This window comes from Streptomyces aidingensis (assembly GCF_900112355.1).
In the GTDB taxonomy this organism is placed as follows: Bacteria; Actinomycetota; Actinomycetes; order Streptomycetales; family Streptomycetaceae; genus Streptomyces; species Streptomyces aidingensis.
On record NZ_FOLM01000011.1, the window covers coordinates 1 to 56,808 of the forward strand.

Annotated in this window: 48 protein-coding genes, 4 tRNA genes and 1 pseudogene (1 of these 53 only partly in view); 24 read left to right on the plus strand and 29 right to left on the minus strand. The window is 73.0% G+C overall.

Annotated elements, in window-relative coordinates:
• Positions 1–515 (minus strand): RICIN domain-containing protein (locus tag BM242_RS19125; protein WP_175541491.1); only part of this gene is annotated, 515 nt, incomplete at its 3' end.
• 263 nt (positions 516–778) lie between these two features.
• On the opposite strand from BM242_RS19125, the gene BM242_RS19130 reads away from it, so the two are divergent.
• Complete coding sequence (locus BM242_RS19130) at positions 779–2,251, plus strand: vanadium-dependent haloperoxidase (protein WP_093840101.1); 1,473 nt, start codon at positions 779–781, stop codon at positions 2,249–2,251.
• 361 nt (positions 2,252–2,612) lie between these two features.
• Here BM242_RS19130 and BM242_RS19135 read toward each other — a convergent pair whose 3' ends face one another.
• Positions 2,613–3,092 (minus strand): hypothetical protein, encoded by a 480-nt coding sequence (locus BM242_RS19135; protein WP_139238373.1) that lies wholly within the window; start codon positions 3,090–3,092, stop codon positions 2,613–2,615.
• Positions 3,093–3,489: 397 nt separating this feature from the next.
• On the opposite strand from BM242_RS19135, the gene BM242_RS19145 reads away from it, so the two are divergent.
• Positions 3,490–4,656, plus strand: a complete 1,167-nt coding sequence (locus BM242_RS19145; protein WP_483883341.1) for an NsdA family TPR-like regulatory protein — start codon at positions 3,490–3,492, stop codon at positions 4,654–4,656.
• Positions 4,657–4,748: 92 nt separating this feature from the next.
• Here BM242_RS19145 and BM242_RS19150 read toward each other — a convergent pair whose 3' ends face one another.
• Positions 4,749–4,952, minus strand: a complete 204-nt coding sequence (locus tag BM242_RS19150) for a cold-shock protein (protein ID WP_093840105.1) — start codon at positions 4,950–4,952, stop codon at positions 4,749–4,751.
• 195 nt (positions 4,953–5,147) lie between these two features.
• Positions 5,148–5,963, minus strand: coding sequence for an ArsR/SmtB family transcription factor (locus BM242_RS19155; RefSeq protein WP_093840106.1), 816 nt, complete (start codon positions 5,961–5,963; stop codon positions 5,148–5,150).
• 232 nt (positions 5,964–6,195) lie between these two features.
• On the opposite strand from BM242_RS19155, the gene BM242_RS19160 reads away from it, so the two are divergent.
• From BM242_RS19160 to BM242_RS19170, 3 genes are all read left to right on the plus strand, one after another.
• The gene (locus BM242_RS19160; RefSeq protein ID WP_175541492.1) at positions 6,196–7,476 is read left to right on the plus strand and encodes a tetratricopeptide repeat protein; all 1,281 of its coding nucleotides are present in this window, start codon (positions 6,196–6,198) and stop codon (positions 7,474–7,476) included.
• A gap of 129 nt (positions 7,477–7,605) precedes the next feature.
• Entirely contained in the window at positions 7,606–8,691 is a 1,086-nt protein-coding gene (locus BM242_RS19165) for a glucose 1-dehydrogenase (RefSeq protein WP_093840269.1), read from the plus strand.
• Positions 8,692–8,839: 148 nt separating this feature from the next.
• Positions 8,840–10,663, plus strand: a complete 1,824-nt coding sequence (locus BM242_RS19170) for a glycoside hydrolase family 15 protein (protein ID WP_245834297.1) — start codon at positions 8,840–8,842, stop codon at positions 10,661–10,663.
• Between the two features lie 37 nt (positions 10,664–10,700).
• Here the strand turns inward: BM242_RS19170 and BM242_RS19175 are convergent, their stop codons facing one another.
• The 4 genes from BM242_RS19175 to BM242_RS19190 form a co-directional block, all read right to left on the minus strand.
• The gene (locus BM242_RS19175; protein WP_093840109.1) at positions 10,701–11,720 is read right to left on the minus strand and encodes a hemolysin family protein; all 1,020 of its coding nucleotides are present in this window, start codon (positions 11,718–11,720) and stop codon (positions 10,701–10,703) included.
• Positions 11,717–13,072: a hemolysin family protein gene (locus tag BM242_RS19180; protein WP_093840110.1), complete on the minus strand. Its 1,356-nt coding sequence runs from the start codon at positions 13,070–13,072 to the stop codon at positions 11,717–11,719. The genes BM242_RS19175 and BM242_RS19180 overlap by 4 nt, the downstream gene beginning before the upstream one ends.
• Positions 13,073–13,348: 276 nt before the next feature.
• Positions 13,349–14,782, minus strand: coding sequence for an aminopeptidase P family protein (locus BM242_RS19185; RefSeq protein WP_093840270.1), 1,434 nt, complete (start codon positions 14,780–14,782; stop codon positions 13,349–13,351).
• 187 nt (positions 14,783–14,969) lie between these two features.
• Entirely contained in the window at positions 14,970–16,544 is a 1,575-nt protein-coding gene (locus tag BM242_RS19190; protein WP_342746984.1) for a PP2C family protein-serine/threonine phosphatase, read from the minus strand.
• Positions 16,545–17,101: 557 nt separating this feature from the next.
• Here BM242_RS19190 and BM242_RS19195 point away from each other — a divergent pair.
• Entirely contained in the window at positions 17,102–17,851 is a 750-nt protein-coding gene (locus tag BM242_RS19195) for a bifunctional DNA primase/polymerase (protein WP_245834282.1), read from the plus strand.
• Positions 17,852–18,023: 172 nt separating this feature from the next.
• Positions 18,024–18,674 carry a hypothetical protein gene (locus tag BM242_RS19200; protein ID WP_139238375.1) on the plus strand — a complete coding sequence of 217 codons (651 nt, stop codon included), beginning with the start codon at positions 18,024–18,026 and terminating at the stop codon, positions 18,672–18,674.
• Positions 18,675–18,883: 209 nt separating this feature from the next.
• Here BM242_RS19200 and BM242_RS19205 read toward each other — a convergent pair whose 3' ends face one another.
• The 3 genes from BM242_RS19205 to BM242_RS19215 form a co-directional block, all read right to left on the minus strand.
• On the minus strand, positions 18,884–19,864 hold the full coding sequence (locus BM242_RS19205; RefSeq protein WP_093840114.1) for a DUF5926 family protein: 981 nt from the start codon (positions 19,862–19,864) through the stop codon (positions 18,884–18,886).
• 192 nt (positions 19,865–20,056) lie between these two features.
• The gene (locus BM242_RS19210; RefSeq protein WP_425443883.1) at positions 20,057–20,461 is read right to left on the minus strand and encodes an ATP-binding protein; all 405 of its coding nucleotides are present in this window, start codon (positions 20,459–20,461) and stop codon (positions 20,057–20,059) included.
• A 266-nt stretch (positions 20,462–20,727) separates the two neighbouring features.
• Complete coding sequence (locus BM242_RS19215) at positions 20,728–21,528, minus strand: glycerophosphodiester phosphodiesterase (protein WP_093840116.1); 801 nt, start codon at positions 21,526–21,528, stop codon at positions 20,728–20,730.
• 171 nt (positions 21,529–21,699) lie between these two features.
• Between BM242_RS19215 and BM242_RS19220 the strand changes: the two genes are divergently transcribed.
• From BM242_RS19220 to BM242_RS19255, 8 genes are all read left to right on the plus strand, one after another.
• A complete protein-coding gene (locus BM242_RS19220) occupies positions 21,700–23,022 on the plus strand; it encodes a S1C family serine protease (RefSeq protein ID WP_093840117.1) in 1,323 nt (440 codons plus the stop codon).
• Between the two features lie 63 nt (positions 23,023–23,085).
• Positions 23,086–23,172 (plus strand) — tRNA-Ser (locus tag BM242_RS19225).
• 397 nt (positions 23,173–23,569) lie between these two features.
• Complete coding sequence (locus BM242_RS29540) at positions 23,570–23,794, plus strand: hypothetical protein (protein WP_175541493.1); 225 nt, start codon at positions 23,570–23,572, stop codon at positions 23,792–23,794.
• Positions 23,791–24,474, plus strand: a complete 684-nt coding sequence (locus tag BM242_RS19235) for an RNA polymerase sigma factor (RefSeq protein ID WP_093840119.1) — start codon at positions 23,791–23,793, stop codon at positions 24,472–24,474. Before BM242_RS29540 ends, BM242_RS19235 begins: the two co-directional genes overlap by 4 nt.
• Complete coding sequence (locus BM242_RS19240; protein ID WP_093840120.1) at positions 24,474–25,394, plus strand: hypothetical protein; 921 nt, start codon at positions 24,474–24,476, stop codon at positions 25,392–25,394. Before BM242_RS19235 ends, BM242_RS19240 begins: the two co-directional genes overlap by 1 nt.
• Positions 25,395–25,593: 199 nt before the next feature.
• Entirely contained in the window at positions 25,594–25,926 is a 333-nt protein-coding gene (locus tag BM242_RS19245) for a hypothetical protein (protein WP_093840121.1), read from the plus strand.
• A gap of 286 nt (positions 25,927–26,212) precedes the next feature.
• Positions 26,213–26,818, plus strand: a complete 606-nt coding sequence (locus tag BM242_RS19250; protein ID WP_093840122.1) for a SigE family RNA polymerase sigma factor — start codon at positions 26,213–26,215, stop codon at positions 26,816–26,818.
• 216 nt (positions 26,819–27,034) lie between these two features.
• Positions 27,035–28,687 carry a long-chain fatty acid--CoA ligase gene (locus BM242_RS19255; RefSeq protein ID WP_093840123.1) on the plus strand — a complete coding sequence of 551 codons (1,653 nt, stop codon included), beginning with the start codon at positions 27,035–27,037 and terminating at the stop codon, positions 28,685–28,687.
• A 149-nt stretch (positions 28,688–28,836) separates the two neighbouring features.
• Here BM242_RS19255 and BM242_RS19260 read toward each other — a convergent pair whose 3' ends face one another.
• Both BM242_RS19260 and BM242_RS19265 read right to left on the minus strand, forming a co-directional pair.
• Positions 28,837–32,904 (minus strand): PAS domain-containing protein, encoded by a 4,068-nt coding sequence (locus tag BM242_RS19260; protein ID WP_107365150.1) that lies wholly within the window; start codon positions 32,902–32,904, stop codon positions 28,837–28,839.
• 228 nt (positions 32,905–33,132) lie between these two features.
• Positions 33,133–33,750 (minus strand): SSI family serine proteinase inhibitor, encoded by a 618-nt coding sequence (locus BM242_RS19265; RefSeq protein ID WP_093840124.1) that lies wholly within the window; start codon positions 33,748–33,750, stop codon positions 33,133–33,135.
• 294 nt (positions 33,751–34,044) lie between these two features.
• Between BM242_RS19265 and BM242_RS19270 the strand changes: the two genes are divergently transcribed.
• From BM242_RS19270 to BM242_RS19280, 3 genes and pseudogenes are all read left to right on the plus strand, one after another.
• Positions 34,045–34,135: transfer RNA gene (locus BM242_RS19270), tRNA-Ser, on the plus strand.
• A 173-nt stretch (positions 34,136–34,308) separates the two neighbouring features.
• Positions 34,309–34,381, plus strand: a tRNA-Arg gene (locus BM242_RS19275).
• Positions 34,382–34,707: 326 nt separating this feature from the next.
• Positions 34,708–35,430 (plus strand): annotated as a pseudogene (locus tag BM242_RS19280) (IS110 family transposase); the annotation flags it as partial.
• 143 nt (positions 35,431–35,573) lie between these two features.
• Here the strand turns inward: BM242_RS19280 and BM242_RS19285 are convergent.
• Positions 35,574–35,906, minus strand: coding sequence for a cold-shock protein (locus BM242_RS19285; protein WP_093840125.1), 333 nt, complete (start codon positions 35,904–35,906; stop codon positions 35,574–35,576).
• 1,892 nt (positions 35,907–37,798) lie between these two features.
• On the opposite strand from BM242_RS19285, the gene BM242_RS19295 reads away from it, so the two are divergent.
• Entirely contained in the window at positions 37,799–38,596 is a 798-nt protein-coding gene (locus BM242_RS19295) for a VOC family protein (protein WP_093840126.1), read from the plus strand.
• A gap of 48 nt (positions 38,597–38,644) precedes the next feature.
• Here the strand turns inward: BM242_RS19295 and BM242_RS19300 are convergent, their stop codons facing one another.
• Both BM242_RS19300 and BM242_RS19305 read right to left on the minus strand, forming a co-directional pair.
• The gene (locus BM242_RS19300) at positions 38,645–39,124 is read right to left on the minus strand and encodes a hypothetical protein (RefSeq protein WP_425443884.1); all 480 of its coding nucleotides are present in this window, start codon (positions 39,122–39,124) and stop codon (positions 38,645–38,647) included.
• Positions 39,125–39,211: 87 nt separating this feature from the next.
• Positions 39,212–40,801 (minus strand): SDR family oxidoreductase, encoded by a 1,590-nt coding sequence (locus BM242_RS19305; RefSeq protein WP_093840127.1) that lies wholly within the window; start codon positions 40,799–40,801, stop codon positions 39,212–39,214.
• Positions 40,802–40,922: 121 nt separating this feature from the next.
• Here BM242_RS19305 and BM242_RS19310 point away from each other — a divergent pair, with 121 nt between their 5' ends.
• Entirely contained in the window at positions 40,923–41,123 is a 201-nt protein-coding gene (locus BM242_RS19310; protein WP_093840128.1) for a hypothetical protein, read from the plus strand.
• 182 nt (positions 41,124–41,305) lie between these two features.
• Here the strand turns inward: BM242_RS19310 and BM242_RS19315 are convergent, their stop codons facing one another.
• The 8 genes from BM242_RS19315 to BM242_RS19345 all read right to left on the minus strand — a co-directional run bounded on the left by BM242_RS19315 (position 41,306) and on the right by BM242_RS19345 (position 46,804).
• Positions 41,306–42,283, minus strand: a complete 978-nt coding sequence (locus BM242_RS19315) for an RNA polymerase sigma factor SigF (protein ID WP_093840129.1) — start codon at positions 42,281–42,283, stop codon at positions 41,306–41,308.
• Positions 42,284–42,486: 203 nt separating this feature from the next.
• On the minus strand, positions 42,487–43,302 hold the full coding sequence (locus BM242_RS19320; RefSeq protein ID WP_245834283.1) for an RNA polymerase sigma factor SigF: 816 nt from the start codon (positions 43,300–43,302) through the stop codon (positions 42,487–42,489).
• 261 nt (positions 43,303–43,563) lie between these two features.
• Positions 43,564–43,728 (minus strand): hypothetical protein, encoded by a 165-nt coding sequence (locus tag BM242_RS29545; protein ID WP_165984225.1) that lies wholly within the window; start codon positions 43,726–43,728, stop codon positions 43,564–43,566.
• A 326-nt stretch (positions 43,729–44,054) separates the two neighbouring features.
• The gene (locus BM242_RS19325; protein WP_093840131.1) at positions 44,055–44,936 is read right to left on the minus strand and encodes an alpha/beta fold hydrolase; all 882 of its coding nucleotides are present in this window, start codon (positions 44,934–44,936) and stop codon (positions 44,055–44,057) included.
• A gap of 258 nt (positions 44,937–45,194) precedes the next feature.
• Positions 45,195–45,281, minus strand: a tRNA-Ser gene (locus tag BM242_RS19330).
• Between the two features lie 59 nt (positions 45,282–45,340).
• On the minus strand, positions 45,341–45,847 hold the full coding sequence (tadA, locus tag BM242_RS19335; RefSeq protein ID WP_093840272.1) for a tRNA adenosine(34) deaminase TadA: 507 nt from the start codon (positions 45,845–45,847) through the stop codon (positions 45,341–45,343).
• A 35-nt stretch (positions 45,848–45,882) separates the two neighbouring features.
• Positions 45,883–46,413: a tRNA adenosine deaminase-associated protein gene (locus tag BM242_RS19340; RefSeq protein WP_093840132.1), complete on the minus strand. Its 531-nt coding sequence runs from the start codon at positions 46,411–46,413 to the stop codon at positions 45,883–45,885.
• 202 nt (positions 46,414–46,615) lie between these two features.
• Entirely contained in the window at positions 46,616–46,804 is a 189-nt protein-coding gene (locus BM242_RS19345) for a hypothetical protein (protein WP_093840133.1), read from the minus strand.
• Positions 46,805–46,999: 195 nt separating this feature from the next.
• On the opposite strand from BM242_RS19345, the gene upp reads away from it, so the two are divergent.
• Positions 47,000–47,632, plus strand: a complete 633-nt coding sequence (gene upp, locus BM242_RS19350) for a uracil phosphoribosyltransferase (protein WP_093840134.1) — start codon at positions 47,000–47,002, stop codon at positions 47,630–47,632.
• Positions 47,633–47,644: 12 nt separating this feature from the next.
• On the opposite strand, the gene BM242_RS19355 is transcribed toward upp, so the two are convergent.
• From BM242_RS19355 to BM242_RS19365, 3 genes are all read right to left on the minus strand, one after another.
• The gene (locus BM242_RS19355; RefSeq protein ID WP_093840135.1) at positions 47,645–48,400 is read right to left on the minus strand and encodes a LytR C-terminal domain-containing protein; all 756 of its coding nucleotides are present in this window, start codon (positions 48,398–48,400) and stop codon (positions 47,645–47,647) included.
• Between the two features lie 132 nt (positions 48,401–48,532).
• On the minus strand, positions 48,533–48,829 hold the full coding sequence (locus BM242_RS19360; RefSeq protein WP_093840136.1) for a type II toxin-antitoxin system VapB family antitoxin: 297 nt from the start codon (positions 48,827–48,829) through the stop codon (positions 48,533–48,535).
• 227 nt (positions 48,830–49,056) lie between these two features.
• Entirely contained in the window at positions 49,057–50,679 is a 1,623-nt protein-coding gene (locus BM242_RS19365; RefSeq protein WP_093840137.1) for a M28 family metallopeptidase, read from the minus strand.
• 366 nt (positions 50,680–51,045) lie between these two features.
• Between BM242_RS19365 and BM242_RS19370 the strand changes: the two genes are divergently transcribed.
• Positions 51,046–52,008 (plus strand): DMT family transporter, encoded by a 963-nt coding sequence (locus BM242_RS19370; RefSeq protein ID WP_217652540.1) that lies wholly within the window; start codon positions 51,046–51,048, stop codon positions 52,006–52,008.
• 165 nt (positions 52,009–52,173) lie between these two features.
• On the opposite strand, the gene BM242_RS19375 is transcribed toward BM242_RS19370, so the two are convergent.
• Entirely contained in the window at positions 52,174–53,511 is a 1,338-nt protein-coding gene (locus tag BM242_RS19375; RefSeq protein WP_093840139.1) for a PucR family transcriptional regulator, read from the minus strand.
• A gap of 126 nt (positions 53,512–53,637) precedes the next feature.
• The gene (locus BM242_RS19380; protein ID WP_093840140.1) at positions 53,638–54,225 is read right to left on the minus strand and encodes a hypothetical protein; all 588 of its coding nucleotides are present in this window, start codon (positions 54,223–54,225) and stop codon (positions 53,638–53,640) included.
• Positions 54,226–54,376: 151 nt separating this feature from the next.
• Between BM242_RS19380 and BM242_RS19385 the strand changes: the two genes are divergently transcribed.
• The gene (locus BM242_RS19385) at positions 54,377–55,138 is read left to right on the plus strand and encodes an SDR family oxidoreductase (RefSeq protein WP_093840141.1); all 762 of its coding nucleotides are present in this window, start codon (positions 54,377–54,379) and stop codon (positions 55,136–55,138) included.
• Between the two features lie 213 nt (positions 55,139–55,351).
• Positions 55,352–56,808: the 5' portion of a glycosyltransferase gene (locus BM242_RS19390; RefSeq protein ID WP_093840142.1), read on the plus strand. The gene runs 10 nt beyond the window's last position; only the first 1,457 of its 1,467 coding nucleotides appear in the window; the start codon lies at positions 55,352–55,354; its stop codon lies beyond the right edge, outside the window.

Below are 56,808 nucleotides of genomic sequence, written 5' to 3' on the forward strand. Positions count from 1 at the left end.
TCGTCGTACTGGGAGATCCGGCCGCCGTCGGCGGTGGACCACTCCCACACATCGAGCGCCTTGCCGCTGAAGCGGTTGACGAAGCGGTAGTAGCCGTCACCGGCATCGACGGCCCGGAACTGCTGGTTGGTGCCGTTCAGATCGTCCCACTGCACGATCTGGGCGCCGTTGTCGGCGTTCCACTCGTACACATCCAGCACCTTGTTCGAGTGCCGGGCCTGGATGCGGTAGTAGCCGTCCCCGGAGTCCAGGAAGCGGAACTGCTGGTGGGTGCCGCCGTTGTTGGCGTACTGGATGAGCCCGGCGCCGTTGTCCTGGCTGCGGTCGGAGACGTCCAGCACCTTCCCGGAGTGCCGGTTCTCCAGGTAGTACCAGGTGCCGGTGGCGGGCTGGGCCTGGCTGGTGGTGGCGGTCAGAAGGCTGAGCAGCAGGCCCGCGACGGCCGCCAGCGCGACAGCGGCCCAGCCGCGCCCGCCGAACACCCAGCCGCGTCGTCCACGCGGTGGTGAGGTCATGACGGAGTCGTCCTTGTCTTCGTAGAAGGGCAGAGGGAAAACGTGCGGTGGTGCGTCACACATCCGAGGAAGCGCTTTCCACGGTGTTTTGAAACGTATCAATGTGACATGGCTCCGTCAATGCCCCGGGACACCCCACCGACCACCCGGCCGCGCGGCGCGGGAACACCTATTCCAAAGGTGAAAATTACCCCCAAATCCCCGCCGGACATGCTGTCATGACATGCGATCAGTACATGACAAGAAGGGGAGGGGAGCAGCCCATGACCATGCCCGAAGGCACCGGGACCGGGACGGCCGGGGAGATCCGCACCGCCGAGCTTCCGGAGGACTTCGACCTCGACCACGGAAACGCGGTGCGCGATCTGTTCGCCACCCGGGACGCGGGCATCCGGCACCCGGGAGCGGCCCCCATGGACGCGCCCATCGTGGTCCGCCTGACCCACCTGGTGCAGACCGCCTGGTTCGACGCCATCGCGCCGTACCACCCCACGGCGGTCGGCGTGTACTCCCGGCTGGGCCGCCGCCCGGCAGCGGAGCGGGCCACCAACCGCGAACGGAACATCGCGATTCTCTACGCCGCCCACCGCCTCTACACCGCCCTGCTGCCGGAGGCCGGGACCGCCGTGCGCCAGGTGCTGACGGCCCTGGGGCTGGACCCGGACGACGGCCAGGAGAACACCGAGACCCCGGCCGGGATCGGCAATCTGGCCGGCCGGGGCGTGCTCGAGGCCCGGCTGCGGGACGGCATGAACCAGACCGGCGACGAGGGCGGACGCCGCTACCACCCGATGCCCTATGCCGACTACCTGGGATACCGGCCGGTCAACACGGCCTATGAGATCAGCGACCCGTCCCGCTGGCAGCCGGCCCTCGGTCCGCATCTGCGCCGGCTGGGCGACGGCCCGGCGGATCTGGGCGCGTTCCTCGTCCAGCAGTTCGCCGTGGTGCAGTGGGGCGTGACGCGGCCCTATGCCATCGGCGACCCCGGGCAGTACCGGGTCCCGCCCCCGCGGGACAGCGACCACCGCAGGGCCGGGCCCTACCGGCGCCAGACGGAGGAGGTGCTGGCGCTCTCCGCGGCGCTCACCGACGAGCAGAAGCTGATGGCCGAGGTCTTCGACAACAAGTTCCTCGGCATCGGCCGGCCCGTCTTCGCCGCCGCCGAGAACCACGGACTGGATCTCGACGGCTGGGTCCATCTGTGCATGTGCGCCTCCACCGCCGTGTTCGACGCCGGGATCGTGGTGTGGCAGGAGAAGCGCCGCTACGACGCGGTGCGTCCGTTCACCGCGGTGCGCCATCTGTACGGCGACCGTCCGGTGACCGCCTGGGGCGGCCCGGGCGAGGGCACCGTCACCGATATGCCCGGCAGCGAGTGGACGGGCTATCTGAAGGTGGCGGACCACCCGGAGTACCCCTCGGCCTCGGCCACCCTGTGCGCCGCCCAGTCCCGTGCCGCCCGGCTCTTCCTCGGCTCCGACGCACTGGGCTTCGGCTACACCGTGGCCCCCGGCGGCTCCCTGGTGGAGCCGGGCGTCGTCCCGGCCCGCGAGCTGGAACTGCGCTGGGACACCTGGAGCGGGATCAGCCGGGACTGCGGGATGAGCCGGCTGTGGGGCGGGGTGCACTTCCGCGCCGCGGTGGAGGCCGGCTGGGAGCTCGGCCCCCGCATCGGGGACGCCGCCCACGACTTCGTCCGGCGCCACCTCGACGGCCGGGCCGCCGATTCCTGAAACCCCGCCCCGCGGGGACGGGCACCCGGACGAAAGATCCGTCCGGGCGCCCGCGCGGTGTGCCGGGATCAGTTGCGCTCGATCAGGAAGACCACGGCTCCCACCAGTTCCGGCGGCCGGATGTCAACGGTCTGGCCCGGGCGGACCGACGGCTCGATCCGCGGACTACGGTCACACGGGTCGCCCCGATGGGAAGAGTGACCCCGGCCTTCACTGCGTGATGCCCCCTGCCGTCTTCCACGGCCGCCCCACCACACGGCGGGCAGCCGGTGGGGCGTAGATCAGCGCTCGGCAGTCGGCGCAGACCAAGGCGCCGTCATGCTCCGCCAGTTCACCGGTGTGCGGGCACGGCTCCCGGCGTTCACCGGTCGGTTTCGCCATGCTCCCGGCCGCCGCCCCGCGCGCCCGTGATCTCGGTCAGCGTGGCGATCCGCAGCTCGCTGGGCATGGTCTCCCAGCGCTCGCCGGTGGCCAGGCAGCGCAGCGTCACCCGGTGGCCGTCCGCCCCGGTGACCACGCCGACGCCACCATGCCGACGGCTCCACAGCGGCACCTCGCGGTCCACCGTCAGCCGGTCGGCCAGCACCCCGGACATCAGGGTCCGGGCCAGCTTCCCGGCGTGCTCCACGGCCAGCGGCCCGATCACCACCACCAGCCGCCCGTTCTCCCCGCCCAGCCGCACGGCCCCCTCCGGGATGCCCAGCAGCTCGAACAGATCCCGCAGATAGTCCCGCGCCGAACGCCCGGCCACCGCCATCCCATCCGTCGTGAACACCCCGGCATACGCCGCCCACGACTCCGCAGCCGCGCCGTTCCGGTCCGCACCGTCCCTGTGCCTCACGCCTCACCCGTCCTTGTCCGTGCGGTCGGGACAGTCCCGGCGGCACCGTGCGTAACGAGGGTTGTCATGAGGGAAGAGTGAAGTAGCCACCGCATGGGACGAGCCAGGACATCGGGGAGGACATTCGCAATGTCCGCCGGACATTCCGCAGCCCGCACCACATGACCCCGGGCGGATACGCTGCGCCCGGAGACAGTGACAGAACGTTGGCGAGGTCGATGGCTGGTCAGGGACGGGGGAACGAAGCCTTCCGGGCGGCCCGGGCGGAGTTGGCCCAGGAGAAACTGGTCGAGGAGCTCATCGCCGTCGGCAGACGGCTGCACCGGGAGGGCCGGCTGCGCAGGTCCTACGATCTGACGCTGCGCCAGCTCAGGCGCTGGGAAAGCGGCCAGACGGTGTGGCCGAGAAAGGACAGCCGTATTGTCCTGGAGGAGTATTTCGGCCGGGCGGTGGGGGAACTCGGCTTCGTCTCCCCCCTCAACGCGAGCGCGGAACGGACGGAGACCATCCCGCCCCCGCATCCGAGGAAATGGGTGATCGTACGAACCGCCGCAGCGCTCTGGCCGCACTGGGAACCTCGGCGGCACTGTCTCCGCTGGTCCCGGAGACCGTACGGGCCTTCAGCAGCCGGGTGACCGCCACCGATATCGCCCCGGCCGAGATCGACGATCTGGAGCTGGCCGTCCACCGCCTGGGGGCCACCTACTCCGCCCACCCTCCCCAGGCCCTGTGGCCGGTCGCCGCCGGGCACCGCCTGCACGCCGACAGCCTGCTCCAGCGGCGCCACACCCTGCGGCAGGGCCGAGAACTCGCCCACCTGGCCGGCATGCTGTCGGTGATTCTGGCCTGGCTCGCCCATGACCTGGGGCGGACCGCGCTGGTGCCCACGCTCGGCGCCGACGCCTGGCACCACGGCGAACAGGCCGGGTCGCCCGAGGTGTCCGCCTGGTCGCAGGATGTCGTCTGCACCGACGCCCTCTACGCCGAGCGGCCCCTGGACGCGCTGACCGCCGCCACCCGGGGGCTCGCCGTCGCCCCCGCCGGGAGCAACGCCGCCATCCGCCTGACCGCGCAGCTCGCCCGCGCCCAGGCCGTCATCGGCAACCGGAGCGGCTTCGCGGAGGCCGCCGTCCGAGCCCACGCGTTCCGGGAACACATTCCCCTGCGCGGTACCGGACTGTTCGCGGTCGATGCGATGCGGATCGTCTCCTACGACGCGACGTCGCACGGCCGGCTGGGGAACCATGAACGCGCCCGGGCGGCGGCCGAAGAGGCCATCCGTCACTATGCGCCCGCCGCCGGGCCCGGCCACGCCCCCACCCGGCTGGCGATAGCCCGGCTCGACCTGGCCACCGCCCACGCCGCGCTGGGCGAACCGGAAGGGGCCATCAGCACGGCACGCCAGGCCCTGACCGGCGACCGTGTGGTGCAGTCCGTCAAGGACCGCGCCCGCCTGCTGGGGCGCACCCTGCTCCTGCGCTACCCGGACCTGCCCGAGGCCCGCGCCTTCCACGAGGAGCTGCCCGCCCTGGCCGGGCCTCCCGGCACCCTCACCCGCTCATGAAGGATTGATCACCCGGCCCCGCACACCACGCACACCGGGGCCCGCACCATGATGGTGCGGGCCCCGGGTGGGTGCGTGAAGGTGTCCGGCGATCAGGCGGGGACGATGTTCTCCGCCTGCGGGCCCTTCTGGCCCTGCGTGACGTCGAAGGTCACCCGCTGGCCCTCCTGGAGCTCACGGAAGCCCTGGGTCGCGATGTTCGAGTAGTGGGCGAAGACGTCGGCCCCGCCGCCGTCCTGCTCGATGAAGCCGAAGCCCTTTTCGGAGTTGAACCACTTCACGGTTCCCTGCGCCATGTCTTTCTCCTTCTGGTAGGCAGAGGCCCCATCCGGAGATGCCGGGAAAACACAAATAATGCGCCCGAAGGAAACAGTTCCGTCAGGCGCACATAGGTTCATGGGTACCACAACTGCTCCACCGAGCCTAGCACAGCCCGGCGGACCGCGGCCGGCCGCCGAGATGCTCGCCGGGGGCTCCGCACCGCACGCCCCCTACAGCGGCCTGCCGGTCTCCAGCAGGGTCTTCAGGGCGGAGAGGATCATGACCCAGCCGCCGCTGACGCTGTGCAGCATCCTGCTGTCCGGGCTGTCGAAGCCGTCATGGGTGATGGTCAGCTTGACCCCCAGCTCGGGGACCTCGGCGGGCTCGATGTCGAAGGTGACCCTGGAGCGCTCCCTGCGGGCCTCGGCGAACTCCTCGTCCGAGTCGAAGAGGTCCCGGTGCATGGGCTGGAGGGTGTGCCAGGTGTAGGAGAGCCGCCTGCCGGGTTCCGCCTCCAGGACGCGCTGGCCCAGTTCCTCGTGCTGCCCGGCCGGGTCGGATTTCCACCGCACCGGGGAGCCGACCCGCCAGTCCGAGCGCGGGCCGGTGCCGCCCATGTAGGCGTCGATGAACTCCGGTTCGGTCAGGGCCCGGTACAGCTTCTCGGCGCTGGTCCGGATGTAGATCACGTAGACGAATGCGGGCTTGTCCATCGCGGAACCCTCCAGGGTCTGCTTGAGGCGGGTCAGCACCGGCAGCCGGTGGCGCTCGTACCGGCCGATCCAGCGGTCGGCCATCTCTTGGACGGGAACGGGGTTGAGGTAGTGCAGCTTCTGCCTGCCCACCCGGACGGCAGTGACCAGGTGCGCCGCCTGGAGTACCGCCAGGTGCTTGCTGACCGCCTGCCTGCTCATCGCCAGCCCTTCGCACAGCTCGCGCAGGCTCTGGCCGTTGCGGCTGTCGAGCCGGTCGAGCAGCCGTCTGCGGCTGGCGTCGGCGAGCGCCCTGAAGACCGCGTCGAACGCCGTATCGGGCTCCGTTTCCATGGTCACTCCCTCCCCGCCAAAATAGGCAACCTCTTGGTTGCATGTCAATCGGACGGGCCGCACCAGGGGCACCAGGCAGCGCACCAGCCCCGCCCGGTGCGGCCCTGCCCACCCCCGCCATGCGTGCCTGAGCAGCTCTTTTGCCCCGATGGTCACCATCCGTATCAGCTCTGCCACGCATTGGCCCTGGCGGTACTACCGTTGCCCCGAACCCATAACCGGGGAGGGCACCATGGACGATCGCGATCAGCTCACCGCGGCACTGGAAACCCGTCTGGAAATGGTGGAGTCCACACAGAACCTGAGCGCGGTCCTGGAACCGGAGGCGCTCAGAGAATCAGCGCGGCTCGCCGAAATCGCCCAGGAGGACGACCTGGGCTCCCTGAACATTCTCGGCTGGTTCCACTGGTACCGCTATCAGGCGCTTCCCGAGGACGAGGACGAGGAGGACTTCGAAGCGGCGATCGAGTCGCTGACCCCCTGTTTCCTCTTCGAGGAGGATCCCCTTCCGCAGCCGCTGCTGCCGGTGCTCGCCGACCGGGCGTTCAAGACCGCGGTCGCCTTTCTCCAGCAGGCGCCGCAGGCCGCCGACCCGGATCTGGTCGGCTATACGGCGCGGCTGTGGCAGCGCATCGTGGACGCCACGGATTCCGCGCACCCCAATCGCGCCGGGCGTCTTTCCAACCTCGGGGCCGCGCTGCGCACCAGATACCAGCGCACCGGGGCGGCGGACGATCTCGACCGGGCCATCGCCAGCAGCGAGGAGGCCGTCGCCGCAACGCCACCGCTCCACCGCAACCGGGCCGGGCGCCTGTCCAACCTCGGGATCGCCCTCCAGCTCCGCTATGAGCGCACCGGTGTGGCGAGCGATCTGCATCAGGCCGTGGACAGCGCCCGCGAGGCCCTGGCCGCGACGCCCGACCAGCACCCCAACCGTGCCGGACGCCTGTCCAACCTCGGGGCCGTGCTGCTGCTCCGCCATGAGCGCACCGGCGCGGCACGCGATCTGGAGCAGGCCATCGGCCACTGCCGGGATGCGGTCACGGCCACCCCCGCCGGGCACCCCGGCCGCGCCACCATCCTGGCCAACCTCGCCGCCGCGCTGCGCGCCCGCTGGGAGCGCAGCGGCACCGCCGCCGACCTCGACCAGGCCATCGAGAGCGCCCAGGAGGCGGTCACCGCCACCCCGGCCGAACACCCGGAGCGCGCCGGACGCATGTCCAGCCTCGGTGCCCTGCTGCGCACCCGCTACGAGCAGGAGCAGGCCGGGGCCGCTCAGGCGGCGGACGATCTCGACCACGACCTGACCGCGGAGGAGGAGACGGGGGAAAGCGAGGATGCCGCAGACGCCGCGGACGCCGCCGAGACCGTCGTCCCGGCTCCGCCCGGCCGGGGCCCGGCGACGCCGCGGCCCGCCCAGCCGCGTCAGCCGGCCGCCGGGGGCCCGCACCGGCCGCACCGGCCCGCCGAGACGTCCCCCACCACCGCCTCCGGTCCGCGCCCGCCCGCCTGACCGGCCGGACGGGGCAGGGTTGGCGGGCGGGAACGCGGGATACCCGGTCCGGGCCATCGGCCGTCCCGGCCCGCCCGGCCCCCGCCGGACGGGCCGGGCAGCGCGGAAGGAGACCGGACACGCATGGGCATGCCGGCGCTGACCGTCCGTCCCGGGGAGCCGGGCTCCCTCGCCGTGCGCGAGATCCCCGACCGGGAGCCGCCCGCCGCGGACGACGCCGCCGGCGAGAACCGGCTGCTGGTGCGCGGGCTGGCGGCCGGGGTCTGCGGCACGGACCGGGAGATCGCCTCCGGCGCCTACGGCAGCCCACCGCCCGGACGGGACCGGCTGGTGCTCGGCCATGAATCGCTGGGCCGGGTCGAACAGGCCCCGCCGGGCAGCGGTTTCGCCCCCGGCGACCTGGTCGCCGGGGTGGTGCGGCGGCCCGATCCGGTGCCCTGCGGCGCCTGTGCCCGCGGCGAGTTCGACATGTGCCGCAACGGCCGCTACACCGAGCACGGCATCAGACAGCTCGACGGCTGGGCGCGCGAGCGCTGGAGCCTGGATGCCCGTTACGCGGTCCGCCTGGCCCCGGCCCTGTCCCGGGCCGGGGTGCTGACCGAGCCGACGACGGTCGTCGCCAAGGCGTGGGAGCAGGTCGAGCGGATCGGCGGCCGGTCCTGGTTCGAGCCCTCGCGGGTGCTGGTCACCGGCGCCGGGCCGATCGGGCTGCTGGCCGCGCTGCTGGCCACCCAGCGCGGGCTCCGGACGCATGTGCTGGACCGGGTCACCGGCGGGCCCAAGCCCGGCCTGGTCCGCGACCTGGGCGCCGAGTACCACACCGGCGATCCGGAGCGGGTGATGGCGGATGTCCGCCCGGAGGTCGTCATCGAGGCCACCGGCGCCGGGACGGTGGTGTTCGCCGTGCTCCGCGGCAGCGCGCCCTATGGCGTGATCTGCCTGACCGGGGTCTCCCCGGCCGGGCGGCGGCTCACCGTGGACGCCGGCGCCCTCAACCGGGAGATCGTGCTGGAGAACGATGCCGTGGTCGGCTCGGTCAACGCCAATCTCCGCCACTACCGGCAGGCCGCGCGGGCCCTGGGCCGGGCCGATCCGGCCTGGCTGGAGCGGCTGCTGAGCCGCCGGGTGCCGCTCACCAGGGCCACCGAGGCGTTCGTCCCGCAGCCCGATGACGTCAAGGTCGTCATCACCCTGGACGACAGCGACGGCCCCTGACCCCGCCGGAAGGTGAGCACCCCGAGCCGGACGACGCTTCGACGAAACCGACCACGGAAGACCGGAAGACCCGGAAGACCCGGAACCGCAGGACATGGAAGAGGTGACCGCCGCTGTGCCGCCGCCCGCCCCGATCGAGGACTACGCGATGGTCGGCGACCTGCTCACCGCCGCGCTGATCAGCAAGGAGGGGTCGGTGGACTGGCTCTGCCTGCCCCGCTTCGACTCCGCCGCCTGCTTCGCCGCCCTGCTGCACGACGCCTCCGCCGGCCGCTGGCTGCTCGCCCCCGCCCGGGCCGCCGCCACCGGCGGCCGGGCCACCGCCCGCCGCTACCGGGGCGACTCGCTGGTCCTGGAGACCGAATGGCACACCCCGGACGGCACCGTCCGGGTCGTGGACTGCATGCCGCCGCGCACCGGCGGCGCCGATCTGGTGCGGCTGGTGGAGGGCGTCACCGGCCGGGTGGACATGCGGATGGAGCTGCGGCTGCGCTTCGACTACGGCCACATCGTGCCCTGGGTCACCCGCAGCGACGGGGACCTGCGCGCCGTGGCCGGGCCGGACGCGGTCTGGCTGCACACCCCGGTCGAGACCCGCGGCGAGCATCTGACCACCCTGGCCGACTTCACCGTGGGCGCCGGGCAGTCGGTGCCGTTCGTGCTCACCCACCACCCCTCCCATCTGCGCCGGCCCGAACCGGCCGATGCCGAGCGGGCCGTGACCGGCACCGAGCGGTTCTGGGCGGACTGGATGTCCGGCTGCCGCTACGACGGCGGCTGGCAGGGCGCGGTCCGCCGCGCCCTGGTCACCCTGAAGGGCCTGACCTACGCGCCCACCGGCGGCATCCTGGCCGCCGCCACCACCTCCCTCCCCGAACAGCCCGGCGGCACCCGCAACTGGGACTACCGCCACTGCTGGCTGCGGGACTCCACCTTCACCCTCCAGGCGCTGCTCAGCGCCGGTTTCCTGGACGAGGCCCGGGCCTGGCGGGAGTGGCTGCTGCGGGCCGCGGCCGGCGACCCGGCCCAGCTGCGGATCATGTACGCGCTGGACGGCGCCCGCCGCATCCCGGAGACCGAACTGCCCTGGCTGGCCGGCTACCACGGGGCCCGGCCGGTGCGGGCCGGCAATGCCGCCGCGGACCAGCTCCAGCTCGACGTCTGGGGAGAGGTGCTGGACAGCCTGCATCTCGCCCGGGAGACCGGGCTGGCCGTCGACACCACCGCCTGGGACTTGCAGCGCATGCTGCTGGACTACCTTCAGGACCACTGGGACGACCCGGACAACAGCCTGTGGGAGGTGCGCGGCGACCGCCGGCAGTTCGTCCACTCCAAGGTGCTGGCCTGGGCCGCCCTGGACCGGGCGGTGCGCAGCGTGCACCGGCACAATCTGCCCGGCCCGGCCGGGCGCTGGGCGGCGCTGCGCGACCGCATCCACCGGGAGGTCTGCGACAAGGGCTATGACCCGCGGCGCAACACCTTCACCCAGTTCTACGGCTCCCGCGGGCTGGACGCCGCGCTGCTGCTGCTGCCCCGGGTCGGCTTCCTGCCCTGGCACGACCCGCGCATCCGCGGCACGGTGGAGGCGGTCGGCCGGGAGCTGTGCGAGGACGGCCTGGTGCTGCGCTACCGCACCGACGCGGACGGCGGTGACGTGGACGGCCTGCCCGGCACCGAGGGCGCCTTCCTGGCCTGCTCCTTCTGGTACGCCAACGCCCTGCACGGCATCGGGCGGACCGATGAGGCACGGGAGCTTTTCGAGCACCTGCTGGCGCTGCGCAACGATGTCGGCCTGCTGAGCGAGGAGTACGACGTGCGCACCGGCCGCCACCTCGGCAACACTCCGCAGGCGTTCTCCATGGTGGGGCTGGTCAACACCGCCCGGTTTCTCAGCGGCCGGCCCATCGAGACCAGCGCCCGGGGCACCGCCCAGACCCCCGGCTCGCCCCCGCCGGGGCCCGGCGGCCGGTAGCCGCCGGGCCCCGTACTCCGGCACCGGGGGCGTCGCGTCAGGCCGCGAGGATGCGGCCGAGCAGGTCGTCCAGGCTGATCAGGCCGGTGAGCCGGCCGTCCGGGGTGGTCACCACGGCGAGCGAGGCGCGGTGGTGGCGCAGCTGCTCCACGGCGTGCGCCACCGTGTCGTCCGGCTTCAGCTTCGGCACCTCCCGGGCCAGCTCCGCCGCGGTCACGGCCCGGCCCTCCACCCGGGCCACCATGGCGTCCCGGGCGTGCACCGAGCCGATGATCCGCTCGCCCCGCTCCCCGTCCCGCACCAGCAGCCGGGTGTGGTCGCTGGCCGCGGCGGCGGCCAGGATCTGTGCCGGGCCGGCGTCGCCGGGCACCGAGGCGATGTCCTTGGCCGGCACCACCAGCGCGGCCACCGGCGACTGCGGCTCGGTGAGCGAACGCGTCAGCAGTCCGGAGTCGGTCTCGCTGATCAGGCCCAGCCGCTGCGACTCGGCCACCAGATGGGTGAGCTGGTCCCGGCTGTGCACGGAGGACAGTTCCTCCCGCGGGGTGACCCGGCAGAGCCGGACCAGGCCATTGGCGATCTTGTTCATCAGCCACAGCAGCGGACGCACCACCCGCACCATGGCCATGAACGCCGGCGCCAGCAGCATGGCGGAGCGCTCCGGGTGGGCGATCGCCCACGACTTGGGCGCCATCTCGCCGACCACCATGTGCAGGAAGACCACCACCGCCATGGCGAAGACGAAGGCGATGCCGTAGGAGAGCTGGTGCGGCAGCCCCAGCGCCTCCAGCAGCGGCTCCACCCGGTGCGACAGGGCCGGCTTGGAGATGGAGCCCAGCAGCAGGGTGCAGGCGGTGATGCCGAGCTGCGCGCCGGCCAGCATCAGCGACAGCTCCCGCATCCCGGCCAGCGCCGAACGGGCGCCGCGCCGGCCGTCGGCCACCGCCTGCTCCATCCGGTGGTGCCTGGACGCGACCAGGGCGAACTCGGCGGCGACGAACAGCCCGCTGCCCAGCAGCAGCAGCACGGTGATACCGGCCGCGGTCAGCGGGTTCATGCGTTCTGCTCCTGCCGTGAGGGCTGTGCGGAGCCGGCCGGCAGCAGCGCCAGCCGCACCCGCTCGGGGACGTGCCGGTCCATGGCCAGCACCTCGATGCCGGCGTGGTGACCGTCCCGGAGACCGACCGTGATCCGGTCACCGACCTCCGGGAAACGGCCGAGATTCTCCACCACCAGGCCGGCCATGGTCTCGAAGCTGTCGTCCTCGGGCAGCGGGATGCCGGTCACATCGGCGATCTCGTCCACCCGCCGGCCGGCATCCACCAGCCAGGCGCCGGAGCCGTCCTCGGCCCGGACCGCCACCGCGGTGACCCGGTCGCTCTCGTCCGCGATCTCGCCGACCAGTTCCTCGGCGATGTCCTCCAGGGTGACGATGCCCGCCAGCCCGCCGTACTCGTCCAGCACCACGGCGAACTCCGACGATGCGTCCTGCATCTGCTCCACGGCACGCGGCAGCGGCAGCGAGTCCGGCAGCAGCAGCGGGGGGCGGGCCAGCGCGCCGGCCGTCACCCGGCGCATCCGGGCCGGGGAGAGCCGCATCAGCTCGCGCACCCCGATCACGCCCACCACGTCGTCCACCCGGTCGGCGACCACCGGGTAGTGGGAGTGGCCGCGGCGGGCGATCAGCTCCACCACCTCGGCGGCCGTGGTGCCGCTGCGCACATGCTCCACGTCCACCCGCGGCACCATGACCTCGCCCAGGGTCCGCTCGGAGAAGTCCAGGGCGTGGTCCAGCAGCTCGGCGGTGGACCGGGGAAGCTGGCCGTGCTCGCTGGACTCCAGGATCAGATGGCCCAGCTCCTCGGCGGTCGCGCCATGGTGCAGCTCCTCCACCGGCTCGATGCCGACCCGGCGCAGCAGCCGGTTGGCGGCTGTGTCGAAGACCCGGATCAGCGGGCCGGTGGCCTTGAGGTAGAGCAGGGTGGAGCCGGCCAGTGCCTTGGCCAGCCGCTCCGGCACGGCCAGCGCCAGGTTCTTCGGGCCCAGCTCGCCCAGCACCATCTGGATGCCGGTGGCCAGCACGAACGCCAGCACCAGCGCGATGCCGTGCACCGCGGCGTCCGGGACGCCGAGGGCGCCGATCACCGGATCGAGCAGCGCGGCGACGGAGGGTTCGGCGAGGAAACCGACGATCAGGCCGGTGACGGTGATGCCGAGCTGTGCGCCGGAGAGCATGAAGGACAGACGCTGCTGCACCCGGACGGCGCGGGCGGCGCGCTTGTCGCCGGCTTCCGCTTCACGGGTGAGCTCCAGCCGGTCGGCGGCCACAAAGGCGAATTCCTGCGCCACGAAGTAGCCGGTTCCGGCGGTCAGAACGAGGACGGCAAGCAGTCCCAGTGCGGCACTCATCAGACACCACCCCGTCGTGTGCCGCGGTCATCCTGGTGCGGACGAGGTGGTCGGGGACTGTGATCAGGCGGGTCCGACGATCTGGCGGACAAGAGGGCTCCTTTCCTGCGGGTTCCTGATTTCCCTGGTGTCCGGACAAGGTACGCGCCGGATGACCGGCCGGCGTCCGTCCTGGTGAAACTTGCTACAACAACGTTAGTCCGGGTTTGGATGTTCCGCCCTTACCCACCGGGGCCCGCGGGCACTCACCGCCCGGGGCCCCGGCGGTCCGGTGGCTCAGCCCGCCCGGCCCTGGAGGCGGGCCATCCAGGCTTCGACCTCCTCGGCGCGGCGCGGCAGCATGGCGGAGAGATTGACGTTGCCGTCCTCCGTCACCAGGATGTCGTCCTCGATCCGGACGCCGATGCCCCGGTACTCGGCCGGCACGGTCTCGTCGTCCGCCTGGAAGTACAGGCCCGGCTCGACGGTCAGGCACATCCCGGGCTCCAGGGTGCCCTCCGCATAGGCCTCGCGGCGGGCGGCGGCGCAGTCGTGCACGTCCATGCCCAGCATGTGGCCGGTGCCGTGCAGCGTCCAGCGGCGCTGCAGGCCCAGCTCCAGCACCCGGTCCACCGGGCCCTCCAGCAGGCCCCACTCCACCAGCCGGCCGGCCAGCACCCGCTGCGCCGCCTCGTGGAAGTCCTTGAACTTGGCGCCCGGCCGCACGGCGGCGATGCCCGCCTCCTGGGCCTCGAAGACCGCGTCGTAGATCCTGCGCTGGAGCTCGCTGAACCGGCCGCTGACCGGCAGGGTCCGGGTGATGTCCGCGGTGTAGAGCTCGCGGGTCTCCACCCCGGCGTCCAGCAGCAGCAGGTCGCCGTCGCGCACCGGGCCGTCGTTGCGCACCCAGTGCAGGGTGGTGGCGTGCGGGCCGGCGGCGCAGATGGAGCCGTAACCGACGTCGTTGCCCTCCACCCGGGCGCGGAGGAAGAAGGTGCCCTCGATATAGCGCTCCGAGGTGGCCTTGGCGCGGTCCAGCACGCGCACCACGTCCTCGAAGCCGCGCGCGGTGGACTCGCAGGCCTCGGTCATCCGCTCGATCTCCCAGTCGTCCTTGATCAGGCGCATCTCGGAGAGGAAGGTGTGGAACTCGGCGTCCCGCTCGGCGGTGACCTTGTCGTGCAGCGCCTTCTCGATCTCGGGGTCGTGGCCGCGCACCACCCGGACCGGGCCGGTGGCCTCGGCGAGCTTCTCGGGGAGGGTGCGCACGTCCGCGCAGGGGATGCCGTAGAGGCGCTCGGCCTCGGTGAGGCTGTGCCGGCGGCCCACCCACAGCTCGCCCTGGCCGCTGAGCCAGAACTCGCCGCTCTCCCGGTCCGAGCGCGGCAGCCGGTAGAGGGTCGGCCGGTGCCCGCCGTGCTCCTCGGGCTCCAGCACCAGCACGCTGTTCTCGGTCTGGTCGCCGGTGAGGTAGGTGTACTCCACGCCGGAGCGGAACGGGTAGTCGGTGTCGTTGGAGCGGGTCCTGAGCCGGCCGGCCGGGACGACCAGCCGCTCGCCGGGGAAGCGGGCGGAGAGCGCGTCGCGGCGGCGGGCGGTGTGCCCGGCCTGCGGCACCGGCGCAAGATCGCGCATCTCGGTGTCCGCCCAGCCGCGCTTCATGTTCTCGGCGAGTTCGTCGGAAACGCCCGGGGACAGGCCGTTCTTGCGCGGCTTCACGGTCTCGGGCATCTCCTCCTGGGTCTCAGGGGACTGCTCCTCATCCTTGGCCACGTCGGACACGTCAGATGCCTCCTTGCTGCTGGTGGGGCCGGTGCGGTGGGACCACCCGCGGGCCGTTTCCCATCGTAGGCGGCACGGTAAGGCGTGCGACAGGCTCACACCCCTGATCCTTCGCCGCGGGCGGCGGCGCGGCGGTTCAGTGGAGATGGAGGAAGCCGTCCGGGGGGAAGCGGACGGCCAGCAGCACCGCGTCCTCGGTGCGGGCCGCGGCCTCGGCGGCCCGCACGGTCGCCGGGTCGGCGTCCGGGCCCGGTGCCAGCCGGTGCAGCAGATGGCCGAGCAGCGCGTCCGGGTCGCGGCGGACCTCGGGGCGGGCGGCGTGTGCCGCGGCGGTCAGCCGCGCCGCGGCCAGGTCCGGCGCCTCGCCGGTGCGCCGCAGCAGCCCGTCGCTGTAGAGCAAAACCGTTTCTCCGTCGGCGACTTCGATCTCCACGCTCGGCGCCTCCCAGCAGGCCAGCATGCCCAGCGGCGCGGAGAGCGTGGTCTCGGCGAACTCCACCCGCCGCTCGCCGACGATCAGCGGCGGCGGATGCCCGGCCGAGGCCAGCACGATCCGGCGGGCGGCCGGCTCGGCGTAGCCGAACAGCGCGGTGGCCGACCGGACCAGCTCGGTGACCCGCAGCATCAGCTCCAGATCGGAGAGCACCGCCACCGGGTCCTCGCCCTCCATCACCGCGTAGGCGCGCAGCCCGGCCAGCAGCCGCCCCATGGCCGCCACCGCCGAGGGGCCGGAGCCGCTGACCGAGCCGATGGCCAGGCCCAGCGCGTTCTCCGGCAGCGGCAGCGCCTCGTAGAAGGCGCCGCCGCCGTCCGGCGGGCAGAGGTGGCGGACGGCCAGCCCGACCCCCGGCACATGCGGCAGGCGCCGCGGCAGCAGGCCGTCGTGGACCTCCCGCACGGCCTGCCGGGCGCGGGCCAGCTCCAGGCGGTTGGCGATGTGCTGGGTGGCCTGGCGCAGATAGAGGGCGAGCAGATGCCGCTGGCGCTCGTCGGGCTGCGCGTCCTCGTCATACAGCCAGACGGCGGCGCCCAGCGGCGCGGCACCCGGGGACGGAGACGAGGACGGGGACGAGGACGGAGACGGGGACGGGGACGGTCTCGCCGGGCCGTCCCGCCGGGCGGCCCGGCCGGGGAAGGCCCCCGCGTCCGGCTCCTGCGCCTCGCCGAAGAGCGGCAGCGCGTAGCTGGCGGCGAAGCCGAGCCGGGCCGCCACCTCGCGGTGCCGGGGGTGCAGGGCCGGGTTGTGCGGGATGTCGCGCAGCGCGATCTCCTCGGCGCCGGGTCCGCCGGCCTCCCCCGCCGTCTCCCGCGGCGCCTCATAGGGCGTCCCCCGCGCGGTGTCCTCCGCCTCCCCCGTCCCGGCCTCCCCGCGGGCACCGCCCGGCCGCGCGGCGGGGCGGCGCACCGGCAGCAATCCGTCGATCAGCCGGGCATAGGAAGCGGAACCGCGCGGTACCGTCTCGATGTCCCCCAGTTCGGAGGGGCCGAGCCCGAGCCCGATGAGATGCTCGGCCTCGCGGTCGGAGGGGCGCAGCGCGATCAGCCCGCGGCGGGCGCCGGCCAGGCCGGCGCCGGCCCGGAGCGTCTCGCGCAGGGCTTCCTCCAGTCCGGTCGTACGGCTCAGGCGTTCGGTGAGATCGTGGAGGGTGGTGAGATCGGAGATCCAGCAGGCGAGCCGGTCCTGGACGCCGCCGGGACGGCTCTCGGTCAACGTGCCGGGCGGCACGGGAGGCGGGGGATCGGCGGAGTGCGCCCCGGGGGGCGAAGCATTCTGGGGCAGAGCGGACAGCGAGCGGTGGAAACCGGCCACATTCGGCGGGGGTGAGCTATTCATGGCGTTCGGCTTTCATGGTGCCGACATCTCGCACTAGCATCGCGAACCCCCATGTCATCTGCGCCACCATGGAGACATTCCAGATGTACACGTGCTGGCGATGTGATGTCCAGCACAATCGACCGAAGGTCCGATCGGATCCGATGATGTCCATGTGGCCCGTGGGATTCCGGCCCGACAGGCCGGACCGGAACAAGGTTGGCGGAAAAGGGACGCTTGTACAGCAAGAGGCGGTCGACTGATCGGGGGGCCGTACGGGCACCGCTCCGGATCCTGGCCGGTCCGGGGGCACCCGCCCGTCCGTCCGCAACCGACCGCCTGTCCGCCCCGGGCGGCTGTGGCCCGGGGGTGAATTGCCCATTCCCCGGCGGAGGGAAGGACAAGCGCGCATGCGTGATTTCCTCGGAAGGCGGAGACGACGCGGGGCCCGTCCGGTGCCCGGCGAATCGGCCCTGATCTGTGCATCCCGCTGGCACTGGCCGGTGGTGCCGGGGGCCGGATTCCTGCCGAACGGCAACTGCCGGTGCGGGCGGCTGGACTGCTCGCCGCCCGGTGCCCACCCGCACGATCCCGGCCTGCTGGCCGCCACCACCGACACCCGGATGGTGGGCTGGTGGTGGGACCGCCGCCCGCAGGCCCCGGTGCTGCTGGCGACCGGCGGCGCGGTCTGCGCGATCAGCCTGCCCGCGGCATCCGCGATGCGCGCGGTGACCGAACTCGACCGGCGGGGGCGGCGCACCGGGCCGGTGCTCGCGGCCGACGGCCGGATCGCCATGCTGGTGGCGCCCTATGAGCGGCCCGAGCTGGGAGAGCTGCTGTGCGCCCTGATGACCCGCGGCGCGGCGCCCGGCCGCCGGCGCCGCGGTTCCGCCCGGGGCATCCCGGGGGAGCCGGGGGAGCCGGGGGAACGGGAGCGGCCGGACGAGGCCGCCGCGGAGCCGCCGGAGCCCGCCGGGGCGGCGGGCGGTCCGCCCGCGGGCCTGCGCTTCCACGGGCCCGGCGGCTATCTGCCGCTGCCCCCGGCGCCCGGCCACGGCACCGGGCCGGTGCACTGGCTGCGCCCGCCCCGCCCTCGGCCGGTGTGGCTGCCGCGCGCCGCCGACCTGCTGGACGTGCTCGTCGCCGCGGACCGGACCACCCCCGGCACCGGCACCGGTACCGGCACCGGCACCCGGCTGGGCTAGCCGGTTTCACCCCGGGGGGTCACGTCTGCTCCGCGCGGCGCGGGAAAGGGGGGTTACGAGCGGGAATGCGACACCGCCGAGCGGTTATCGTCCCTGCAACAGCTCGGTCACCGACCGCAGCACCGGCAGCACCGGCAGCACCATCGTTTCCGGCGAACCGCAGGGTGGCCCCGTGCACGAACCGACACCGCGCGCCTCCAGACTCCGGACGACCGCGTTCGCCAGCGCGGTGGCCCTGGTCCTCGGGCTGCCCCTGGCCTTTGTGACGGTCGGCGGGCCGGCCGACGGCGCCGCCCGCGATCCGCACTCCGCCGCCGAGCCCCTGCCCGCTCCCGGACCGCGCCTCCCGGGCAGCGGGCCCGGCACCATGGCCGGTGCCGGAGCGTTCTGCGGCGACGAGGTCGGCTCCCCGGAAGGGCTGCGGGCCAAGGCGTGCGTGCTCACCGAGGGCGCGGAGACCTGGAGCCGGGTCTACTGGACCAACACCTCCGGCCCCACCGGCTCGGACCCCGGCTCGGACCCCGCCGGCTCCGCCGGCGCCCTCACCGCCCGGCTGACCATGCACCGCCCGGACGGCGGCCGGGTGGAGGTCGAGTGCGCGCTGCCGTCCGACGGCGAACGGGGCACCTGCGAGACGCCGCGCGAACCCACCGCGGCGGAGCGGCCCGGACAGCAGCCGTATCTGGCGGTGGCCGAGATCTCGGCCACCGGGGCGGGGGAGGAGGACGGCCCGGTGCTGCGCGCCGAAAGCGAACCGACTGCAAAGAACCCGGTCGCTGGCGACGGGGGATACACCAGCGACCGGGCTCACCTCAGACGGTAACAACTCCCGCGCGTTTCGCAAATCCCGGACCGGCCCGATGGCCGAACTTGCCTGCCCGGGCGGGGCGTTGTGACCGGAATCACCGGCACGGACACGCTCCGGCACCATGCCCGCGCGCCCCCGCACACCACGCGCGCGCCCCCTGCGCGACTGCGAATCCCCGTCCCCGTGCGACGGCTGACGCCTCGTCCCGGCGGTCACCCCGGCGGTCAGTTCAGCGTCACCTGGCGGTTGGTCAGCCCGTTGCGCGCCCGGCGCTCCTCCGCGGTCAGCGGCGCGGTGGACGACAGCGCCTCGGCCAGCCGCTCGGCGAACACCGCGGCCGGCTTCTCGCACTCCTCCGCGGTCATCCCGGAGGGCAGGTCCCACACCGGCACCAGCAGGCCGTGCGCCCGGAAGGAGCCGACCAGCCGGGTGCCCTCGCCCAGCCCGGAGACGCCGGCCGCGTGCAGCCGCGCCAGCGCGTCCACCAGCCGGTCCTCGGCGTGCGGCATCACCCAGCGCAGATGGTTCTTGTCCGGCACCTGGCACCAGTACGCGGCCTCCACCCCGGACAGCCGCACGGTCGGGATGGCCGCCTCGTTGGCGCGCTCCAGGGAGGCGGCGACCTCCCCGGTGGCCTGCTCGGCCGAGCTCAGCCAGAACTCGAAGCCCTCGTGCACCGTCGGCTCCAGCGGCGCCCCCGGGTCCAGCAGGTCCTGAAGCCGCGGGCCGTCCGCCCCGGTGCGCCGGGCCGGGACCGGGCTGCCCGGCTCGGCCTGGAGCGAGCGCAGCAGCACATCGGCCAGGTCCCGGCTCAGGTCGCCGGTGGCGGTGTCGTTCTGCAGCGCGACCAGCACGCTGCCGTCGTCCCGGCGCAGCGCGGGCCAGGCCAGCGGCAGCACGGTGGCCAGGGAGACCGAGGGCACGTCCGCCGGCAGCCCGTCCCGCAGGGTCAGCGGGGCGGTGGCGGCGGGCACCAGCTCGCGCATGGCCACCCAGTCGCACTCACCGGGCAGTCCTTCGAAGGGGCGGCGCACGAGTTCGGTGGCGGCGTGCGCGGCGGCGCGGCCGTGGCACGCCTTGTAGCGGCGGCCCGAGCCGCAGGGGCAGGGCTCGCGGGCGCCGACGACCGGGATCTCCCCGTCGGTGCGCTGGGCCCGCTGCGGCGCGGCGGCGGCCTTGGTCTGAGGGCGGCGCTTTTTGGCCATGACGGAAACGACTCCTGCATCGGTGCGTGTGCCGCGATCACGGCCACGGCGGTCGGTCGGCGGTCCGGCTGACGGCCGCCACCGCATCCGGCCTTCGGCCGTCCGTCCCTCCGGCACGGACCCGGCGGCTGCTCCGTCCTGTGGCGCCGGGCCGGGCCACGGCGCCGTGCGTGAGCCTAGCCGCCCCGCCGCCTAGCCGCGCGACGCGGGCGGCGGCACGGAGGGCAGCACCGCCCAGACCGTGACCGCGCCGGAGGGGTCGCCCTCCAGCACACCCCAGTCGCGCGCCAGCGACCGGATGATGGTCAGGCCGCGTCCGCCGCGGGCGGTGACCGAGGGCATGCCCAGGCGGGGGCGGGTGGGCCCGCCGCCGTCCGTGACCGCGATGGTCACCTCGCCGTCCTGGTCCTGGCCCCAGGAGGCGCGCACCTGCTCGTCCTCCAGCGGCCGGGCGTGCCGGCACGAATTGCTGAGAAGTTCGGAAAGTATGAGCACCGCGTCATCGATGATCGCGTCCGACGCGCCACGGGTTCGCAAATCCTGCCGCAGCCGGCGACGCGCCTCACCCACACCGGCCGGGCCGTGGGGTACGGACATCGTCGACGACGTCGGCACCTGCCGAGTTACCACCAACGCCACCCCCGAGACCTCCTTTGCCCCACGCCACAGGTCAGATGCCCTCTCGACTTCGGCCGGAAACCGATGCAACCGGAACTGTTGATGTGTTTGTAATGATCGTCACATCAAAAGGCGCAGTATTCTCACTGGCTGTGCCATGAGGCTCAACGTCCCGTAAGGACAATTGTCGGCACAACCGGACGTTTGCCCAGGCAGGGCCTTCAGAATCCGATGTCCGGGCGCCGTCAGGGCAGGCCGTCGAGAAGTGCACGCACCGAACGCGGGCGATTGGTGATCACGGCGTCCACGCCCAGCGCCGCGCACAGTTCCACATCCTCGGGCGCGTCCACCGTCCAGACATGCACCTGATGCCCTTCGGCGTGCGCCCGCGCCACGTAGCCGGGGTCGCGGCGCAGGATGCGGATGCTCGGCCCGGCGATCCGGGCACCGGCCGGCAGCCGCCCGGACCGGTTCCCGGGCAGCATGAACTGCATCAGGTACACGGTCGGCACCTCCGGCGCCCATGTCTTCACCCGCTGAAGGGACCGGGCCGAAAAGCTCATCACCCGCACCGGGCCCGGCACCGGGTTCGCGCGCAGCAGCTCCAGCAGCCGCCGCTCCACCTGCCCGGCCCAGCGGGTCGGATGCTTGGTCTCGATCGACAGCCCCACCGGGCGGTCCGCCTCCGCCACCAGCCGCAGCAGCCGCTCCAGGGTCAGCACGGCCGTGCCCTCCGGATCCAGGCTGTCCGGGCTCTCCGCGCCGCCGCCCGGCGACTTCCACGAGCCGAAGTCCAGCTCCGACAGCTCGGCCAGCTCCATGGCGGCCACTGCTCCCCGCCCGTTGGAGGTACGGTTGACGCGGCGGTCATGGACGCAGACCAGATGGCCGTCGGCGGTCATCCGGACATCGCACTCCAGCGCGTCGGCACCGTCCGCCACGGCCTTGCGGTACGCCGCCAGGGTGTGCTCCGGCGCCTCCTCCGAGGCCCCCCGGTGCGCCACCACCATGATCCGGTGGCCGTCCCGCTCCCGTCGACCGCTCATCGCCTCATCGTGCCATCCGGCCCGGAGTCCGTTCGCACAGGCTTACGCCGCACTGACGTCCCGCGCGCGAAACTCCCCACATCTCCTTAGGGTCGGAACAGCACTCCGACCCTTACCGACCGCTACTGTCCCTGTCCGCCCCCCCCTGATGTGCACCCGAGGAGAACCGCGGTGAGCACCGAGAACGACGGCACCACCGGCCGTCCGCCCGAGGGGCCCGTCCCCGGCCGGCCGGACGCGCCCCCCTCCGTCCCCACCCCTCCCGCAGCGCCCCCCTCCTCCCCGCCTCCCCCTTCTCCGCCCCCGCCGCCCCCGCCCTCGGCCGGCACCGGAGCCTGGTCCTACCCGCCCCCGCCGCCCCCGCCGGCCGGCTCGCGCCGCCGCTCCGCCCTGATCGCGGTCGTGGCCGCGCTCACCCTGGTGGCGGGCGGCGCGGGCGGCGCCATCGGATACCTCGCCGCGGACACCGCCGATTCCGCCTCCTACACCTCCGGACCGTCCTCCACGGTGAACACCGCCGGGGGCGAGCGCACCGAGCGGCCCCCGGAGTCGGTGGCCGGGATCGCCGAGGCGGCGCTGCCCAGCGTGGTCACCATCACCGCCGAGGGCAGCGGCGAGGGCGGCACCGGCACCGGCTTCGTCTACGACGAAGAGGGCCACATCATGACCAACAACCATGTAGTGGCCCCGGCCGAGGACGGCGGCACCCTGTCCGTCACCTTCTCGGACGGCCAGACCTACGAGGCCGAGCTGGTCGGCGGCGCCCAGGGCTACGACGTCGCCATCCTCCGCCTGGAGAACGCCGGCGACCGCGATCTGGAACCCCTGGCCATGGGCGACTCCAGCAAGGTCGCGGTCGGCGACGCGACCGTGGCCATCGGTGCGCCCTACGGACTGTCCGGCACGGTCACCACCGGCATCATCAGCGCCAAGCACCGGCCGGTCGCCGCCAGCGACGGCCTGGGCGCGGCCTCGTACCTCAGCGCACTGCAGACCGACGCCTCCATCAACCCCGGCAACTCCGGCGGCCCGCTGCTGAACGCCTCCGGCGCGGTGATCGGGGTGAATTCGGCCATCCAGTCCAGCAGCGCCCTCGGCCAGCCGGCCGGCAGCATCGGCCTGGGCTTCGCCATCCCGATCAACCAGGCACTGCGGGTCGCCGAGGACCTGATCGAAACCGGCGAACCGGTCTACGCGATCCTCGGCGTCTCGGTCGACATGCGGGAGACCGCCACGTCGGGCGCCCAGATCTCCACCGAGGGCGCGGAGGGCTCCGAGCCGGTGGTCGAGGGCGGCCCGGCCGACAAGGCCGGCCTCCGGCCGGGCGACGTCATCACCAAGTTCGGCGAGCGCCTGATCGACAGCGGCCCGACCCTGATCTCCGAGATCTGGACCTACGAACCGGGCGACACCGTGGAGCTCACCTACCTCCGGGACGGCGAGCAGCACACCGCCACCGTCACCCTCGACTCCCGAGTCGGCGACAGCAACTGACCTCCCGCCGGACCGCAGACGCTACGCTGTCCCCCGTGCCGCACCACCCCACGGCGGCACCCGGGAGGCTTGCCCGAGCGGCCTAAGGGAACGGTCTTGAAAACCGTCGTCGGGGCAACCCGACCGTGGGTTCAAATCCCACAGCCTCCGCGCAGGTCAGCAAACATGCTGATCAGAAGGGGCGCCCGCCAGACGCGGGCGCCCCTTCGGGGTTTATGGTGTCTCGCCCGGTGGGGCGGTTCCCGGGGGGCCGGGGAGGCATGTGAAGTCGGTCACATCGGGCATAAGTGGCTGGCTGCGTCAGGTATTTGCGGTGTTGCACCGGGTTACTGCAAAGTCGCACGGTCGGGCCTGGTCAGGGCGGGGCGCGGTGGCAGGGCCAAAGGCGGGGCGGGATGCGTGCCGGTGCTGATGCACAGAAGTGGAGGCAGTGGTTCCGCAAGGACTCGAAAGTGGATTCAACAATTCACCACCCAACGCGCTTAGCTGATTGCTGAGAGCGAGGGCGCTCTCCTGGTGCGCCGACCCCACAGTAAGGAGCGCAGTGTTGAGCCACGATTCCGTGAACAGCGTGCTGGTCCTCGCCATCGCGCTGCGCGTGCTCGCGCCGGATGTGCGGGCCCTGGTCCGGTGGGTGCTCGGCGTCGGGGTCCGGGTGGGCGCGGATGCCCTGGCCGAGCGCCGGCAGCCGCACCGCGGCGGCAGCGGCGGCGACCGTGGCAGCCGCCGCCGGGCCGATCCGGTGCTGCACGACCACGGGAGGCGCGCATGAGGACCGGCGACGACGACCGGCGGCAGCCGGACAGGGCGGTGCGCGAACTGAATGTACGGCTTCCCGCCGCCTGGCGGGGTTTCCACCAGCAGTTCTACCCGGTGTACCTGGCGTACGCGGAACTCCAGCTCGGCGACCGGCGCGAGGCCGAAGAGCTCGTCCACCGGGTGTTCGTCCACCTCGCGGTGCACTGGAACAGGCTGATGCGTGAGGAGGCGCCGGCCGCCGCGGCCTGGGCGATCCTCAAGGCGGGCATCGCCGAGGTGCTGATATTTCTCGGCCGTGGGCCGGCGATGCCGGAGACCGCGGCGTTCCGCAAGGTCTGCCGCAAGGTGCTCAGCGATGTCCGCGACCGCTTCGCCGCTCTGGAGAGCGCGATCGGGCTCTATGCGGCCATCGCCGATCTCCCTGAACGGCAGTTCGATGTGATCGTCCTGCAGTACGTTCTCGGTCACCGCAGTCCGCAGGTCGCCCAGATCCTCGGCGTGGCGGAGGCGACCGTGCGCAGCCACCGGACGGCCGCCCGGCGCAAACTGGGCCGCGAGCTGGGACTGCACACCGACGCCGATCCTGAGGGCCCGGAAGGGCCGGTGCCCGGGGAAGCGGCGGACGGCGACGGCGGCACGGCCGGGCGGGAACCGGCAACGGAACGGGAGAGGGAGAAGGAGGGAGGAGCGTGATGCGGCCGGATGACGGGCTGGACAGCCTGCTGGCGGACGCCGCCGTCCCGTTCGGCGGGGCGGGCGCCGAGGAGATCGCCGCTTCGCGACTGCGTATCGAACGGGAACTGGCAGAAGCGGCCTGGGGCCAGACACTGCACCGGGACACCGACCCCCGGCGCTTCCTGGCCCGCCCACAGGCCCCGCTGCCGGTCAGCCTGCCGGAGCAGGCGGCGCACGATCTGCTGGCCCTCTGCGCCCGGGTGATCCGGGACTCCCGGGCGGTGGGGAACATGGCCGGTCTGGTCGATTCGCCGCGGATCGAGCCGGACGGCGCGCTGACCTTCGCCTGCCTGCTGCATCTGGCGGGCAATACCGACGGCGCGCAGTTCTGGTGGCAGTTCTGCGCCGGGGCCGGCGGCTCCACGGCTGCCCTCTTCCTCTACTTGCTGCATCTCCAGCGCGGCGAGCTGCGGGACGCCCAGCACTGGGCGGCACAGGCCGCGGCGCTGGAGGAGGACGGCCCGGCGGAGCGGGACGGCGGACCGGACCGGGGGACGGGCGCGGCAGGCGGGGAAGCCGGACCGCGGCCCCGGCCCCGGGGACAGGAACAGGAACGGCAGCAGGACTGGCAGCAGGACCGGGAACGGTCGCGGGAGCGGGACGGGGTGCGGGATCCGCTGCGGGCCTTCTATGCCTGGGACGAACCCTCCCGTCCGATGTACCGCAACGGCTTCAGCACCGTGGAATCGATGCTGCTGCGCACCCTGAGCGGCCTCGGCGCGGGCCCCGCGGACGACCTCTGGGCCCGCGGCCGGAACGGCGAGCTGGCCGCGGCCGTGCGACGCCTGGCCGTCCAGCACGACCACGACTTCGGCACCGTTCCGCGGCCCGATCCAGGGCTGGCGAGCCGCCTGGAAGTGTGCGGTGACGGCGCGTGAAGGGATGTGGCGGCGCACGCGAGCGGCAGGTGAGGCGCCCGGGGTTTACCGGCGGATTGTCATTCGTGCGAGGGAACAACGCGGTCCCGGGGCGTTCGCCGGAACCTTCCCGGGCAACTCTGCATCCGCGACGTCGTTCCCTCGCGGGGTGGCCGGCCAACCTCCCCGCGGCCCAAAGCTTTTGAGCCTGGAGGAATACATGGCAATCATCCGTACCGCTCGCGTCGTGGCCGCATTCGCCGCCCTGCCCCTGGCGGCCGGGCTGCTCGGCGGAGTGGCCCACGCCGACAGCTTCGACAGCGGGTCGTTCGCGGGCTACGGATCGAATGCGTCCGTCGGCACCATCATCGGCAGCGGGGTCGGGGGCACCAACAACGGCAATTCCGCCACCACCCAGCAGATCGCCACCGGTGGCGGCGCCTCGAACCAGAGCAACACCGCGGGCGTGGTCGGCACCGGTCCCACCGTGGTCGGCCAGTCGAACGTCGACATCAACTTCGTGTCCTTCGTTCCCACGGTGGACCGCTCGTAGGCCGGTTCCCCGGGGTCGCAGCCGGGGCGGAAACGACCGAATGGTGTGCTCACCGGGTCGGGCGCGCGGCCGTACCGTGGACGGTACGGCCGCGCCGCCATGTCCGCGCCCGCCGGGCCCGGCGGGCGATCATCAGGTGAATCCCTGAGGCGGTCCCGGGGGACCCTGCGGGGTCCCTCCACCTCCAGGAGGTGTCTCCGGGTACCCCTCTACTCCCTGGGGCGGAGAACGCATCGCGACCTCGGGCCGATCCGCCGGAGGGGGTCCGGCTCCTAAGTTATGGAGCATGACCACGCCAGGGAGCACCTCGACCGCAGCCACCGCCGCGCAGGTGACGCCGCTCACCTTCACCTCGTATGTGAAGGCCCGCGGACCGGTGCTGATGCGCACCGCCCGCTCGCTGACCGCGAACCCCAGCGATGCCGAGGACCTGCTCCAGACCGCCCTTGCCAAGACCTATGTGCAGTGGGAACGGATAACCGACCAGCGGGCGCTGGACGGCTATGTCCGACGGGCGCTGGTCAACACCCGCACCTCGCAGTGGCGCAAGCGCCGGGTGGACGAATACGCCGTGGACGAGCTGCCCGAGCCGGAGCCGCTGCCCCAGCCTGACCCCGCCGAGGTGCAGGCGGTCCGGGAGGCCATGTGGCAGGCCGTGCGCCGGCTGCCGACCCGGCAGCGGGCCATGGTGGTGCTCCGCTACTACGAGGATCTGAGCGAGGCGCGGACCGCCGAGCTGCTGGGGGTGTCGGTCGGCACGGTGAAGAGTGCGGTGTCCCGGGCGCTGGCCAAGCTGCGGGAGGACACGGCACTGGCCGCCGTGGTGGACGCCCGGCTGGCCGAGGAGGACGACGACGAGCTTGCGGGGGCGAGGGCGCTGGCCGCCGCCTGAGGCCGGCACCCCCGGCGGCGCGGGGGCGGCGCGGGACGGCGGACGGCGGACGGCGGACGGCGGACGGCGGACGGCGGACGGCGGGGGCCCGATGCCATATTTCCGCCCCGAATATGCGCCCGACCTCATGACATACCGTCCGGTCGGTGTCAGACTGCCGGGGCGTACGGCGTTACCCGCGCGTAACGCCACCCCTCGTACCCCCGGGAGGACACGGTGCTCAGCACGATGCAGGACGTTCCGCTGCTGGTCAGCCGCATCCTGCGGCACGGCATGACGATTCACGCCAAATCCAGGGTCGTCACCTGGACCGGCGCCGAACCGCAGCGCCGCACCTACGCCGAGACCGGCGAGCGCACCGCACAGCTTGCCGCCGCCCTGCGCGACGAGCTCGGCGTCACCGAGGGCGACCGGGTCGCCACCCTGATGTGGAACAACGGCGAGCACCTGGAGGCGTACTTCGCCATCCCCAGCATGGGCGCGGTGCTGCACACCCTGAACCTCCGGCTGCCGCCCGAGCAGCTGGCCTGGATCATCAACCACGCCGAGGACAAGGTCATCCTGGTCAACGGCAGCCTGCTGCCGCTGCTCGCGCCGCTGCTGCCCGGCCTGAAGACGGTGCGCCACATCGTGGTCGTCGGCCCCGGCGACACCTCCCTGCTGGACGGCGCCGAGCCCGCCGTGCACTCCTACGAGGACCTGCTCCAGGGCCGCCCCACCGACTACGACTGGCCGGAGCTGGACGAGCGCTCCGCCGCCGCCATGTGCTACACCTCCGGCACCACCGGCGACCCCAAGGGCGTGGTGTATTCACACCGCTCGATCTTTCTGCACTGCCTCCAGGTCAACACCGCCGAGTCGATGGGCCTCACCGACGAGGACACCTGCCTGCCGGTGGTGCCGATGTTCCACGTCAACGCCTGGGGGCTGCCGCACTCGGCGTTCATGTGCGGCATCAATCTGCTGATGCCGGACCGCTTTCTCCAGCCCGCCCCGCTGGCCGAGATGATCGAGGCGGAGCGGCCCACCTACGCCGCGGCCGTGCCCACCATCTGGCAGGGCCTGCTGGCCGAGCTGGAGGCCAATCCGCGCGATGTCTCCTCCCTGCAGAGCGTCACCATCGGCGGCTCGGCCTGCCCGCCCGCGCTGATGAAGGCGTTCGAGGAACGGCACGGCATCAAGGTGGTCCAGGCCTGGGGAATGACCGAGACCTCTCCGCTGGGCAGCGTGGCGCACCCGCCGTCCGGGCTCACCCCCGACGAGGCATGGCCGTACCGGATCACCCAGGGCCGCTTCCCCTGCCTGGTGGAGGCGCGGCTGATCGGTCCGGACGGCGACGTCAAGCCGTGGGACGGCACATCCGCCGGCGAGCTGGAGGTGCGCGGCCCGTGGATCGCCGGCGCCTACTACGGCGGACCGGGCGGCGCGGAGCTGCGCCCGGAGGACAAGTTCAGCCCGGACGGCTGGCTGCGCACCGGTGACGTCGGGGTGATCACCCCGGACGGCTATCTGACGCTCACCGACCGGGCCAAGGACGTGATCAAGTCCGGCGGCGAGTGGATCTCCTCGGTGGAGCTGGAGAACCAGTTGATGGGCCACCCGGCGGTCGCCGAGGCCGCGGTGGTGGCGGTGCCGGACGAGAAGTGGGGCGAGCGCCCGCTGGCCACGGTGGTGCTCAAGGAGGGCACCACCGGCGTCGGATACCAGGAGCTGCGGGAGTTCCTCAGCGGCCGGGTGGCCCGCTGGCAGCTGCCGGAGCGCTGGGCGCTGATCGAGAGCGTGCCCAAGACCAGCGTCGGCAAGTTCGACAAGAAGGTGCTGCGCCGGCAGTACGCCGAGGGCGCGCTGGACGTCACCCTGCTGGACTGACCGGCCGGCGGCGCGAGACCCGGCGAGCGGGCGGGGAAGGTTCCCGGACCTTCCCCGCCCGCTCCTTGCCGTGCCCCCGGCCCCGGCTCCGGCCCGGGCCCGGAAACGGTCCCGGGGCCGGAAACGGTCCCGGGGCCGGGGCCGGGTCCCTAATGTGCCCCGATCCGCGCCAGCAGATCGACGATCCGGTCCTGCACGTCCTCGGTGGTGGCCCGCTCGGCCAGGAACAGCACCCGCTCCCCCGAGGCGAGCTGCGGCAGCTCCGCCTGCTCCAGCCCGCCCGCCGTGTACACCACGAACGGGGTGCGGTTGAGCAGTCCGTTGGCCCGCAGCCAGTCCACGATCCCGGCGCGCCGCGGCCGCACCTGGCCCAGATCCATCACCACCAGATTGGGCCGGAACTGCGCGGCCAGCTCGACCGCCTGCGGGTCCGAGGGGGCGTGCCCGACCTGCATGCCGCGCCGCTCCAGCGAGGCGGTCAGCGCCGCCACGATCGGCTCCCGCTCCTCCACCAGCAGCACCCGCGGCGGATGCTGCTCGCTGTCCCTGGGGGCGAGCGCCTTGAGCAGCACGGCGGGATCGGCGCCGTAGGCGGCGTCCCGCCCGGCCTGGCCCAGCCCTGCGGTGACCAGCACCGGCACCTCGGCGGCCACCGCCGCCTGGCGCAGCGACTGGAGAGCGGTCCGGGTGATCGGACCGGTCAGCGGATCGACGAAGAGCGCGGCCGGATAGGCGGCGATCTGCGCGTCCACCTCCTCCCGGGACTGCACCAGGACCGGCCGGTAGCCGCAGTCGGTGAGTGCCTGCTGGGTGGACGGGTCCGGCTCGGGCCAGACCAGCAGGCGACGGGGGTTGTCCAGCGGCTCGGGCGGCAGCTCGTCGTCGGCCGGTGCGGCCCCGGGCGCGGCGGCCGGGAGCTGATGGCTCCGGCCGCCGGTGACCTCGACCGCGCCGTTCGGCCCGTCCAGCGGCTCCGGGCCCTCGCCGGAACCGGCGGCCGGGGCGCTGATGGCGAATTGCCGTCCGCCCTCGGCGGGGTGGGCGGCGCCGGGCGCGCCGGGCAGGCCGGGCCCGGGGTGACCGGCCGGCCCGGCCGGCCGCTGCTCATCGGTGCGCGGATACGCGGCGGGCTGCGGGAACCGGCCCGCCGGGGTCCCGGCCCGCTGCTGCATCTGCGGCTGCGGCTGCACGGCCGGTGCCGGTGCGGATGCCGCCGCCGACGGCTGCGGCCGGTCCGGCGCCGAGGGCTGAGGACGGGAGGGAAGCTGGGGGCGGCCCGGGCCCGGCGCCGGGGCCGGTGTCTGCGCCGGTCCCGGATTCTCGGGCGGCGGGGTGGCCAGCTTGCGTCGCCGGGTGGGCGCGGACGGGGGCGCGGCGTTCGGCGCCGGGGCGGGCGACGGCCCATACGCGCCGGGTGGCAGCGCGCCCGGCTGCTGCTGCTGCGGCTGCTGCTGCTGCGGCTGCTCGGCCGCCAACTGCTGGGTGAGCTGGGAGACCGGGATGCCCTGGCCCAAGGTCTGCACATTGACCGCCGAGGCCCGGGCGTCCGGGCGGCCCGTGCGGTCGCTGCCCGGCATGGGCAGCGGCTGCGGTGCGGGCAACTGCGGCTGCGGTACGGAACCATTGAGGATCGGACTGGCCGCCACCACGGTGTGCTCCATCACCGGCGGCTCGTCGTCCTCCCCCGCGGGCGCCGGGCCGGCCGGCTGCTCGGCCTCGGGCTGCGGCTGAGGCTGCTCCATACCGGGCGCGGCCGGGTGGCCCGCTCGCGCCCCGCGTGCCTGTTCCGGCAGTACGGGGGTTCCCGGCGGCGGGGCGGATGCCTGCGGCTGAGGCTGCGGTGCGCGCGGGTCGGGCTGCGGCTGCTGCTGCGGCTCGGCGGCGGGCAGCGCGATCGGTTCCCGGCGCTGCTCCGGCTGCGCCGGGACCTGGGCAATGGCCCGGCGCCGCCGGCGTCCGGACGGCTGTTCGTCCTCCGGCCGCCCGCCGACGACGGGCGCGGGCACGGCGGCGGGCGCCTCCGCGGCAGGGGCCTCCGGCGCGGCGTCGACGGAGGTCAGCGCCCGGCGCCGGCGGCCGGTACCGCCCGCGGTTTCCTCCTCGGCACCGGCCGCCGCCTGCGGCTGCGGATGCGGTTCCGGCCGGCCCTGCGATTCCGGCCGGGGCTGCGGATGCGGCTGCGATTCCGGCCGGGGCTGCGGATGCGGCTGCGGATGCGGTTCCGGCCGGCCCTGCGATTCCGGCCGGGGCTGCGGATGCGGCTGCGGATGCGGTTCCGGCCGGCCCTGCGGTTCCGGCTGAGGCCGGGGCACGGGCACCGGCTGGGCAGGCGTCTCCTCGGCGGGCGCCCGGCGCCGCCGCCCGGTGGGCGGCGGGACGGGCTGGCCGCCCTGCGCCGGAACCATGACCTGTCCCCGCCCCTGGCTCTCCCCCTGCCCCGGTCCCTGCCCCTCGCTCCGCTGCCGGTTCTGCTGCCCCTGGGCCCGGGCCGGCAGTTCGACGGAGCCCGAGTGCCGGCCGGCGGCCCGCCCCTGGGCCGGGACCCCCGGCCCGGACCGCGCCGCCACCCCGTGCCGGGCCTGAGCCGTCTCTCCCACCGGCTGGGTGGTACCGCGGGCCGGTTCCGTGGGAACCGGCATCACCGTGGTCTCCCCGCTGCCGTCCTGTCCGCCGCCGTCGCTGCCGCCGCCGGACGTGCCGCCTCCCGGCCGCTCGCCCGCGGCCGGCCGCTCCCCGGCGGCCGAGGCACTCGCCGGCACCTCCAGCACATAGGCCTGTCCGGCCGAGGCCCCCGGCAGCTCATGGGTCTGGAGCACCCCGCCGTGCAGCCGGACGATGCCCCGCACCAGCGGCGCATGCACCGGATCACCGCCGGTGAACGGCCCGCGCACCTCGATCCGCACCACCTCGCCGCGCTGCGCCGCGGCGACCACGATCGTCGAATCACCCGCGTTCGAACCGCCCGGCCGCCGGCCGGTGGCGTCGACCCCGGCCACATCCGCCACCAGGTGGGCGATCGCCTGGGCCAGCCGGTCCGGGTCCACCTCCGCCTCGATCGGCGGAGCGTGCACGGCGAACTGCGCGCGGCCGGGGCCGATCAGCTCGGTGGCGCCCTCCACGCCCGCGTTCACCACCTCGTCCAGCGAGACCAGCTTGCGGCTGAGCTGCTCCTCACCGGCGTCCAGCCGCTGGTAGCTGAGCACATTGTCGACCAGCGTGGTCATCCGCGAGTAGCCGGCCGAGAGGTGGTGCAGTATCTGGTTGGCCTCCGGCCAGAGCTGGCCGGCCGGGTCGTTGGCCAGGGTGGCCAGCTCCCGCTTGAGCTCCTCCAGCGGGCCGCGCAGCCCCTCGCCGAGCACGGCCAGCAACTGCCCGTGCCGGGCGGACAGCGACTCGTACGGACGGCGGTCGGTGAAGGCGAGCACGGCGCCGACGAGCTGGTCCCCGATCCGCACCGGGGCGGTGGTCAGGTCCACCGGCACCGCCCGCCGGTCCCTGGTCCACAGCACCTGGCCGCGCACCCGGTGCTTGCGCCCGGAGGCCAGGGTGTCGTGCAGCGGTGTCTCCTCGTACGGCAGGGGTGTGCCGTCGGGACGCGAGTGATGGATCAGCGGATGCAGCTCCTGGCCGCCGAGCTGGCTGGCACGGTGGCCGAGTATCTGGGCGGCGGCCGGATTGACCAGGACCACCCGGCCGGCGGTGTCCACGCCGATCACGCCCTGGGAGGCGGCGCGCAGGATCATCTCGGTCTGCCGCTGCTGGCGCAGCAGCTCGGCCTCGGTGTCCAGGGTGCCGGTGAGGTCGCGGACGACCAGCAGCAGCAGTTCCTCGGAGCTGTCGTCGTCGAAGAAGGCCGCCTCCACGGCGGAGGCATAGGGCGAGACGGCGGCGCCCCCCTTGAGCAGCGCGCTGGTCACCTCGACCCACAGCTCGCTGCCGTCCGTGCGCCGCGCGACCATCCGGGTGGGCTTGGTCCGCGCGCCGTGGTCCTCGTCCGGGCGGCGCATCGAGCCCGGGATCCGCCGCGGATCGAAGTCCGGGACGATGTCCAGCAGGCCGCGGCCGACCAGCGGTGCGCCCGGGAGTTCCAGGGTCTCCACGGCGATGGTGTTGGCGTTGACGACGGTGCCGTTCCCGTTGACGAGCAGCAGCGCGTCGGGCAGTGCGTCGAGTATGGCGGCGAGGCGAGCAGCGCCCCTCGCTGGCCTGCTGCTCACGACGTCGATCCTCCCTTGACCCGTGTGGTGTCGCGCACGCCACCGACGGTCGTGTGGACGGCCGGGTTCCCCGTGCGTGTCATTCAGGGGGAGTCTACGGGGACTGGTACGCCGTGCGGTGGTGCGTTCGTGGATGCATTTTCCCGTACCGCTTCGTACCGGCCCGCGGCCGGGTCGGTGTCGGTCCCGACCGCTGTCCGGGCAGTGGCGGGCGGGGCGGGCGGGTCCTCACCGCATGACGCCGGGCGCACCGCCGACCGGCTCCGCGAACCGCCACAGACCGCGATGCCGGTCGCTCTCCCGGCCCTCCTCGCGCTCCTGCCGCTCGGGCACCGCGGGGGAGTGCCCGTCCCCGCCGTCCCCGCTGTTCCCGCTGGTTCCGCCGTCCCGGTTCTCCTCCTGGTCCGCCACAGCGTTCACATCAGGCAGCGCCGGGATCAGGCGGTCCCAGCGGGCGATCTCGCAGCCGTTGGCGCGACTGAACTCGGCCTCGATCTGACGGCCGTTCCATTCGCCGCGGACCTCCGCCCGCCATGGGCCGCCATAGATCTGGGTGCAGATGGCGTCCTCGGGCACCGGCGCGAAGGGGTCGTCACCGGTTGCGGTGGCTTCGTCCAGCGCGTCACAGGCCGCGCGCGCCTCCGGGTGATCCCCGCCCGCCGGGTGGCACTCCAGGAGGTGGCTCTCCGCCGCGCCTCGGCTCTGACCGTCCAGCACCGAGACGGTCAGCCGGGCTCCGGGCCCGGTGTCGTCCCCGGGGCCGCCGGACGGGGCGGCGGAGGCCGGGGCGACAGCCGCCGCGGCGAGCGTCAGCGCGGCAAGCACGGTGTGCGAGACGACGGGCATGGCGTTTCCCTCTCCTTCTTCCTGCTGCTTGCTGGTTGCTGCTGATTCCTTCTTCTGCCCACTGGTCCTTCCGGCCCGCCCCGACCGCGCCGGCCCCGCGGTCCTGCCTCTCTAACGCTCCCGCTCCCGAGACGTTGCGCAACTCGGCGGGAACCCGCTCGACGCCGGGCGGGCGCAGCCCGTAGGGTGGTTCTCGATTGGCTGCCCCGCACACGGCTGTGGCATCATTTGCACGCGCTGTCCAGCGCAGCCGGTCCGTCCGCACGGCGGGTCATGGCCGCGCCGGGACGACAAGGAGGCTTCGCCTAGTCTGGTCTATGGCGCCGCACTGCTAATGCGGTTTCGGGTTTATCCCCGATCCCGGGTTCAAATCCCGGAGCCTCCGCACTTCCCCAGAGCCCTCGGCACCCGCCGAGGGCTCTGGGCTTTCCGGCATTCGGCTCGCGCACGGCCTCTCCGCAGCTCGGCACGGGTACGGGAATCGGATTTCGTGTGCCGGGGCACGTCATGTAGTGTTGTTCCCGCACCGCCGCCCACCGCCGGGCGGCCGGGTCCCAGGCGCTCGTAGCTTAACGGATAGAGCATCTGACTACGGATCAGAAGGTTGCAGGTTCGAATCCTGCCGAGCGCGCACCAGTCCGGAGGCCCCTTCCCCCCTGGGAAGGGGCCTCTGAGCTGTCCCTTGACGGCGGTGGCCGGCGGCAACCCCGTCATCTTCTTCGCGGTCCGGCAAGAGGGCCGCTGGCCTCCGGGCCCGGCATGACCGTTGCCCCCTGTCGAACCGATGACCTGGGGGGGTGGTGTCACCGGGCCCGAGGGGTGCCGCCGGAGACGCTGATCAGAGGTCCGGCCACCGCCCGGCCGGGCGCAATGCCCGGCCGCTCGCGGGCGGCAGGTCTGCATAACGTGGTTGCGCGAGAACGGCTCCCCGTCCCTGGGGCCGGCACATACCGACGCATGTGGGGGCACGGTGGTCAGCATCGACGGGTGGGCGTCTTCCTCGGCCCGGACGTCGGCAAGCAGGCGCATCACGGACATGGTCTGACGCCGGTCGGGAAGACGGTGTTCGACAAGCCGCTGCCGAACGGCGAACCGAAGCTGCGGGCGGTCTTCGGCAAACTCAGGGCCAAGTTCGGCACCGTCCTGGTGGTCGTGGACCAGCCCGCCTCCATCGGCGCCCTGCCGCTGACCGTCGCCCGGGACACCGGCTGCAAGGTCGCCTACCTGCCCGGCCTGGCGATGCGCGGGATCGCCGACCTCTACCCCGGCGAGGCCAAGACCGACGCGAAGGACGCCGCCGTCATCGCGGACGCCGCCCGCATCATGCCCCACACCCTGCGCACCCTCGACCTTGCCGACGAGGTCACCGCAGAGCTGACCATGCTCGTCGGCTTCGACCAGGACCTCGCCGGCGAGGCCGACCGCACCTCCAACCGCATCCGCGTCCTGCTCACCCCATTCCACCTCAGCCTGGAACGCGTCCTCGGCCCCCGCCCGGACCACCAGGCCGTCACCTGGCTCCTGGAGCGTTACGGATCCCCTCAAGCACTGCGCAAGGCAGGCCGCCGCAGGCTGGGCGAGGTCGTCCGCCCCAGGACCCCGCGCATGGCCGAACGGCTGGTCGACGACACCTTCGCCGCGCTCGACGAGCAAACCGTCACCGTCCCCGCCGGCTGGACGAGCACCAGCGGACAGAGGGCTTCGTCCCGCCGCCTGCCCTACTACCGCCCATCGGCTGTGCCGGCTCACCGGACGAACGAGCACCCACAGCCGACCGGAACTCCTCACACGGCTCGGCACAAGGGCCGAGCGCCCCGCCGCTGTTACGGCCGATCTTCGTCCAGGGAAATCTCCAGGGACGTACTGTAACCCTCCATGGAGACCGGCCTCGCCCTGCCTTCCGGCGAGGCAATATCCGAAGAATCCACCGGGCAAACCTCGATCGCTCGCACCGAGTATTCATCCTGCTGCGCGGGCTCCCAAGTGAACCTCACGGTTGCGCCGACCACCAGCTTCCGGTAGTCGGCCGCATCGGCAACAATCATGGAAAAGTGAACAAAAACTTCGCCTGGAGCATCGGGGGACTCCACCACCCCCCACCCTTCGGAAAGGTTCCACTTGGTTACAGTGCCGACTACAAATTCCTTGTCCTTCATTGACTTCCCTTTCGGAAACGCCGCGTGGGGCGGCTTCGAGTAGTTCCTGAAGCTGCCCCACGCACCTAGACCGGTTCACCGGCGTCATCGCTCTGCTCTATTGAGCATGATCCCAGTCGAAGTGAAGATCGCTCCCGTAGGGCTCACCCTCTATGACGTGCTCGTACGCTGGTGATCCGAGTTCCACGGACCGTGGATCCGTGGAACTTCGGAAAATCGAGTAGTTGAACCGAAAGGACACCGTCGCAGTCCCCGACTTCCCGCCGACGTTCACTTTGAAGGTGCAGTAACCCCACAGGCTATACTGCGAGTTGTAGCTATGACCACGGACCGTCGAATGCCACAGGTAGTCCGTGGGGATGTCAGTGTGCGTGTCCGAGTATGGTAGCTGCATATGCCCCGCCGTGCAGGTCATCGGTGAGGTTTATATTGCTATGAGCTGCGGACCTAGGCGAAACGACCAGGCCATGGGTATCCCCGTCGCTCCCCATGTCACTTGACCGTTGAACGTGCCATTACTGTCCGTCTTGGAGTAGCTGACACTAGTCCTGGTGAACGTCTTCGACGCTTGGAGCTCTGCCGAAGCAGGCGTCTGAATTCCCACAGCAACAGCGAAAGCAGCCAGGAAAGCGACGACGACTCGCACATCCCTGATGCGCATCTAACCCCCACTTCAAGGTAGCTGCATATGGAAAGCAGCACTAGTGACCGTAGTTGCAGCACTACGCATTGTCAATACTCCATAATGAGAGGTATGCTGGTTTCTCACCACTTGGGGGCGAATTACCCGGCGTAACATCACGTGGGCACGCACCAAGAGGCCAACGGGTGGCTCCTCCTCTTGCCGCTCGCTGAGAGCGTCGCCGACCCGGCCGAAGGGGGACCGCTGGGCGTCCAGCCGGACGAACGTGTAGATGTCCACGGTGACCCGGATGGAGCCGTGGCCCAGCACCTCTCCCCCGCTGACCTCCGGTCGGCGAGCTGCTGGGCACGCTGAGCCCGCAGCTCGGTGACGCACTCCGGGGGCACGGCGACGCGCCGCGCGGACCGCTGGGTCCTGGGCGGCACGATGAGCAGTTCCCCGCTCACCCGCTGAAGGGCCTGGCGGAGGATGAGGACGCCACCCACCAGATCCACGTCCTGCCAGCGCAGGCCCAGCAGTTCCCCCAGCCGCAGGCCCCTTCCGCACCGCCAGCTCGTACACCGCCCACAGCCGGTTGGACCGGGCCGCGTCCAGCAGGCGGCGCCCTTCCTCGACGGCCAGGGGTTCGATCTCACGCTGGTCCCCATGCCCAGCTCCACGTTCCCGGCCACATTGCGCGGCAACTCGTCCTCGCGACGGCGTGCTGGAGCACCGCCCGCAGGATGACCAGCAGGAAGCGGACCGTACGGTCCGAAGGACGCTTCTCGCAGCACTTGGCGAGCGCACAGCAGCGCCGCTTGCGCTGGGACGCTTCGCCTCCTTCCCCTGGGCGCAGCACTGGCAGGTCCGGGCCGTCTTGACGAGGAAGGCGCGGATGTCCCGGGCGGTGAGCCTGGCCGGCTTCTTCTTGCCGAGGCCGGGCGTGATGTAGTTGCGGACCAGCGACTCGTCATTCACGTAGGACGTTTTGCGGACCTTGGCCCGCGCCACGTGGGTGAGCCAGTGGCCGTACTCGGCGAGCCCGAGCCGGAGCATGCAGTGCTGGCGGCGGACAGGGCGATGTCGGCCAGGGTGGGGGGCTTGCCGCCGGACATGTTGGCGCTGTGGGTGAAAGCCCCTTCTCGTACCGGACTGGGCCGAATGGCGGGCCGGGCGGGGGCCCCGGGGCGCGGCCGGGTGGTCCGCCGGGCGATTGTCAGTGGCGGATGTCACGCTGAAGGCCAGTGAGAGATCCGCGAAGGGAATCGCCATGATCACTACTGACTTCGTCACCGGCTCGCCGAGCTGGATCGATCTCGGGGCGCCGGACGTGCCGGCCGCCGCGGCCTTCTACCGGGCCGTTTTCGGCTGGGAGTTCCAGCCCTACGGAGACGAGGCGGACGGCTACGGCGCCTTTGTCCAGGACGGCAAGACGGTTGCGGCGGTGGGCAGGCTCACCGAGGAGGGTGCCCGTCCGGCCTGGATGATCTACTTCCGCAGCTCCGATGTGGAGGCCACCGCGCGGGCCGTCGAGGAGGCCGGGGGCAAGGTGCGGGTGGCGCCCATGGACGCCGACGACTGGGCCAGGATGGCGCAGTTCACCGATCCGCAGGGCGGCCAGTTCGCGGTGTGGGAGCCGCGCAAGAGCCAGGGCCTGGAGGCGGTGGACCGGCCCGGCACGCTCTGCTGGATCGAGCTGATGACCACCGACGGCGCCGCCGCCAAGCAGTTCTACAACAAGCTCTTCGGCTTCGACTACACCGATGTTCCGCTGCCTGGCGACATCCCGGGGACCTACGGCCTGATCGCGACGGCGGGCGGCGGCGAGGAGCAGCAGCTCGGCGGGGTGATGGAGATGGCCGCCGACGACCTCTCCTGGGCCGGCGGCCCCTACTGGCACCCGGTGTTCGCGGTCGAGGACTGCGACGCCACCACGGCCAGGGTCACGGAGAACGGCGGCACCCTGCAGATGGGGCCGGAGGACATGGAGGGCGTCGGACGGACCGCCGTCTGCGTCGATCCGTCCGGGGCGGACTTCGTCGTCCTGCAGCCCGAGCCGTCCGCCTGAACGGTTCCGGCCGTGGCGGCCCGGCTGCGGAACGGCTGACGGCCGGGGTCAGGACGGCGCACCGGGGATCAGGCGGTGCAGCACCGGGCCGGCCAGGGGGAGGTCGGTCAGGCTGCCGCCGTCCGCCAGCGGCCCGGTCAGCAGGGTTGTGCTGATGGGCGGGAAGTCGGCGAGCTGGGTGCCCGCGGAGTTGTCCAGCGGATCGCTGCCGGTGCCTGCCAGGGGGTTGAGCTGGAGGGTCTTCAGCGGCTCCAGGGAGTAGCCGACGGCGGTCAGCGGGCCGGGCGTCGGTGCCCCGGCCCCGGTGTCGGCCTGGGCGGAGCCGGTGGTGCCGAAGGCGGCGGCGCCCAGCGCGGAGAGCGTGAGGCCGGTGCGCAGCAGCGCGGGGGAGGAGCGGCGCGCCGGGCGGGCGGCGTGGCGTCCCCGTCCGGCGCGGCGGGCGGGGGAGAAGCCGGAGGAGGAAGCGGAAGGGGAAGCGGAGACGGAAGAGGAGGTGATCCGGGTGGTCCGGGGGGTGATGCGTGGCATGGGAGGCCTGTCGGGATCGGGGGCATCGGGTCCGAATGCGCAGAGTAGTGGAGTCATAGCGGGGTGCAGGGGCCCGTTGCGGTGACATCACCCGGTCGGCGTATCGTCTCCGGCTCTCCCGGTGCCGATGCGGGCCGCGGCACGGGGCCCGTCCCCCGCGGCAGCGGCGGCGATGTTGCGGGCCATGCCGTTGAAGACCAGGTGGTGCCAGGGGGAGACGGCCCACCAGTACAGATGCCCGCCCAGGCCGTGCGGGTGGAACAGGGCTCGCTGCCGGTAGCGGCTGCGGCCGTGCTCCGCCGGCTCCACGGCCATCTCCAGCCAGGCCAGGCCGGGCAGCCGCATCTCCGCCCGCAGCCGCAGCAGTTTCCCCGGCTCCTGCTCCTCCACCCGCCAGAAGTCCAGGGAGTCGCCCACCCGGAGGCGCACCGCGTCCCGGCGGCCCCGGCGCAGTCCCACTCCGCCGGAGAGCCGGTCCAGCCAGCCCCGCGCGGCCCAGGCGGCGGGCAGCGAGTACCAGCCGTTCTCGCCGCCGATGGACTCGACGATCCGCCAGACCGTTTCCGGTGGCGCGTCCACCGCACGCTCCCGGACATCGGAGTAGAGGCTGCCGCCGGCCCAGCCGGGGTCGGTGGGCAGTGGGTCGCTGGGCGCTCCGGGAGTCGCCGCGGAGCTCCAGCGGGTGGTCACCTCTCCGTCGCCGATCCGCTTCAGGGCCAGCCGCAGGGCCGTCTGGACGCCGGTGCGGCCCTGCGGCGGGTCGGGCAGCAGGCGGGCGATGTCGTTCTCCCGGCACACCACCTCGTGGCGCAGCGACTCGACCAGCGGGCGGGCCAGTGGACCGGGCAGCGGGGTGATCAGGCCGATCCACAGACTGGACAGCCGGGGGCTGAGCACGGCCACCGGCACGATCAGCCGCGGGGGCAGCCCGGCCACGGTGGCATAGCGCCGCATCATCTCCTGGTAGGTGAGGATGTCCGGGCCGCCGATGTCGAAGCTCCGGCTGACCTCGGGCGGCAGGGTCGCGCAGCCGGCCAGGATGCGCAGCACGTCCCGGACGGCGATCGGCTGCACCCGGGTGCGCACCCAGCGCGGGGTCACCATGACGGGAAGCCGTTCGGTCAGGTGGCGCAGCATTTCGAAGGAGGCCGAGCCGGAGCCGATCACCACGGCGGCGCGCAGCACCACGGTGGGCACCCCGGAGTCCAGCAGAATCCGTCCCACCTCGGCCCGGGAACGCAGATGCGGGGAGAGTTCCCGTTCCGGTACGCCCGCCGGGGTGAGGCCGCCGAGATAGACCAGGCGGCCGAGGCCGGCCTCACGGGCGGCGGTGCCGAACAGACGGGCGGCCCGGCGGTCGGTCTCCTCGAAGTCCGGGCCGGTGCCGAGCGAGTGCACCAGGTAGTAGGCGGTGTCCAGGCCGTCCATGGCCCGCCGCAGGGACGCCGGGTCGGTGACGTCACCGCGTACCACCTCCACCCGGCCGGCCCACGGATGGTCACGGAGCTTGGCCGGGGTGCGGGCCAGGCAGCGCACGGTATGGCCGGCGGCCAGCAGTTCCGGAACCAGCCGGCCGCCGAGATAGCCGCTGGCGCCGGTGACCAGGATCCGGCGCGGCACGGCGGCGGGCGGCGGCGGAGCGGGGGGCGGTGCGGGGGGCGGTGCGAAGGCGGGCATGGGGCCATGCTGGGCCGGGCGCCGCCGCCCTGCCACCGCGGGCCCGCGGTGGCAGGGCGGCGGGCCGCGGCCACGGCCCCGGGGTGCCGGAACGCGGGCGGGTTCGCTAATGTCCGCAGGCATGGTGCAGAACCCCCACAATCCCCAGCATCCGCAGCCGAGTGATGGCGCGGGCAGCACGCAGATGTTCCGGGCCTTCGTCGACGAGCAGCCGGCGCGTGACCGGGCCTCCGGCCGGTCAGGGATGCGCGCCGGGGTGGTCCTCGGCGTGGTCCTGGGCGTCCTGGTACTGGCCGCGGTCGGCTGGCTCGCGCTCTCCTGAGCGCGGGGCCGGGCGCGACCCGGCCCGCGGGACGTCGCAGGCCGGTTCCGGTCGCTTCACGGGGATCGGGACACAAGCTGGGCAGACAACGGTCGGCAGCCGAATCGATCGGCGGAGATTCGCAGACGTTCACGGTTCACGGAGTGCACTTCTGTCCCGGGCCGGGCTCCGGCCCGGGACCTTCACTCCTCGGCGGTCAGGCCCTCGCGCAGTTGGGCGAGCGTACGGGTGAGCAGCCGGGAGACGTGCATCTGGGAGATGCCGACCTCCTCGCCGATCTGCGACTGGGTCATGTTGCCGAAGAACCGCAGCATGATGATGCGCCGCTCCCGGGCCGGCAGGCGGGCCAGCAAGGGCTTGAGGGACTCCCGGTACTCCACGCCCTCCAGGGCGCCGTCCTCGTAGCCCAGGCGGTCGGCGAGCGACCCTTCGCCGCCCTCCTCCTCCGGGGTCGGGGAATCCAGCGAGGAGGCCGTGTAGGCGTTGCCGACGGCCAGGCCGTCGACCACCTCGTCCTCGGACACGCCGAGGCAGGACGCCAGTTCCGCGACGGTGGGCGAGCGGTCCAGCCGCTGGGAGAGCTCGTCGCTGGCCTTGGTCAGGGCCAGCCGCAGCTCCTGGAGGCGGCGCGGCACCCGCACCGACCAGGAAGTGTCGCGGAAGAACCGCTTGATCTCGCCCACCACGGTGGGCATGGCGAAGGTCGGGAACTCCACGCCGCGTTCGCAGTCGAACCGGTCGATGGCCTTGATCAGGCCGATGGTGCCGACCTGGACGATGTCCTCCATGGGCTCGTTGCGGCTGCGGAACCGGGCCGCGGCGTAGCGGACGAGCGGGAGGTTCAGTTCGATCAGCGTGTCCCGGACGTAGGAACGCTCGGGGCTGTCCGGGTCGAGTTCGGCCAGCCGCTGGAAGAGCGAGCGGGACAGGGTGCGGGTGTCGAAGCTGTCGGAACTGGCAGCACCGGCAGTACCGGCAGCGCCGGCGGGGCCGGCGGGGCCGGCGGGACGGTCTTGACGGGTGTCGGAACGGTCGGAGTGAGCCGCGCCGGTCGAGTCCTCGGCCGGGATGTCCGCGGGTGCCTGGGGTGCGGGGATCAGCGGCACCTGGGGCGTGTCGGGTGTGGTGAGCACCTTGGAGCTGTCCAGTTCGACGGACATGCCACCCCCTTGGGTTCGTGGATGTGTCGCAGCGGCGCTCTCCGGACCGAGAAGTGCGTCGCCCTCTCGTGAATACCGGAGCTGACACCGCGGCAAACGCGGTTCTAGCAGAATGTCACAGGTCGTCAACACGATGTAGCGCCTTGTCGACAAAACGCACGAGCTCAGCCGCTGGTTCCCGGGGATTGTGTCCCGCGCAGGAGCTAAGCGTCGATCGTATTTCCGGCGCGCAACCGGGCGAAGCTCCGCGAGAGCAGCCGTGAGACATGCATCTGACTGAGTCCCAGTTCCAGACTGATCTGGCTCTGCGTCAGATTGCGGTAGTAACGGAGCAAAAGAATGCGCTGCTCGCGCTCGGGAAGCTGCACCAGCAGATGCCGTACGAGCGCCCGGTGCTCCACCCCGGTCAGTTCCGGGTCCTCGTAGCCGAGCCGCTCGACCAGGCCCGGGGTGGTGTCCTCGCGGTCCTGCACCGCCTCCAGCGAGGACACCCGGTAGGCGCGGCCCGCCTCCAGCCCGGCCAGCACCTCCTCCTCGGGGATCCCGAGCCGCTCGGCGATCTCGGCGGTGGTCGGGGTGCGGCCCAGGGACAGGGTCAGGTCCTCGGTGGCGCCGTGCACCTGGATCCAGGTCTCGTGCAGCCGCCGCGGCACATGGACGGCTCGCACATTGTCCCGGAAGTAGCGGCGGATCTCCCCGATGATCGTGGGCATGGCAAAGGTGGGGAACTGGACCCCGCGCGAGGTGTCGAAGCGGTCGATGGCATGGATCAGCCCGATGGTGCCGACCTGGACCACGTCCTCCAGGGGCTCGTTGCGGCTGCGGAAGCGCAGGGCCACATAGTGCACCAGCGGCAGATTGGCCTCGATCAGGGCGCCGCGCACCCGCGCGTGCTCCGCGCTGCCGGGCTCCAGCGCGGTGAGCCGCTCGAAGAGGGCCCGGGTCAGGGCGCGCGCCCGGGCGCCCCGGGTCCTGCGGCTGTGCTCACGGCTGTCGGCATGGCTCTCGCTCTCCGCCACGCGCCTACCGCCCCTCCGCCACCTCTGTCCGGGCAGCCGATGGACCGCTCCCAGCGCCATCGGCCGGTGAATGAATCAGGTGAATTGACCCGGAATACCCGGAATACATGCAAAAACTTGCAGAGCGGTCATAGCATCACAAGACATGTCCAGGGGTGCAAGCACCGCCCCGGTCCGTGTTGTTCGCGCGCGGCCGGCCCCGCCCGCCCGCACCGCCTCGGCGCCCGGCCTGACCTGCGCACACCGCCGCCCTCCGGCGGGTTACTGGACCAGCGCGGTCATGAAGTCGCCGACCCCCTTGGCCGCATTGGACACGCCCTGGAAACCAAGATGAACGATCTCCGCCGCCCGGTCCGGAGAGTTGATGATCGTGTACAGCACGAAAACGACCAGGATATAGAGCGTGATCTTCTTGGCCTGGGCCATCTTCGTGCGCCTCCCCCTCGATGCCTCGCGATTCCGGCGACTGCCGGGTGAGTCTAACGAGAACAGGAGACTATTTGACTTCCGTCATACATTCCGATCGCCGCCCCGGGCCCAAGGTCCCGGAAATACGGGACCTTCGGGTCTTTCTTCGCACCACCCGGCAACGGATGCTGGAAGAGCGTCCGGGGCGGCGGGGATGTCCCCCCTGTACCCGCCCCCCGGGCCAGTCTCCCCCCGGACCAACCGCGCCCGATGACCGGCAGGGACCGGCAGACAGCACGGCGCGGAGCCGACCGGCCGGGCATCCGGCAGCCGCTACTCGCTGATCAGCTCCGGAGCGCCGGATCCGGGGCGGTGTGCCGCAGAAGGGCGGGGACGAGCAGATCCCATACCGCCGGCGGCGGCGCCTGGTGGCCGAATCCCTCGAGCATCAGCAGTTGTGCGCCGGGGATTTCCCGGACCAGTGCATGCGCGTGGCCGGGCGGGAAGAGCGGATCCTCGCTGCCGTGGACGACCAGTACGGGAGCGGTCACCTCATCCAGGCGGTGGGTTGCGCCGTCCTCGCCCTCCGCCAGGATCCAGTGGTTCTTCATAGCGGCCTCCGGGTTGGCCGTCCGGCCGACCGCCCTGCGGGCCACCGCGCGCACCCAGGTCTCGTCGAAGAAATCCGGGCCCGCGTACGGCCGCTCCTGCTCGGCGACATAGTCCACGACGGCGTCACCGTCGCTCCAGTCGGGCTCCGCAGCCGGGGCGTCGAACACCGCCCTGAGCCGGTCCGCCATCGGCGGGAGGCGGGCCTCGTGAACGAGCGGGAAAGCGGGACTGGTCGACATCAGGGTCAGCGTGGCCACCCGGGCGGCGTGCTCGGCCGCGAGGTGCTGGGCGATGCCGCCGCCCATCGACAGCCCCACCACATGGGCCCGCCCGCCGTCCCCCAGCGCCTCGATCAGCCCGGCCGCGTCGCCGGTCAGGTCGGAGCCGGTATAGGCGGGCGCACCCGGCGGGCAGCCGGTGGAGCGGCCGGTGTCGCGGTGGTCGTACCGGACGACGAACCGGCCCCCGTCGGCCAGCCGGCGGCAGAACCCGGCGTCCCACCAGTCCATCGAGCATGCTCCCCCCGCGATGAGCAGCACCATGGGCGCGAGCGGATCACCGAAGGATTCCGTGCACAGCTCCGCATCACCGACCCGCACCATCGTCTCCGCCATGGTGCGACTCTAGGTGCGGCCACCGACAGAACCGGGGAGGCCGCCGCCCGCCAGGGCCACTTCTTCGTTCTGTACCGCAAGACGGGCCTTGCGCCGGCGCGGAAGGCCTGGCCCGCGCCGGCCCGGCCAGGGGGCGCGGGCCGGCTCCGGGTCACTGAACGGCCTTGCCCCCAAGGAGCCACGCCATGGCACCGAACCCCGGATTACGCGGACGGCCGGACCCTGGTGGGTCCGGCCGGGCGTTTGTGCATGTGAGAGCGGTAGCGGAGGGATTTGAACCCTCGGAGGAGTTGCCCCCTCACTCGCTTTCGAGGCGAGCTCCTTAGGCCGCTCGGACACGCTACCGGGAGGAAGCTTAGCCCACGTCCCGGCCGCGGCCGAAATCGGTATCGCGGCGGCGGGGGTCAGGTGCGGCGGAAAGGGCCGAAGAAGTCGGTGAGCAGGCGGGCGCAGTCGGCCGCGAGCACGCCGGGGATCACCTCCGGCCGGTGGTTCAGGCGGCGGTCGCGGAGCACGTCCCAGAGCGAGCCCGCCGCGCCCGCCTTGGGGTCCACCGCGCCGTAGACCACCCGGTCGACGCGGGAGAGCACCGCGGCGCCGGCACACATGGTGCAGGGTTCGAGGGTGACGACCAGGGTGCAGCCGGACAGCCGCCATTCGCCGCGCCGGGCCGCGGCGGCGCGCAGCGCCAGCAGCTCGGCGTGGGCGGTCGGGTCCCCGGTGGCCTCGCGCTCGTTGCGGCCCGCGGCGAGCACCGGGCCGCCGCTGCCGCCGGGGCCGAGAAGCACCGCGCCCACCGGTACGTCACCCGTACCGGTGGCGGCGGCGGCCTCGGCCAGGGCGCGCCGCATGGCGGGCACCCAGGGGTCGCGCAGTGGGTCGTGCCGGGATGCACCGGCGGGGAGAGGCATGGGGTCGGGCACCGGCAGCCGGTCCGCCGGTGCGGTCAACGGACGGCTTCCAGGACCTCGGCGCAGCCCAGCGCGTCGGCGATCTCGCCCAGCGCGTTCTCGGGGGTGAGGGCGAGCACCACGCCCGCCGAGATGCCGAAGTCGTCCATGAGTTCCGGGTCGCCGACCGGGCCCGGGGGAACGGCCTCGGCGGCGTCGGGATCCTCGTCCAGCCCGCCGGCCTGCTCCTCGTCCTCCGCCACCTCCAGTTCCGTGTACTCCGCCAGGTCCGGGGAGCTCTGCGGCTCCCGGCCCAGCAGTTCGTCACTGAGCAGGATCTCGCCGTACGCGCTGCGCATGGCCCGTGCGGCGTCGGAGACGAACACCCGGGGGTCGTCCTCGCCGTCCACCCGGACGATGCCGAACCACACGCCTTCCTGCTCCATGCAGACGAGCACCGGCTCGTCGTCCACCGAGGCCGCGCGGGCCAGCTCGGCCAGCTCGTCCAGGCTCTCCACATCGTCGAGCTCAGTGTCACGCGCTTCCCAACCGTCTTCGGTCCGCGCGAGCAGTGCGGTGAAGTACACCTCGACTCTCCCCACTCGGTTCGGCAGTGCCTTCTCTGGTTGCCTTCTGGCATCGTGACAGAAAAGGCCAGTCCTGTCGGGTAACTCAGGGCTTCATTTCTGTGCCGGGCGCCCCGCGGCCTGCCTGCGGAGCCGCCCGGCGGGGGCGCACCGGCGGCACGCCGTCCTCCGGGTGCGCAGGGGTGTCCGGCACGGGCATTGCTCAGGATTGCCCAGGAGCCGTCCACCGGAAAGTACGCATCCGGTGCTGCTGCCGCAGCCGGGCGTTCCGGGCCCGTCGCGGCCGTACCCGGTCGCGGAGCGCCTGGGCCTCCTGGAGTTCGCGGAGGAACTCGGCGCGGCGGCGCCGGCGGACGGCGTCCGGTTCCTCGGGGTGTCCGGGACGCGGCATAGGCCTGCTCCCTCCTTCCTCCCCGCGACGATTCCCCTTCGGGTACGGAACGGCGGTTTCACCAGCCTCTTCGTCTACTCTGGCCCCGCCGTGCCACGGCGTCCAGCGGTGTACGCCGCCCGGATGCCGGCCCGCGGCGGGCCGCACAGACCCGCACGCCGCCGGGGTGTCGGAGCTGTTCGCTACTGTCGGACCATGCGCATCCATGTCGTCGACCACCCGCTGGTGGCGCACAAGCTGACCACGTTGCGTGATGAGCGCACCGACTCCCCCACCTTCCGGCGGCTGGCCGATGAACTGGTGACCCTGCTGGCCTATGAGGCCACCCGTGATGTCCGCACCGAGGTGGTGGACATCCGCACCCCGGTGGCGGGGACGACCGGCGTGCGGCTGTCCCGGCCGCGCCCGATGGTGGTGCCGATCATCCGGGCCGGGCTGGGCATGCTGGACGGCATGGTCCGGCTGCTGCCGACGGCCGAGGTCGGTTTTCTCGGCATGATCCGGGACGAGACCACGCTGCGCGCCTCCACCTATGCCAACCGGCTGCCGGAGGATCTCTCCGGGCGGCAGGTGTATGTGCTCGATCCGATGCTGGCCACCGGCGGCACCCTGGTGACGGCGATCCGGGAGCTGATGCGGCGCGGAGCGGACGATGTCACGGCGGTCTGCCTGCTGGCGGCCCCGGAGGGCGTGGAGGTGCTGGAGCGGGAGCTGGCCGGGGCGCCGGTCACGGTGGTCACGGCCGCCGTGGACCAGCGGCTGAACGAGCACGGCTTCATCGTCCCGGGCCTGGGCGACGCCGGGGACCGGATGTACGGCGCGGTGTGAGCGGGGGCGGGGTCAGCAGTCGGCGGCGGCCCGCTCGGCCTCGGCGGCCAGTGCGCTGATCACGGCCTCGGCCTGGGCGGCCGGGGCGAGTTCCTCGAAGGCGTCCCCGATCACGAGGTCCACCGCGTCCACCGCGTCCACCGCGTCCACCGCGTCCGCGGCGTCCGCCGCGTCCGCCGCTCCTTCGCCGCCGCCCCCGGCGTCCGGCTCCGCGGTGGCGGAGGGCGGCACCAGCGGCTCGCCCACCCGGGTCTCGGGCTTGGCCAGATGGGCGCCGACCACCGCCAGCGTCCCGTTCTCCCGCGCCTGCGCCGAGCCCACCAGCAGCCCGCTGCCGCTCACCTTGCCGTCCAGGTCGGCGGGGGCGTTGTCCACCACCCCGATGACGAAGCCGCGCTCGGCCAGCCCGTCGGCGGTGGCCTGGGCCAGGCCGGAGCGGGTGGTGGCGTTGTAGACATTCACCGTGATGGTCTCCGGCGCGGGCGGCGGGGCCGGCTTGGCGTCGTCCCGGCCCGCCGGGCAGCTCCCGTTCCGCACCCCGCCGTCGCCGCCGCGCCCGCCGGCCTCGGCGGCGTCCCCGGAGTCGTCGCCGAAGCCGAATACGCCGGTGAGCTGGAGGGTGCCGAAGCCCAGCCCGGTGAGCACCACCAGGGTGGCCAGCACGGCCAGCGCCTTCCGGCCGCGTCGCCTGGGCCGGGACATCCGCGGATAACGATTGCCCGTGATGCGGTACTTCCCACCCATGCCCGGCGGCGTCAGCATGCTCATGAGCGCAGCGTAGCCGCGTCCCCCGGCCCCGCCTACGAGATGATCAACGGTAAGCGGCAGATGCGGCCCAAACGGGGCAGAGACTTGATCGTTCCGTGCCCTGGGCGTCGGCCGGGCGGCGGGCGGAGCCGGTCAGTCGAGTTCCAGGACGCGGGCGTGCAGCACCTGTCGTTGCTGGAGCGCGGCACGCACCGCCCGGTGCAGCCCGTCCTCCAGGTAGAGATCCCCCTGCCACTTCACGACATGGGCGAAGAGGTCGCCGTAGAAGGTGGAGTCCTCGGCGAGCAGGGTTTCCAGATCGAGCTCTCCCTTGGTGGTCACGAGCTGGTCCAGGCGCACAGGCCGCGGTGCGACGTCTGCCCACTGCCGGGACGTCTCCCGGCCATGGTCAGGGTACGGCCGCCCAGTTCCGATGCGCTTAAAGATCACAGTGAGAGCCTACCGTTCGGGTGCCGCTCCCCGCAGCCTTGCGCCGAGGACGCGATCTTCGCATCCAGGGCCATGTGGGTATCAAGCGGACGGAGTGATCGGGGAACGTCGCGGCCGAGCGGCCCGGCTTGCGACCGTTCGCGCCGCGGGCGCACAACCGAAGCCCGCCGGGTGCGCCGGGCATGCGCCCGGTGCACCCGGCGGGGCAGATCCGTGCCGGGCCGCCGTCAGGCGGCTTCGGCGTGGCCGTGGTCGTCGTGCAGGCCGCCCTGCTCGGCGGTCTCCGGGTCGGCCGGGCCGGCCGCCGGCACCTCCTCGGCCAGCGAGCCGGTGCTCCAGGCGTACATCCCGACCAGATGCGCGATCACATCGATGTTGGTCTCGAACGCGGTCAGGTCCAGGTTGTCGATGTCGTCGCACTCGGCGTGGTAGCAGGCGTCGTAGGCCACCCCGGCCTCACCGCCCCACAGCTCCGCCTGCGCCTCGGTCTTGAGGCCCTCCGCACCGGTGAAGGTGCCGCCGGAGGGGATGCCGACATCGATGAACGGGCCGTAGTCGCTGCGCCCGCTGAACGCGGTCGGCCGCGGCTCCTTGCCCTTGCCGTCCAGGAAGGTGTTGATCAGGTGCTCGATCTGGGCCGAGCCGTCGGGGCCCGGTTCGGAGAGCCCCTCGGAGCCGTCGCCGTCATAGACGAAGATGCCGTAGTTGGGCGAGGCGATCATGTCGAAGTTGAGGTAGAGGGCGATGTTGCCGCGCTCCTCCTCGGTCAGCTCCGACACATAGTGCTCGGCGCCGAGCAGCCCGAACTCCTCGGCCGACCACAGGGCGAAGCGGACCTTGTTGGGCGCCTTGCCGTGCCGGTCGGCCCTGGCGAGCTGGAGCGCGGTCTCCAGCACCCCGCCGGAGCCGGAACCGTTGTCGTTGATGCCGGGCCCCTCCGGTACGGAGTCCAGGTGGGCGCCGACCATCACCACGTTCTCCGGGTCGCCGCCCGGGGTCTCGGCGATGACGTTGGGCGTGGTGCGGGTCTCGCGGAACTCGCGCAGCTCCAGCGCGACCGTCACCTCGCCCTCGGCCAGGCCGGCGGCGAGCGCCTCGCCCGCCTCCAGGGTGATGCCGCCGGTGGGCAGCACGGTCTCGTCCGGGCTGCCCAGGGTGCCGTTGAGCGGGCCTTCGGTGTTGTTGTAGACGATGGCGGCCACCGCGCCGGCCGCGGCGGCGTTCTGCTGCTTGAGGGCGAAGGTGCAGCCGCCGCGCTTGATCAGCGCGATCCGTCCGGTGAAGCCGCCGTCCGCGAAGTCCTCCGGCTCGCAGCCGTTGCTGCCGTCCTCGTCGACGGGCGCGGCGGCCAGCGCGCCCTCGATGCCGCCCTCGGGGGTGGAGGCGGTGTAGGACATGGCGATGATGCCGATGTCCCGCTGCTCCGGGGTGAGCTGACGCAGCGTCTCGGCCAGGGTCTCGCGGTATTCGAAGTCGAAGTACTGGTAGGTGACGTCGTAGCCGGCGGCCCGGAGGAGGCGGCCGGCGTACTCCGCGGAGGCGTCGTGGCCGGGTGAACCGGCGGCCCGGTGGCCGCCGTGCTCGTCGGCCATCTCCTGCCAGGCGTACAGATGGCGCATGGCCCGGCCGGCGCTGGTGCGCTGCACCAGCTTGCGGGCGAGCTGCCGGCCCTTGTCCCGGTGCTTGTCCCGGTGCTTGTCCCGGTCCAGGTGGTGCTTTCCGGGCTGGTGCTGTGCGGACGTCGCGGTCGCAACGGTGCCGGAGTCGGCGTGGGCGGCGGTGGGGGTCACCAGAGCGGGGGCGGCCACGGCGAGCAGCGCGAGGGCCGCCAGTGCGCCGCGGGACCTCATCGGCGGTCGTGTCACACGGATTCCCACAGGGGCAGGTCCTTCCGAGGAATACGGCGGGGACAGTTGAACCACGCACCGCGTCCGGGTTGCGAACGCGGCGCACGGGAAAGTACCGGCATCCGGGCATGCGCGGAACGCATGTGGCACGTGTCATGGATGATTAGCCTGATTAATACGAAAACTTCACCGGATGGTCCCACTGCCCACCCGGAAACTGGTCCGCCCGATCCGCCGTCAAGTGGTCCTCCCGGACCCTTGCCCCCCGGCTCTACTGGGGTCGGCACATGCGCGGCGGGGGAGGGCGGTGGCGCCGCGGCCGGTCCACCGCCTCCCCCGCCGCCCCGATTGCGGAAGGGAAGCGGGACGGTGGACGGAAAGCCGGTGTGGCAGGGGGCGTTCTACGGGGCCGGGGCGATGGCGCTGGCGGGCAGTTCGGCGGCGGTGCTGGCCGGGCTGTCCGGCTATCCCGCGCTGGGCGGCCAGGCGCTGCGCTACGCCGGGGCGGCGGCCGTGCTGCTGCTTGTGCTGCGGCTGCGCCGGATCGGTCATCTGCGGCCGACCGGCCCGGAACTCGCCCGGCTCACCGTGGTGGCCGGGACCGGGCTGGCCGGGTTCAACGTCTGCTACGTACAGGCGGTGCGCCATGCCGATCCGGCCAGTGTGGGAGCGGTGATCGGCGCGCTGCCGGTGGTGCTGGCGGTACTGGACCCGCTGCTGCGGAGGCGGGCACCGCGGCCCCGGCTGGTGCTGGCGTCGCTGGTGGTCACGGGCGGTGTGGCGCTCACCCAGGGGCTGGGCGGCGGCAGCCCGGCCGGACTGGCCTGGGCACTGGGCGCGCTCGCCGGGGAGGTGGCGTTCTCCCTGGTGGCCGTGGCGCTGCTGCCGCGCTACGGCCCGCTGCGGGTGTCGGCCTACGCCTCGGTGCTGGCGGTGCCGCTGCTGCTGGGCGCGGCGCTGGCGCTGGACGGGCGTGGAGCGCTGCCGGTGCCGACGGCCGGTCAGCTCGGCTACTTCCTCTATCTGTCGGTGGCCGTGACGGCGTTGGCGTTCGTGCTCTGGTACGCGGCCGTGGCCAGGCTGGGCGCGGCGCGGGCGGGGCTGTGCGCGGGCGTGGCACCGGCGAGCGCGGTGGCCGCGGCCTGGCTGCTCGGCACCGGCTCCCCCACGCTCGCGGATGTGGCGGGGGCGGCGCTGGTGGGGCTGGGCGTGACCGCCGGCCTGGCCGGCGGCGGCGATGGCGGCGGGGAAGACGCCGGGGAAGGTGCCGGCGGACGCCGGAGGCCGCGCGGCCGTACCCGCCCGGCGGCGCCGCTCCGGACGGAACGCTGACCGGCCGCTGCCCGCTGCCCGCCGCCCGCTGCCGAGGTGCGGAAGCCCGGCGGCCGTGGGAGCGGCCGGACGAGGAGGCCCCGGCGGGCGGCGCGGAGGAACGGTGAGGAAGCGGCGCCCGGCCGGGGGTGGCCGGACGACGGCCGGCCCGCCGGGCGGGGCGGGTCAGGCGGGGCCGGACCGGGAGCGGACCGGGCGGCGGGCCGGGCCGCCGGAGTGCGGGCCCGGCCGCTCCGCTGCCGCGGCCGGCGGCAGGGCGCGCGGCAGCAGGGGCAGGGCCCGCAGGGCCAGCGCCCAGCCGAGTCGGGTCTCCCCCGAGTCCGCGGACCGGCCGGTGAGCTCGGAGATCCGGGCCACCCGGTTGAGCACGGTGTTGCGGTGGCAGTACAGCCGGGACGCCGAGGCGGTGGCCGAACCGCCGGTCTCCAGCCACACCCGCAGGGTGTCCAGCAGCACCCGCCGCTCCGCGCTGCTGCGCAGCACCCCGCCGAGGTAACGGTCCACCAGCCGTTCCGCGGTCTCCGGCTGCTCGCACAGCAGCGCCTCGGGCAGCCGCTCGTCCAGCACGGCCACCTCGCCGCCCTCCGGGGGCAGGGTGCGCAGCGCGCGCTCGGCCAGCCGCAGGGCACCGTCCGCCTGGGCCAGCCGCAGGATCACCGGCGACACCCCGGCGGTGCTGCCCAGCCGCTCCCGGAGAACGCCGCTGAGCCGTTCGGGAGTGAGGCCGCCGAGCCGGACGAGCCCGGCGTTCACCCCCCAGGCGGGCGGGCCGGGGAGCGGACCGGCGGCCCGGGGCCGCCAGAACGACCACACCCCGTGTTCCTCCAGCGCCGGACCCGGGTCGGTGGGCGCGGCCGGGTCCTGGGCCGCGGCCACCAGCACATAGCGGTCCTGTTCCGGGATGCCGAGCGCGGTGGCCGCCGCCTTGGCCACCGCCGGGTCCGCGCCGCGGCCGTCCAGCAGTGCCTCGAACAGGGCGCCGCGCCGGGTGTCCTCCCGCTGGTGCAGTTCGAGCTGGGTGAGCCGGTAGGACTCGCTCATCGCCGAGGAGTAGGTGTCGATGGTCTCCCAGACCGCGCCGGCCACGTCCAGCGCCCGGTGGCCCGGCTCGACCGACCAGTCGCGCAGCAGCTCGGTGATGGCCTCCCACACCACCCGGCCACCGCGGCGGTAGGCACGCAGCACCGTCTCCAGCGGCACCTGCTGCACGGCCCGGCGGCGGCCGGTCTCGCGGGCGGCGGCCTCGAAGCCGCCGGAACCGCCGGGGCCGGCGGGGCCGCCGGCCGGTGTGTCGCCCAGTTCCTGGAGCGAGTGCAGCAGGTTCTGCCGGACCGTCTCGCGCAGGTCCTCGGTGGTCACCGGATGGCCGGAGGCGTAGAGCTCGCTGTGCGCGTGGATGTCCGAGACCACCCGGGTGGTGAGCGCGTCGAGACGTCTGAGCAGCGCGGTGGCCAGCGCCGTGCGCAGCCGCTGGTCCGCCTGGTCGGTCCCGTCGCTCGCCATGGTCAGGAAGGCTAGGCGGATGCCGCGCCGTCGGCCCGGCGGTCGGGTCGGTTGCCCAGCGGGATGTCCGACACCCTGTGCACCTGCACAGCGGCGGCGGTACGCGGGGGCCGGCCGGCGCCCGGGTCAGCCCTTGTCGCCGCTGCCGCTGCCGCTGCCGATCCCGCTGCCGCTGCCGCCGTCGGCCGGGCCGGTGGTGTGCGGGCCGCGCTCCCTCACCCGGCGCACCCGGTCCAGGGACTCGCGCAGTTCGGTGAGCCACTCGTCGGCGTTCCGCTGCACCAGCCGGACGCACCAGGCCAGGGCCTCGCTGCGGCTGCGGGCCACTCCGCCGTCGATCAGGGTGTCCAGCACCTGCCGCTCGGGCTGCCGCAGCCGGGTCATCACCGGCGCGGCGACATGGGTGAACAGCTCCCGCCGCGCGCCGCACTCCGCGCCCCAGGAGACCTTGCGCCGGAACCGGCGCTGGGCCTCCCGGGCGATCTCCATGCGCTCGCCCCGGGTGCGTTCGCGGAATTCCGAGATCCGGCCCTCCCGGGCGGCCTCCCGCTCCGCCTCCGAGGGGGTTCCGGGCAGTTCCGGTTCGGTGATCCGCCCGATGACGGTGATCTCCTCGCGGTCCACGGTGATCTCCGCGAGGACGCTGAACAGCCCGGCGGGAAGCCGCCCGGCGAACCATCCGCGTACCTGCTCCTGCTCCTCTTCCGTAATCATGTAATGAAGATTACGCACTTGCATCGGCGCAGCCAAGGGGCCGGTACGGCACGAGCGGTTAGCATGCGCACGATCTACCGCCCAGTAACCACGGCTCGGGCCGCCCGCCCGGTGGCCGCGGACGTCACGCACGCACGGAAGGCCCGCCTCCTTGAGTGAACGCCGCAACATCCTCATCACCGGCGCCAGTTCTGGCCTCGGCGCCCAGATGGCCCGGGAGTTCGCGGCCCGGGGCCGCAATCTGGCGCTCTGCGCCCGCCGCACCGAAGCGCTCCACACGCTCCGCGCCGAGCTGCTGGCGGCACACCCCGGCATCACCGTGGCGGTGCGCGCCCTGGATGTGAACGACCACCCGGCCGTCTTCGAGGTCTTCCGGGCCCTCGCCGACGACCTCGGCGGACGGCTGGACCGGGTGATCGTCAACGCCGGTCTGGGCAAGGGCAGACCGATCGGCACCGGGGGCTTCGCCGCCAATGTCCAGACCGCGCAGACCAACTTCACGGCCGCGCTGGCCCAGTGCGAGGCGGCCATGGAGCACTTCCGGGAGCACCGGGACGGGCATCTGGTGGTCATCTCCTCGGTCAGCGCGCTGCGCGGCATGCCGCGCAGCGTCACCACCTACGCCGCCACCAAGGCCGGGCTGTCCGCGCTGGCCGAGGGCATCCGGGCGGAGATGCTGGCCACCCGCACCCCCATCCGGGTCTCCGCGGTGCACCCCGGCTATATCGCCACCGAGATGAGCGGACGGGCCGCCCGCACCCCGCTGATGGCGGAGCTGGACAAGGGGGTGCGCTCGATGGTCCGGGCGATCGAGCGGGAGCGGGCCGACGCCCGGGTGCCGGCCTGGCCGTGGGTGCCGGTGGGCTTCCTGGTGCGCCACCTGCCGCTGCGGCTGGTCGCCCGGTTCGGCTGACCCGGACCGAAGTCCGCGCCGCCCGCGCCGCTTCCCGGGCCCGGATGGCCTGTCAGGCGGCGGCGCGCGCCGGCCGCCCGGCCCCGCCCCCGGGCCGTTCAGCCGCTGCCCGCCGGGGTACCCGCGTGGAACCTTGGTCACCAGGCATGCACACCCGGACACGCACCGGAGCGACGGCCGGGGCGGGACGCGGGCGAAGGGACGGTTGGGCAGATGCTGCAAGGGGTTGACGTGGGGCGCCAGAATCTGGACTCCTACCGCGCCTGCGTCGGTGACGAGGTGGTGGAGGGGCTGCGCACGCTGGCCGCACCGCTGCGCGGGGCACGGGTGCTGCATGTGAACGCCACCCCCTACGGCGGCGGCGTCGCCGAGATTCTGCGCTCCGAGGTGCCCCTGCTGCGCGATCTGGGCCTGTCGGTGGAGTGGAAGACCATCAGCCCCGGGGAGGAGAACGGCTTCTTCAAGATCACCAAGGCCATTCACAACGCCCTCCAGGGCGACCCCCGCGGGCTCCGGGACGAGGACTGGCGGATCTACCGGGAGACCTCGGCGCGGGTCGCCGCATTCCTCCGGGACGACTACGACGTGGTGATCGTGCACGATCCGCAGCCGCTGGCCCTGCCGCTGCTCTGCGGGCGCGGCGACGCCCACTGGGTGTGGCGCTGCCACATCGACAGCTCGGCGCCCAACTCCACGGTCTGGGACCGGCTGAGCCCCTATCTGGCCGAATTCGACGCCGCGGTGTTCACCCTGGGTGCGTTTGTACCGCCGCGCATCCCGGTCGGGCGGGTGGAGATCATCCCGCCCGCCATCGATCCGCTCAGCCCCAAGAACATGCCGATCGACGCCTCCCTGGCCAAGGGCGTGCTGGACTGGATCGGCGTGGACACCGGGCGTCCGCTGCTGGTGCAGGTCTCCCGGTTCGACCGCTGGAAGGACCCGCTGGGCGTGATCGCCGCCTATCGGATCGTCAAACGGGAGATCCCCGAGGTCCAGCTCGCGCTGGTGGGCTCGATGGCGCTGGACGACCCGGAGGGCTGGGAGGTCTACCGGGAGATCAGCGTGTCCGACACCGACGACCCGGACATGTTCCTCTTCACCAACCTGACCGGGGTGGGCAACATCGAGGTCAACGCCTTTCAGCGGCATGCGGACGTGGTGATCCAGAAGTCCGTCCGGGAGGGCTTCGGCCTGGTGGTCTCCGAGGCGCTGTGGAAGGGCACCCCGGTGGTGGCCGGCCGGGCCGGCGGGATTCCGCTCCAGCTCGGCGACGGTGTGGGCGGTGAGCTGGTGGACTCGGTGGAACAGTGCGCCGATGCGGTACTGCGGCTGCTGGGTGATCCGGCGGCGGCCCGGACGCTGGCCGCCGGCGGCACGGTACTGGTCCGGGAACGCTTTCTGCTGCCCCGGCTGCTCGGCGACGAACTGCGACTGGTCGGCGATCTGCTGGGGAGGCGGCCGGCCGCTCCGGCGGCCCTGGCCGGCGCGGCCTCGGGGACGGCGGGCGAGCCCAGGGATCCGGTGTGCGGCATGCGGATCACGGACGGCAGCCCGTATCGCCGCAGCCACCGGGGCCGGACCTTCTTCTTCTGCTCGCGGTCCTGCGCCGGGCAGTTCGACGCCGATCCGGAGCCCTTTCTGCGCGCCCCGGCCGCGGCGGCGGCCGGGGG

Bases quoted from the DNA above. Each gene is read 5' to 3' on its own strand.
- BM242_RS19165 (WP_093840269.1), top strand. From the start codon at position 7,606: ATGCCGGCGCTGACCGTCCGTCCCGGGGAGCCGGGCTCCCTCGCCGTG.
- BM242_RS19235 (WP_093840119.1), top strand. From the start codon at position 23,791: ATGAGGACCGGCGACGACGACCGGCGGCAGCCGGACAGGGCGGTGCGC.
- BM242_RS19175 (WP_093840109.1), bottom strand. From the start codon at position 11,720: ATGAACCCGCTGACCGCGGCCGGTATCACCGTGCTGCTGCTGCTGGGC.
- BM242_RS19325 (WP_093840131.1), bottom strand. From the start codon at position 44,936: ATGGCGGAGACGATGGTGCGGGTCGGTGATGCGGAGCTGTGCACGGAA.
- BM242_RS19250 (WP_093840122.1), top strand. From the start codon at position 26,213: ATGACCACGCCAGGGAGCACCTCGACCGCAGCCACCGCCGCGCAGGTG.
- upp (WP_093840134.1), top strand. From the start codon at position 47,000: ATGCGCATCCATGTCGTCGACCACCCGCTGGTGGCGCACAAGCTGACC.
- BM242_RS19310 (WP_093840128.1), top strand. From the start codon at position 40,923: ATGGTGCAGAACCCCCACAATCCCCAGCATCCGCAGCCGAGTGATGGC.
- BM242_RS19345 (WP_093840133.1), bottom strand. From the start codon at position 46,804: ATGCCGCGTCCCGGACACCCCGAGGAACCGGACGCCGTCCGCCGGCGC.
- BM242_RS19315 (WP_093840129.1), bottom strand. From the start codon at position 42,283: ATGTCCGTCGAACTGGACAGCTCCAAGGTGCTCACCACACCCGACACG.
- BM242_RS19185 (WP_093840270.1), bottom strand. From the start codon at position 14,782: ATGCCCGAGACCGTGAAGCCGCGCAAGAACGGCCTGTCCCCGGGCGTT.
- BM242_RS19365 (WP_093840137.1), bottom strand. From the start codon at position 50,679: ATGAGGTCCCGCGGCGCACTGGCGGCCCTCGCGCTGCTCGCCGTGGCC.
- tadA (WP_093840272.1), bottom strand. From the start codon at position 45,847: ATGCCTCTCCCCGCCGGTGCATCCCGGCACGACCCACTGCGCGACCCC.
- BM242_RS19160 (WP_175541492.1), top strand. From the start codon at position 6,196: ATGGACGATCGCGATCAGCTCACCGCGGCACTGGAAACCCGTCTGGAA.
- BM242_RS19155 (WP_093840106.1), bottom strand. From the start codon at position 5,963: ATGGAAACGGAGCCCGATACGGCGTTCGACGCGGTCTTCAGGGCGCTC.
- BM242_RS19295 (WP_093840126.1), top strand. From the start codon at position 37,799: ATGATCACTACTGACTTCGTCACCGGCTCGCCGAGCTGGATCGATCTC.
- BM242_RS19245 (WP_093840121.1), top strand. From the start codon at position 25,594: ATGGCAATCATCCGTACCGCTCGCGTCGTGGCCGCATTCGCCGCCCTG.
- BM242_RS19285 (WP_093840125.1), bottom strand. From the start codon at position 35,906: ATGAAGGACAAGGAATTTGTAGTCGGCACTGTAACCAAGTGGAACCTT.
- BM242_RS19305 (WP_093840127.1), bottom strand. From the start codon at position 40,801: ATGCCCGCCTTCGCACCGCCCCCCGCACCGCCCCCCGCTCCGCCGCCG.
- BM242_RS19265 (WP_093840124.1), bottom strand. From the start codon at position 33,750: ATGCCCGTCGTCTCGCACACCGTGCTTGCCGCGCTGACGCTCGCCGCG.
- BM242_RS19380 (WP_093840140.1), bottom strand. From the start codon at position 54,225: ATGATTACGGAAGAGGAGCAGGAGCAGGTACGCGGATGGTTCGCCGGG.
- BM242_RS19210 (WP_425443883.1), bottom strand. From the start codon at position 20,461: ATGTCCGTACCCCACGGCCCGGCCGGTGTGGGTGAGGCGCGTCGCCGG.
- BM242_RS19215 (WP_093840116.1), bottom strand. From the start codon at position 21,528: ATGAGCGGTCGACGGGAGCGGGACGGCCACCGGATCATGGTGGTGGCG.
- BM242_RS29545 (WP_165984225.1), bottom strand. From the start codon at position 43,728: ATGGCCCAGGCCAAGAAGATCACGCTCTATATCCTGGTCGTTTTCGTG.
- BM242_RS19130 (WP_093840101.1), top strand. From the start codon at position 779: ATGACCATGCCCGAAGGCACCGGGACCGGGACGGCCGGGGAGATCCGC.
- BM242_RS19170 (WP_245834297.1), top strand. From the start codon at position 8,840: ATGGTCGGCGACCTGCTCACCGCCGCGCTGATCAGCAAGGAGGGGTCG.
- BM242_RS19150 (WP_093840105.1), bottom strand. From the start codon at position 4,952: ATGGCGCAGGGAACCGTGAAGTGGTTCAACTCCGAAAAGGGCTTCGGC.
- BM242_RS19300 (WP_425443884.1), bottom strand. From the start codon at position 39,124: ATGCCACGCATCACCCCCCGGACCACCCGGATCACCTCCTCTTCCGTC.
- BM242_RS19205 (WP_093840114.1), bottom strand. From the start codon at position 19,864: ATGGCCAAAAAGCGCCGCCCTCAGACCAAGGCCGCCGCCGCGCCGCAG.
- BM242_RS19355 (WP_093840135.1), bottom strand. From the start codon at position 48,400: ATGAGCATGCTGACGCCGCCGGGCATGGGTGGGAAGTACCGCATCACG.
- BM242_RS19180 (WP_093840110.1), bottom strand. From the start codon at position 13,072: ATGAGTGCCGCACTGGGACTGCTTGCCGTCCTCGTTCTGACCGCCGGA.
- BM242_RS19375 (WP_093840139.1), bottom strand. From the start codon at position 53,511: ATGGCGAGCGACGGGACCGACCAGGCGGACCAGCGGCTGCGCACGGCG.
- BM242_RS19240 (WP_093840120.1), top strand. From the start codon at position 24,474: ATGCGGCCGGATGACGGGCTGGACAGCCTGCTGGCGGACGCCGCCGTC.